Here is a 57,671-nt window from a genome sequence, read left to right on the forward strand (position 1 = left end):
CCCGAACAGGACCGTGAAACGACTCCACGCCGATGATAGTGCGGATTGCCCGTGTGAAAGTAGGTAATCGTCAGGCTTCTTATGCAAACCAAGACCCCGCCCTCAAAAGCGGGGTCTTGGCGTTTGTAGAGCACGTTTTGAGGTCGCGCCAGCGGCCGTGCCAAGCCGCAACGGCCTAAGCAAGTCTATCCCCACCATTCCCAGCGGCCGTCGGCCGCCCAACCGTCACTCGGCTGGACGGCGTCAGCTTCGCCAACTCGTGGCCTCTTAACCGTTCACGTACCGGCGACCCTCAGCGAAACAGCAAATGCGCCCGCTTGCATATCCTGCGTTCTGAACTCTCGGGTCCTAAGCTCTGTTCACGCCTCCGCCAGAAACCGCTGCGCCAACCGCACCCAGTACGTGGCACCAACCGGCAGCAGCTCATCGTTGAAATCGTAGCTCGCGTTGTGCAGCATGCAGGGACCGGCGCCATGTCCGGCCTCGCGATGCCCACCGTTGCCGTTTCCAAGAAACGCATAACACCCAGGTTTCGCCAGCAGCATGAACGAAAAGTCTTCTGCGCCCATCGTTGGTTCGACGGTATCGTCAACCTTCTCCTCACCGACGACTTCCTTCATCACCGCCGCCGCGAACCGTGCTTCCTTCCCACTATTGATCGTTGGCGGATAGTTGCGATGGAAGGTCATCTCGACCGAACACTCGTAGGCTTCAGCCGTGCTCTGCACGATCTTCCGCATCCGCGATTCGATCAGGTCAAGCGTCTCCGTCGTAAAAGTCCGAACGGTCCCCGCAAGCCACGCGGAGTCCGGCACGACGTTGACGGCATCGCCGGCATGAATCTGGGTGATCGACAGAACGGCGGTATCGAGCGGTTTCTTGTTGCGCGTGATCACGCTTTGCAGGCCATTCGCGATTTGCACGGCCGTGAACACGGGATCACGGCCGTTATGCGGCAAAGCCGCATGAGATCCCACGCCTGTGATTTCAATGCGGAATTCGTTACTCGATGCCATGATCGGACCTTCGGTGACGCCGAAATGTCCCGCCGGCATGCCCGGCCAGTTATGGATGCCGAATACGGCATCGACTGGGAACCGCGTGAATAGCCCGTCATCGATCATCGCCTGCGCGCCGGCGCCGCCTTCCTCCGCCGGTTGAAAGATGAAGACAATCGTGCCGTCGAAATCACCGTGCCTGGCGAGATGGCGCGCCGCGCCAAGCAGCATTGCGGTATGTCCATCGTGACCGCACGCGTGCATCTTCCCTTCGTTTTTCGAGCGGTGATCGAAGGTATTCAGTTCCTGGATCGGCAGCGCGTCCATATCAGCGCGCAAGCCGATCGACTTCGTCCCCGTCCCGCGCTTGAGCACGCCAACCACGCCGGTTTTTCCGATGCCTTCATGCACCTCGATACCCCATCCAGCCAATGTCTTGGCGACGAGTGACGCTGTCTGCGTCTCTTCATATCGCAATTCCGGATTGGCGTGGATTGTTCGTCGGAGAGTCTGAATTTCGCCGCGAGCGGCTTGGATTTCAGGAAGCAGTTTCATGATGGATTGAGTGTCTGGCTGTATGCAGTTTGATCCGGACAGTCGATTCCGGAGCAGATCAAAATCGATTCTACGCCCATCCCTATTTTTGACGACCATGTGTCAGATGCGGACGCTGGAACGTAATAAAATCAACACCTTCATCCGCGCAGTCCCTCGATACAACATGAACGCTCCCGCTGAATTCGCCCGCGCCGTCTGTCCGCACGATTGCCCCGATACCTGCGCGATGCGCGTGACCGTCGACAACGGCCGCGCGATCAAGGTTGTCGGCGAACCAGATCACCCGCCGACGCAAGGCGTTCTGTGCACGAAGGTCAGCCGTTATGCGGATCGTGTGCATCATCCCCGCCGGCTGACGACGCCGATGCGGCGGATCGGTCGAAAAGGCGAAGGGCGCTTCGAGCCAATCAGTTGGGACGAAGCGCTGCGCCTCGCGGGCGAGCGTCTGTTGGAAATCGCGGGCCGCGCGCCGGAAGCGATCGTGCCGTACAGCTACGCCGGCACGATGGGTTTCGTGCAGGGCGACAGCATCGCGCAGCGGTTTTTCCATAAGCTCGGCGCATCGCAACTGGACCGAACCATTTGCGCAGCGGCTGGCGCGGCGGGCCTCAAATACACATACGGCGCAAGCCTCGGGATGCTCACGGAGTTTTTCTCCGAGAGCGAGGTGATTCTGATCTGGGGAGCAAACCCGATCGCGTCGAATCTGCACTTCTGGACGCGTGCGCAGGAGGCGAAGCGCAACGGCGCGCGCCTGATCGCAATCGATCCGTACCGCTCGCTCACTGCTGAAAAATGCCATCAACACATCGCACTGAAGCCGGGCACCGACGGCGCGCTCGCGCTCGGCATGATGCATGTGCTGATCGCGGAAGACATGCTCGATCACGCTTACATTGCCGATCACACGCTTGGTTTCGATCAACTGAAAGCACGCGCGCTCGACTATCCGCCTGCGCGCGTCGCTGAAATCTGTGGAATCGACGAGCAGGTGGTCGTGGATCTCGCGCGTCTCTATGGCGGCACGAAAAAGTCGGCGATTCGCCTGAACTACGGCATGCAGCGCGTACGCGGCGGTGGCAACGCCGTTCGTGCGATCGCCTGCCTGCCGTCGCTGACGGGCGCCTGGCGCGAGCGCGCGGGAGGTGCGCTACTGTCGTCGTCGGGCTGGGCACCTGTCGATTCGCATGCGTTGTCGCGGCCCGACCTGATGCCGGGCTGGCCTTCGAAACAGCCGCGCGTCGTGAATATGAACGCGATCGGCGACGCGCTGTGCCATCCGGGTGACGCCGCATTCGGGCCGAAGGTCGAAGCGATCGTCGTGTACAACTCGAACCCCGTCGCGGTGGCGCCGGACTCTGAGCGTGTCGCCTCCGGCTTTGCGCGCGAAGATCTGTTCACGATTGTGCTCGAGCACTTCCAGACCGACACGGCCGACTACGCCGATCTGCTGCTGCCCGCTACGACGCAGCTCGAGCATCTCGATGTCCACAAGTCGTACGGCCACACGCACGTGATGGTCAACTTGCCTGCGATCGCGCCTGTCGGTGACGCGCGTCCGAACACGGAAATCTTCCGCGGCATCGCGCGCGCGATGGGCCTTGACGAGCCGGCGCTGTATGAAGGCGATGAGTCGGTAGCGTCGTCGGCGTTTCGTTGGGATGATCCGCTGCTGGAAGGCTGCAGTTGGGAGACGCTCAAGCGCGATGGCTGGGCAAAGCTGAATGTCCCCGATGCGCCGTTCGCGAACGGGGGCTTTCGCACGCCATCGGGCAAATGCGAGTTCTATAGCGAGCGTCTCACACAAGCGGGCCTCGAACCGGTGCCGGATTATCTGCCGCCTTATGAGTCGGCCGACGGTTCGCCTGAGCTCGCGGCCCGTTATCCGCTCGCGATGATCTCTCCGCCCGCGCGCAATTTCCTCAACAGCACGTTCGTGAACGTCGAAAGCCTGCGTGCGACGGAAGGCGAGCCGCACCTCGATATCCATCCCGACGACGCAAGCGAACGCGGCATCAACGACGGCGATCAGGTCCGCATCTTCAACGATCGCGGCTCGATGCAGGCGCGCGCCCGCGTGACCGACAGGGCACGCGCCGGGCTCGTCGTCGGCTTGTCGATCTGGTGGAAAAAGCTCGCGCCGGACGGCCGCAACGCCAACCAGGTCACGAGCCAGGCGCTGACCGACCTCGGCGGCTCCGCCACTTTCTACGACTGTCTCGTCGAGGTCGAACGAGCCTGAGTCGCTTTTCGCACGCGCAGTGGACGCAACCGCTGCGCCTTCGCGCCCCGGTTCGCGCTTTCGAGTGCGGCGTCTAACTGGGGGCTTATCCCGAATATCGACGCGTGTACGCATGCTACGATGCGGGTTTTAGCACGACCATTCGAAAATCACGGAGGAGACGCCGTATGGAAAAAGTCTGGCTGAAGTCGTATCCGCCCGGCGTGCCAAAAGAGATCGATCCGACGCAATACGAGTCGATCACTGCGATGCTGGAGGAGAGCTTCCGCGAATATCGCGCAAAGCCGGCATTCGCCTGCATGGGCAAGCAGATCACGTACGGCGAACTCGACAGCCTGTCGACGCGGCTTGCCGGTTGGCTCCAGTCGAAGGGCATTGCGCGCGGCGCGCGTATCGCCATCATGATGCCCAACGTCCTGCAGTACCCCGTCGCGCTCGCGGCGATTCTGCGCGCGGGTTACGTCGTCGTGAACGTGAACCCGCTGTACACGCCGCGCGAGCTTGAGCATCAGCTGAAAGACAGCGGCGCGGAAGCGATCATCCTCCTCGAGAATTTCGCGGAGACGTTGCAGGCGATCGTACGCAATACGTCGATCAAACATATCGTCGTCGCGTCGATGGGCGATCTGATGGGTGCGAAGGGATTGATCGTCAATTTCGTCGTGCGTCGCGTGAAGAAGATGGTGCCCGCGTGGAGTCTGCCGGGCCACGTCAGCTTCAACGATGCCATTTCAGCGGGCGCGCGCAGCAAGTTCACGCCCGTGAAGCAGAGTCCCGACGACGTCGCGTTTCTTCAGTACACAGGCGGCACGACGGGCGTAGCGAAGGGCGCAACGCTCCTGCACCGCAATCTGATCGCGAACGTGCTGCAGTCGCATGTGTGGGTCGAGCCGGCGCGCAAGAAGCGCGGCGACATCGACCAGTTCGTGACCGTTGTCGCGTTGCCGCTGTACCACGTGTTCGCGCTGACAGTTTGCGGTCTGCTGACGATCCGCACGGGCGGCCTCGGCGTGCTGATTCCGAATCCGCGCGATATCGCCGGCATGATCAAGTCGCTGCACGGCTACAGGATCACCACGTTCCCCGCCGTAAATACGCTGTACAACGCGATGCTCAATCATCCTGATTTCGCAAAGCTCGATTTCTCGAATCTGCTGGTCGCCAACGCCGGTGGGATGGCCGTGCAGGAAGCCGTCGCGAACCGCTGGTACGAGCGCACGCACGCGCCGATCGTCGAAGGCTACGGCTTGTCGGAGACGTCGCCGTGCGTCACCTGCAATCCGACCACGGTCACTGAATACAGCGGTACGATCGGTCTGCCGCTGCCATCGACGGAAGTATCGATTCGCGACGACGACGGCAACGAACTGCCGCCCGGCCAGGCGGGCGAGTTATGTATTCGAGGTCCGCAGGTGATGGCGGGCTACTGGAACCGGCCGGACGAAACGGCGAAGGTGATGACGTCCGACGGCTTCTTCCGTTCAGGCGACATCGCGACCGTCAACGACGACGGCTTCGTGAAGATCGTCGATCGGAAGAAGGACATGATTCTGGTGTCGGGCTTCAACGTCTATCCGAACGAGATCGAGGACGTGGTTGCCAAGCACCCCGGCGTGTTCGAAGTGGCGGCCGTGGGCGTGCCCGACGAGCATTCGGGCGAAGCGGTGAAGCTTTACATCGTGAAGAAGGACGACGCGATCACGGACGCAGACATTTTTGCGTACTGCAAGACTCAACTGACGGGCTACAAGCGGCCGCGGATCGTCGAGTTTCGCAAGGAACTACCGAAGAGCAATGTTGGCAAGATCTTGCGTCGCGAATTGCGCGATGGCCGGGCGTGAAAATCGCACTCAGGTAAGAGCACAGGCGAGAGAGACCACTAGCGGATAGATCGACGTGACAGTCGGCAAACGAGACCCGAAAAGGCCTGACGGTTCATCCCGTTGGGCCTTTTCTATTTGACAGGCTGACGGGCACACCAATAAAAAAGGGCGCCCTAAGGCGCCCTCGAGGGTAACTACGCTTTCACAACTTATTAGAACTTGTGACGGATACCGACGCGAGCCGTGAACTGGTTGTTCGAGTTCGACGGCGTCAAACCGTTGATCGAAGCAACTGCTTGCTGGCCCGTCGAGTCCGTACCCGCAGCGCGTTGGTACACGCCGATCAGGTAGACGTCCGTGCGCTTCGACAGGAAGTAGTCTGCGCCGAGTGCACCCTGGTTGTAGTGCGCGCCGCCATGACCGTTGAACGAAGCGAGGCGCGTGTAATCATATGCTGCGCCCAGAACGAGAGCCGGCGTCAACTGATACTTGAAGTTGATTTCGCCGTTGTTGAACGTTGCCGAGCCGCGGTAAGCCGGAGCCGTGACGTTCTCGGTCCCCAGGTTGCCGAACTGGATGAACGAATACGTCACGCCGACCGTTGCCGCGCCGAACGTATATGCGCCGCCCGCGCCACCGACCTGATACGAGCTTGCCGAAGCAAAGCCGGAGATGACCGGGTTGCCCTGGACGCCCGTCAGCGTCGTCTTGCCGATGTTGTTGTTCGGGTTAGCCACGCCGCTCGGCGTATTGCCCCAGAACGATTGGTTCGGATCGCGAACGTTCAAATAGCCTGCGCCCAACACGAGCGGGCCGTTGTTATAGCCAGCGCCCAACGACCAGATCTGGTTGCGGCCCGTCGCGCCTGCAACACCGCCGAGGCTATACATGCCGCCGAACGTCAGGCCGGCGTAGTTCGCGCTCGTGAACTTGATCGCGTTGTTGGTACGGTTCGCATTGTTGAAGTTGTCCAGATCGTCCGGGTGAGCCGCGATGTAGCCGCCCCACTGGTCGCCGGCTTCCAGCGGACCGACGTAGTCGACCACGGAGTCGTACTGGCGACCCAGCGTAACCGTACCGAACTGGCTCGACAGACCGACATAAGCCTGACGGCCGAACAGCGCGCCGCCCTGACCAGACTTGCCGGTGTTCACGTCGAAGCCGCTTTCCAGCACGAAGACCGCTTTCAGGCCACCGCCCAGATCCTCGGTACCGCGCAGGCCCCAACGGCTGCCTTGCAGAACGCCGCTCGACAGGTTGTACAGGCTCTGGTTCGTGCGGCCAGCGCCAGATGCCGTCTGCACGTGGTTCGTGTAGTTAAAACCTTCGTCAATAATGCCGTACAACGTCACGCTGCTCTGAGCATGAGCGACGCCAGCAAACGCGCCCAATGCTGCCAGAGCGAGAAGCGACTTTTTCATCGAAAGATCTCCAAGGAATTGCAAATTATTTTGAAGCAAGGCAAGTATTTATCTGTGTTGCGACCTTGCGTAACTTCTTCGAGAAGTTGCCACGTAATGTAGCAAAGACACCAAAACGCACAAAGAAAAAGCGGGGCGGCAGCCAGGCTGCTGTTTCGTTTACGCAACATGATCTAAAATCCAGAATCGGCTGTCGGAAACGCTTCGGAATTTTTCTTGCCATCGGCCGCAAAACCTTGGTGGACAAGGGTTTGCGCGAAGCGATCCGGACGCCGCGTCGTGGAGGCCAGAATGCTGCTTGATGAATTGATTAATGAGTTCGATCGGGGTTTACGCTCAATGACCGGGGTGTCGCGCATGTCGCGTCCGCTACCCGTTCCGCCCGCGTCGACGGAGCCAGTCGAACTGACTGATGAGGAGCGCGCGCACGCAGCGGGGTTGATGCGCGTGAATCACGTCGGCGAGGTATGCGCGCAGGCGCTTTACCAGGCGCAAAAACTGGCGACGCGCTCGCCGGCGCTCAAGCAGGCCTTCGAGCATGCCGCGCGCGAAGAGGAAGATCACCTCGCGTGGACGTATAAGCGCCTCGAGGCGCTCAATTCGCGTCCAAGCCTGCTCAATCCGCTCTGGTATGCTGGCGCCCTCGCGATCGGTCTCGCAGCCGGCCGTCTTGGCGATCGCGTGAGCCTCGGCTTCATGGCGGAAACGGAGCGGCAGGTGGAACTGCATCTGGACGGCCATCTGACCACGCTTCCAGAAGGCGATCATGAGTCGCGTGCGATCGTCGAACAGATGCGTATCGATGAAGCCGCGCACGGCAAGGCCGCAACGGATGCGGGCGGCGTCGAGTTGCCGTTCCCGGCGCGCGCGCTGATGCGGGCCGCGTCGAAGATCATGACCCGCACGGCGTATCACGTGTAATCTGGTTTAAAGCAAATCTGTTCGAAGTGGGCGGCACACCCCGCGTCGCCCCTGGAAATTCGCTCCAAATCTTCCGTCTTCCCGCGCTTTTCATCCGCCAGGAACGCTTTTATTCCACGCTCTTCCCTCGCACATTTCACGTATCACCTTCACAAGTTTCGTTAGTTCATTCATTTATAACGATTTTCCATTTTTAGGCGTCACCTGAACAGGCGTCGCTAAGTCCTTGTTCTAGCAAACAAAATTCGTCAAAAAACCGCGAGTCTCCCTTGACCCGTGTTGGGGGTTACTCTAAAGTGGGAGACAGTGTGAGAAAGTGTATTTTTGTGTGATCCAACGCGCTTTCTTCGGTAAATTTCCAGAATTGGGCGAAATCTTTCAGCGCCCTGAAAAAAGGGGAGTGAAGTGTTCCAAGGGGCGTCAGCGCTGACACTCGATGCGAAGGGGCGGATGTCCGTCCCGTCTCGCTATCGTGATGCGCTGCAAGGACAGGCAGAAGGCCGAGTGACCATTACGCGTCACCCGGACGGCTGCCTGTTGCTGTTTCCGCGCCCTGAGTGGGAAGTCTTCCGCGCCAAGATCGTCGCACTGCCGATGGAAGCCAAATGGTTTCAGCGGATTTTTCTCGGCAGTGCTGCAGATGTCGATCTGGATACGGCTGGCCGCGTGCTGATCGCGCCCGAGTTGCGCCAGGCGGCGAAGCTGGAAAAAGAAGTGATGTTGCTGGGAATGGGAAGCCGGTTCGAGATCTGGGACAAGGAAACCTACGACGCGCAGGAACAGGCGGCGATGTCGCAGGGCATGCCCGAGTCTCTGAAGAACTTCACATTCTGACCGCAGGTAATACATATGGCGCCTGCGATGAGTAACGAATTGCAGCATCGCACGGTGCTGCTCGAAGAAGCGGTGAATGCGCTCGTCACGCGCGCGGACGGTATCTATATAGATGGCACGTTCGGGCGCGGCGGCCATAGCCGCGCGGTGCTGGCAAAGCTGGGCGAATCGGGGCGTCTGATCGGCTTCGACAAGGACCCGCTCGCCATTGCCACCGCGCAGCAGATCGCCGATCCGCGCTTCGAGATCGTGCATGAAAGTTTCGCATCACTGCGCGACGCGATGAGCGAGCGCGGGGTAGGGCGTGTGTCGGGAGTGTTGCTGGATCTGGGCGTGTCGTCGCCGCAGTTCGACGACCCGGAGCGGGGTTTCAGTTTCCGCGCCGACGGCCCGCTCGACATGCGGATGGACCCGACGCGCGGCGAGTCCGCCGCGGATTGGCTGGCGCGGGCCACGGTGCAGGAAATGACGGAGGTAATACGGGATTATGGGGAAGAACGGTTTGCTTTTCAGATTGCAAAGGCGCTTGCTGCTCGCCGGGCAGAGTCCGACCGTCTTGGGCCTCTCGTCAGCACGGGCGAGCTTGCCCAAATCGTGGCTAACGTCGTCAAAACCCGTGAGAAGGGTAAGGACCCGGCAACCCGCACCTTTCAAGCTATACGGATTCACATCAATCAAGAGCTTGCGGAGCTGCAAGTCGTACTAGAAGCAGCATTGTCGTTGCTGGAGCAAGGGGGGCGGCTGGTCGTGATCAGCTTTCATTCGCTCGAAGACCGGATCGTCAAGCGGTTCATGCAGGCGCACTCTAATGCGCCTGCTGTCGATCGCCGTCTGCCGATCCGCGCCGTCGACCTGCCGAGCCCGCCGCTCAAACTGATTGGCCGCATATTCGCGAGCGACGCCGAAGTCGCCGCGAACCCGCGCGCCCGTTCCGCCGTGATGCGCGTCGCGGAGCGGATCGCGCCATGAACCGCCTCAACATCTTCCTGCTGTTCGTCGTGATGGGTTGTGCGCTTTCCGTCGTCAACGCGACCAATCAGCAGCGCCAGTTTTTTATCCAGTTGCAGCGCGCCCAATCGCAGGAGCGCCAGCTGCAGCAGGACTATTCGCAGCTTCAATATCAGCAGAGCGCGCTGTCGAAGACCTCGCGCATCGAGCAGATCGCAACTGATTCTCTAAAGATGCAGGGCGCGACCACGGGGCGCACGCAATATCTGACGCTCGACGCCGGTTCCGCCATGGCCGAAGACGCGCCGATCCCGGTCTCGGCGCCGACCCCGGCGTCGGTCGCGAAAGCTCGTGGAGCCACGCGATGAAGAAATCGTCGAACAAGAACAAGAGTGTCGCGTTCTCGGCGAATCCGATTCTTTCGGTGCGCCTGCCGATGTGGCGCTCGAAGCTCGTCGTGTTCCTGCTCTTCATGGCGTTCGTCGCGCTGGCGGCGCGTGCGTTCTGGATTCAGGTCCCTGGCAACGGCTTCTATCAGAAGCAGGGCGAAAGCCGCTATCAGCGCCGGCTGGAGTTGCCGGCCACGCGCGGCAAGATTCTCGACCGTAACGGCCTCGTGCTCGCGACGAGCCTGCCCGTGCGCGCAATCTGGGCGATCCCCGAGTCGGTGCCCGACGACCTCGGCGCGGACAAGCTCGCCGATCTCGCCAAGCTGCTCGACATGACGCAGCCGGAACTGCGCAAGAAGCTGTCGGAAGACAAGACGTTCGTCTATGTGAAGCGCCAGGTGCCCGTCGAAGTGGCCGCGAAAGTGGAAGCGCTGGGCATCCCCGGCGTCTATCAGCGCAACGAGTACAAGCGCTTTTATCCGGAAGGCGAAATCACGGCTCACCTGATCGGCTTCACGAACGTCGAGGACGAAGGCCAGGAAGGCGTCGAACTCGGCGACCAGAAGCTGCTCGCGGGCATGGCGGGTAGCCGCCGTGTCATCAAGGACCGTCTTGGCCACATCGTCGAAGACGTGGACGAGCAGGTCGTGCCGCACAACGGTCAGGACGTCGATCTGTCGATCGACAGCAAGATCCAGTACATCGCGTACACGAACCTGAAAGCGGCCGTGCAGAAGTTCAAGGCCAAAGCGGGCGCCGCGATGGTGATCGACGTGCAAACGGGCGAAGTGCTCGCGCTCGTCAATTATCCGACCTATAACCCGAACGACCGCACGCATCTGACGGGCGAGCAGCTGCGCAACCGCATCCTGACCGACACGTTCGAGCCGGGCTCGATCATGAAGCCGTTCACGGTATCGCTCGCGCTCGATCTGCACCGCGTCACGCCGACTACACTGGTTGATACGGGTGGCGGCCGTTTCGTACTGGACGGCGCGCCCATCACCGACGACTCTGGCTTCGGCGTGCTGACGGTCGGCGGCGTGATCCAGAAGTCGAGCAACATCGGCGCGACCAAGATCGCGATGCAGCTCAGGCCCGAAGAGATGTGGAACATGTATACGGGCATTGGTCTCGGCCAGGCGCCGAAGGTCGGTTTCCCGGGCGCGGCGGCGGGCCGTCTGCGCCCCTGGAAGAGCTGGCGCCGTATCGAGCAGGCGACGATGTCGTACGGCTACGGTCTGTCCGTGTCGCTGTTTCAGTTGGGCCGCGCCTACACGGCCATCGCGAACGACGGCCGGATCCTGCCTGTGTCGATTTTCCGCACGTCAAATGATCAGCCGACGCCCGGCACGCAGGTGTTCGCGCCAACTACCGCGCGCGAAGTCCGCGCGATGCTCGAGACGGTCGTCTCGCCGGGTGGTACGTCGCCGGATGCAGCGGTGCCCGGCTATCGCGTCGGCGGCAAGTCGGGTACGGCGTACAAGCACGTCGGCCGTGGCTATGACCACAGCAAGTACCGCGCGTCGTTCGTTGGCATGGCGCCGATGCCGAATCCGCGCATCGTGGTGGCCGTGTCCGTCGACGAACCGACGGCAGGCAGCCACTTCGGCGGGCAGGTGTCGGGTCCGGTGTTCTCGTCGATCGTCGGCGACACGCTGCGCTCGCTGAACGTGCCGCCCGATCAGCCCGTCAAGCAGATGGTCGTGTCGGACGAAATGAATCCCGCGAAGCCCGCCGCCGCGTCGCAGCCAGCCGCGAACGGCGCAAACAACGGCGCAAAGAAACTTTCGACGCACGCCGCGCCGAAGAAGCTGCAGATTTCAGACAGTACGAAGAACCGCCCCGGAGTAGTTAGATGAGTGCGCTGCGTTCTTCTCATCCAGCGCAACAGCAGATTGCTGACGCGCTAACCTGGCTGCGCGCACGCGTGCAGCCAGGCGCACATTTGCACGCCGATACCCGCACGATCGCGGCAGGCGACGTGTTTCTCGCGTACGCCGTCGACGGCGCGGACAACCGCCCGTTCATCGCGAACGCTATCGAGCGCGGCGCGGCTGCCGTGCTCGTGCAGTCGGACGGTTTTACGGGCGATATCGATGCCGCGACGATGTTCTCCGTGCCGCGCCTGAACGAACTGGCGGGCACGATCGCGAGCGCGTGGTACGGCGATCCGAGCGACGCGATGCGCGTGATCGGCGTGACGGGCACGAACGGCAAGACGTCCTGCACGAACTGGATTTCGGCCGCGCTGACGGCGCTCGGCCAGTCGTGCGCGATCATCGGCACGCTCGGCAGCGGCATGCCGGGCCACCTCGTGTACACAGGCTTCACGACGCCCGATGCGCCGCAACTGCAACGCAACCTCGCGCAGTTGCGCGCTGCGGGTGCGAAAGCGGTCGCGATGGAAGTGTCGTCGCACGCGCTGCATCAGGGCCGCGTGAACGGCACGGCATTCAGCGTCGCCGTGTTCACGAATCTCACGCAGGATCATCTCGACTATCACGGCACGTTCGAAGCCTATGAAGCGGCGAAGGCGCGTCTGTTCGCGTGGCCGGAACTGAAGGCCGCCGTCATCAACGCCGATGATGAAGCCGGCCGCCGCCTGATCGCAAGCACGAAAGGCCACGCGAAGACCATCGCATACGCGCTTCAATCGCACGCCGACGTGCAGGCCGACGCGTCGAACGTGCGCGCGACGGCGACGGGCACGGCATTCCACATCGCGTCGGACTGGGGCAATACCGACATCGAGGTCCACACACTCGGCACGTTCAACGTGAGCAATCTGCTCGGCGTGCTCGGCGCACTGCTCGCATCCGACGTGCCGTTCGACGCCGCTGTCGCGCAACTCGCGAAGCTCGAATCGGTGAATGGCCGGATGGAGCGCCTCGGCGGCCGTTTGCAGAACGACGAGCCACTCGTCGTGATCGACTTTGCGCACACGCCGGATGCGCTCGAAAAGACACTGACAGCGTTGCGCCCGATCGCGGATGCGCGCGGCGGCAAGCTGATCTGCATGTTCGGCTGCGGCGGCGACCGCGACGCGACCAAGCGCCCGCTGATGGGTGAAATCGCGGAGCGCTGCGCCGACGGCGTCGTCGTGACGAGCGACAACCCACGCAGCGAAGATCCGCAAAAAATCATCGAACAGATCGCGGCCGGCATGAAGGACGCATCGAAGGCGCGCCGCATCGAAGACCGCGCGAGCGCGATCCTGCAAGCCGTGCGTTGCGCGGCGCGCGAGGACGTCATCGTGCTGGCGGGCAAGGGTCACGAATCGACGCAGGAAATCATGGGCAAGAAGCGCGCGTTCTCGGATCAGGATCACGCGCGGCTCGCGCTGGCTGCACGCGCCACGCACGCACGCGGAGGTGGCGAATGAAAATGTTTTCGCTACGTGAAGCCGCCGCGCTGATTCCTGGCGCAACCGCGACGGGCGACGAGTCGGTCGCATTCGAGCGTGTCTCGACGGACAGCCGTTCGTGCGGTCCCGGCGATCTGTTCGTCGCGTTGAAGGGCGACCATTTCGACGCACACGATTTTCTGGCCGACGTCGCCGCGCGCAATGTGAGCGCGGTGCTCGTCACCCGCATGCCGGAGAACTTCAACGTGCCCGCATTGCGCGTGACGGGCGACACGCGCACGGCGTTGGGCGCATTGGCCAACGGCTGGCGTCGCCGCTTTGCGATGCCGCTCGTCGCGGTAACGGGGAGCAACGGCAAGACGACGGTCAAGGAAATGATCTCGTCGATCTTCGCGGCGGCTGTCGGTGAGCAATCGCGTCTTGCGACGGCCGGCAATTTCAACAACGACGTCGGCTTGCCGCTGACGCTGTTCCGTCTGAACGAAACGCACCAGCTCGCCGTCGTTGAACTCGGCATGAACCACCCGGGCGAAACGGCGCTGCTCGGCACGATTGCCGCGCCGACCGTCGCGGTCGTCAACAACGCGCAGCGCGAGCATCAGGAATTTATGGCGACTGTCGAGGCCGTCGCACTCGAACACGCGAGCGTGATTCACGCGCTGAAGCCGGAAGGCGTCGCCGTGTTCCCGGCCAACGATGCTTACGCCAGTATCTGGCGCGTCGCGGCAACGGGAAACCGCATCATCGATTTCGCGCTGAATACGGCAGAACGCACGACGGCAGCCGCGGTCCAAGGCACGCTCGACGGCAATCAGTTGAGCATCGATACGCCCGAAGGCCACGTCGACGTCACGCTGCAAGTGCTCGGCGCGCACAACGCGCACAACGCTCTGGCAGCGACGGCGGCGGCGCTCGCCTCAGGTGTTTCGCACGATGCGATCAAGCGCGGTCTCGAAGCATTTGGCGCAGTGAAGGGCCGCTTGCAGGTGAAGCGCGCGGTGCTCGGCTCGATGGCGGGCGCGACCGTGATCGACGACACCTACAACGCGAATCCCGATTCGATGCTCGCCGCCATCGACGTGCTCGCTGAGCGTCCGTCGCCGCGCGTGCTGGTGATGGGCGACATGGGCGAAGTCGGCGACAACGGCCCTGAGTTTCATCGCGAAGTCGGCGCGTACGCGAAGGCGCGCGGTATCGACGCGCTGTATGCGCTCGGCGATGCATCGCGCGATGCCTGCGCCGCGTACGGCAGCGAAGCACACCATTGCGACGACGCGAACGCGCTCGTCGCGCAATTGCAGCAGGCCGGTTACGGCGCGGCTGCGACGTATCTCGTGAAAGGCTCGCGCTTCATGAAAATGGAGCGCGTGGTGGACGCCGTTACGAGTCCACAACCCGCTGCACCGGGCTCGACGCCCGGCGCACACTGAAAGAGAAGGACAGAAGTATGTTACTGGCGCTGGCGCAATGGCTGCAGAACGACGTAGGCTTTTTGCGCGTGTTCAGTTATCTGACGTTTCGTGCTGTCGCGGCGACGATCACCGCGCTGCTGATCGGGCTCGTCTGCGGCCCGTGGGTGATCCGCAAGCTCGCGCAGATGAAGGTCGGCCAGGCCGTGCGCAAGGACGGCCCGCAGACGCACCTCGTGAAATCGGGCACGCCGACGATGGGCGGCGTGCTGATTCTGATCGGCATCGCCGTGTCCACGCTGTTGTGGGCCGACCTGACCAATCGCTTTATCTGGATCGTGATGCTCGTCACATTCGGCTTCGGCGTGATCGGCTGGGTCGACGACTATCGCAAGGTCGTCTACAAGGATCCGCGCGGCATGTCGTCGCGCGAAAAGTATTTCTGGCAGTCGGTGATTGGTCTCTTCGCAGCCGTGTATCTCGCGTTCAGCGTGTCGGAAGCGAGCAACGTGCGCGTGTTCGACCTCTTTATGGCGTGGGTACGCAGCGGTCTGTCGATGGGCCTGCCCGCGCGCGCCGACCTGTTGCTGCCGTTCCTCAAGTCGATGACCTATCCGCTCGGCGTGTGGGGCTTCATCGCGCTGACGTATTTCGTGATCGTCGGTTCGAGCAACGCAGTGAATCTCACCGACGGTCTCGACGGCCTCGTCATCATGCCCGTCGTGCTGGTCGGCTCGTCGCTCGGCGTGTTCGCGTACGTGATGGGCAGCGCGGTCTATTCGAAATACCTGCTGTTCCCGCACATCGCGGGCGCAGGCGAAATGCTGATCTTCTGCTCGGCGATGGGCGGGGCAGGGCTCGCATTCCTCTGGTTCAACACGCATCCGGCGCAGGTGTTCATGGGCGACGTCGGCGCGCTCGCACTGGGCGGCGCGCTCGGCACGATCGCCGTGATCGTGCGTCAGGAAATCGTGCTGTTCATCATGGGCGGGATTTTCGTCGCCGAGACGGTATCGGTGATGTTGCAGGTCACGTGGTTCAAGTTCACGAAAGCACGGTTCGGTGAAGGCCGCCGCATCTTCAAGATGGCGCCGCTGCATCACCACTTCGAATTGTCGGGCTGGAAGGAAACGCAAGTGGTGGTGCGTTTCTGGATCATCACGCTGATGTTGTGCCTGTTCGGTTTGTCCACGCTCAAGTTGCGTTAAGCCGCATTCGAGTCGTACTTAAAGTCGTACTCAAGGGGAAGCAGTCAATGTTTGGCGAGAAGTTTCGGGATCGGCAAAAGCCGATGGTGCTCGTGCTGGGGCTCGGTGAATCGGGCCTCGCGATGGCGCGCTGGTGCGCGCGGCATGGTTGCCGCCTGCGCATTGCCGACACGCGCGAAGTGCCGCCGAATCTGTCCGCGCTCGAAGCGCATGGCATCGACGGGGATTTCGTCGGCGGGCCGTTTTCCGATGTGCTGCTGGAAGGCGTCGAGCTGGTTGCGATCAGCCCGGGCCTGTCGCCACTCGCCGCCGATCTCGTGCCGCTGATCGCCGCCGCGCGCGAACGCGATATCCCCGTGTGGGGCGAGCTCGAATTCTTCGCGCAGGCATTGCGGACGCTCGGCGAAAGCGGCTACGCGCCGAAGGTCATCGCGATCACGGGTACGAACGGCAAGACCACCACGACGAGTCTGACGGGCATGTTGTGTGAGCGCGCGGGCAAGAAGGTCGCGGTCGCGGGCAACATCAGCCCGGCTGCGCTCGACAAGCTGACGGAAGCGATCGACAACACCGCGCTGCCCGACGTATGGGTGCTCGAACTGTCGAGCTTCCAGCTGGAAACCGCGCACACGTTCGAGCCGGACGCCGCCGTGATCCTGAACATCACCCAGGATCATCTGGACTGGCACGGCGGTCTCGATGCGTACGCAGCGGCGAAGGGCAAGATCTTCGGCAAGAACACGGTGCGCGTGCTCAACCGCGACGACGCGCGCGTGATGGCGCTCGCGCCGTCGCAGCCAGGCGGCGCGCAGGTGGTGACGTTCGGCGTCGGCGAACCGGCGCGCGACGGCGACCTCGGCTTGATGCGCGAGAGCGGCATGATCTGGCTCGTCGATGCGCACGACCGTGACGCGACCGACGAACCCGCGCCCACACGCCGTCGCAAGAGCGAATCCACGACGCCGCCGAACATCGGGCTGAAGCGTCTGATGCCCGCTGACGCGCTGCGTATCCGCGGCTTGCACAACGCGACAAACGCGCTGGCCGCGTTCGCACTCGCGCGCGCCATCGGTCTGCCGGGCGCGCCGCTGTTGCACGGCTTGCGCGAGTATCGCGGCGAGTCGCATCGCGTCGAACTGATCGCGTCGATCGACGGTGTGGATTACGTCGACGACAGCAAGGGCACCAATGTCGGCGCGACGGTTGCGGCGCTCGACGGCCTCGCGCAGCGCGTCGTGCTGATCGCGGGCGGCGATGGCAAGGGCCAGGAATTCGATCCGCTCGCCGAGCCGGTGATGCGCTGGTGCCGCGCGGTGATGCTGATCGGCCGCGACGCGCCGCAGATTCGCGCAGCGCTCGCGCATACGGGCATCGCGATGACCGATCACGCGACGCTCGAAGAAGCGACGCGCGCAGCCAGCGCCGTCGCGCAGCCGGGCGACGCCGTCTTGCTGTCGCCCGCGTGCGCCAGCTTCGACATGTTCAAGGGTTACGCGCATCGCGCCGCAGTGTTCAAGAGCGCGGTCGAAGACATCGCTGCCGAACGGGGGACGATGATATGAGCTGGACGGAACGCTTCGGGTCGCAACTCGGCAAGCAGCGCGGCTCCGCAGGTGGCGCGGCGGCAGCCGAGCGCACGTCGCGCACGGGCGGGCTGTCGAGCGCCGTCAACGGTGTGCGTCCGCTGCGCTCGCGGATGCTCGACTATGACCACTCGTTGCTGTGGGTCGTCGTCGCGCTGCTGGGTCTCGGCATCGTGATGGTGTACTCGGCGTCGATCACGATGCCGGACTCGCCGAAGTACGCGTCGTATCGCGACTATGCATTCCTCGTGCGCCAGATCCTCTTTGTGGTGATGGGCTCGGTGGCGGGCGTGATCGCATTCCGAATCCCCATTTCGACGTGGGACAAATACGCGCCGAAGCTCTTTCTGATCGCGCTCGTCACGCTCGTGATCGTGCTGATTCCGCACGTCGGTAAGGGCGTGAACGGCGCGCGCCGCTGGATTCCCCTCGGCATCACGAACATGCAGCCGTCGGAAATCATGAAGCTCGCCGTGACGATCTACGCGGCGAACTACACGGTGCGCAAGCAGGAATACATGCACAGCTTCGCCAAGGGCTTTCTGCCGATGGGCTTCGCCGTCGGCGTGGTCGGCATGCTGCTGCTGCTCGAGCCGGACATGGGCGCGTTCATGGTGATCGCGGCGATCGCGATGGGTCTGCTGTTCCTCGGCGGCGTGAACGGCAAGATTTTCGGCGGACTGGTTGCGACGGCTGTCGGTACATTCACGTTGCTCGTTTGGGCGTCGCCGTGGCGTCGCGAGCGGATCTTCGCGTACCTCGATCCGTGGGACGACCGTTACGCGCAGGGCAAGGCCTATCAATTGACGCACTCGCTGATCGCGTTCGGCCGTGGCGAATGGTTCGGCGTGGGCCTTGGCGGCAGTGTCGAGAAGCTCAACTATCTGCCCGAAGCGCACACCGACTTCATTCTCGCTGTGATCGGCGAAGAACTCGGTTTCGTCGGCGTGCTCGTCGTGATCCTGATGTTCTACTGGATCGTGCGCCGTTCGTTCGAGATCGGCCGTCAGGCGCTCGCACTCGACCGCACGTTCGCGGGTCTGGTCGCGAAGGGCGTCGGCATCTGGTTCGGCGCGCAGACCTTCATCAACATGGGCGTGAACCTCGGCCTGCTGCCGACCAAGGGTCTCACGCTGCCGCTCGTCAGCTACGGCGGCTCGGGCATTTTGCTGAACTGCGTCGCGGTTGCGGTGCTGATGCGCGTCGATTACGAAAACCGGGTCCTCATGCGCGGGGGCAAGGTATGACGATGCAACAACGCACGCTGATGGTGATGGCGGGAGGCACCGGGGGACACGTGTTCCCGGGCCTCGCCGTCGCGCACCTGATGCAGGCGTGGGGATGGCGCGTCGTGTGGCTCGGCAATCCCGCCGGCATGGAAGCGACGCTCGTCCCGAAACACGGCATTCCGATGGAGTACGTGCAGTTCGGCGGCCTGCGCGGCAAGGGCATGAAGACCAAGCTGATGCTGCCCGTGAATCTGCTGCGCGCGTGCATGCAGAGTCTCTCGGTGCTGCGTCGCGTGAAGCCCGATGTCGTGCTCGGCATGGGCGGCTACATCACGTTCCCTGCGGGCGTGATGACGGCATTGAGCGGCACGCCGCTCGTGCTGCATGAACAGAATTCGATCGCCGGTCTCGCGAACAAGGTACTCGCGAAGCTCGCCAAGCGCGTGCTCGTCGCGTTTCCGGACGCGTTGCCGCATGCGGAATGGACGGGTAATCCAATTCGTGAGGAACTTGCGCGCACGCCAGCACCCAAAGCACGCTACGCGGCGCGTAGTGGTCCGCTAAATGTGCTGGTGGTGGGCGGCAGCCTGGGCGCGGCGGCATTGAATGAAGTGGTGCCTCGCGCGCTGGCGCAACTCGCACCGCAAGAGCGTCCGCGCATCGTGCATCAGGCGGGCGCGAAACATATCGACGCATTGCGCGCGAACTACGAAGCAGCAGGCATCGCGACGGGGGACGATGTGCAACTCGTGCCCTTCATCGACGACATGACGAGCGCCTATGCGAACGCCGATCTCGTGATCTGCCGTTCGGGCGCGATGACGGTCGCCGAGATCGCGGCGGTGGGCGTGGCGGCATTCTTCGTGCCGTTCCCGTACGCCGTCGACGATCACCAGACAACTAACGCAGCGTTTCTCGCCGATCACGGCGCGGCGCTGCTCGTGCAACAACGCGACCTGTCGGTGGATAACCTCGCCGACTGGTTGCGCAGCCAGACGCGGGCGTCGCTCGCGGATATGGCGGAGCGTTCGCGCTCGCTCGCGAAACCCGATGCCACCGAACAGGTCGCGCAGATCTGCGCAACGGTGGCAGGCGTGACACCGAGCCTGAGCCCGGAAGGAAAGCAGCAATGAAACATATCGTCAAACACATTCACTTCGTCGGGATCGGCGGCGCGGGCATGAGCGGCATCGCCGAAGTGCTCGTCAATCTCGGCTATCAGGTGAGCGGTTCGGACCTGTCGCGCAATGCGGTGACGGAGCGCCTCGCCGCGCTCGGCGCGCGCATCGCGATCGGTCACGACGCGGAGAACATCGAAGGCGCGAATGCTGTCGTCGTATCGACGGCCGTGCGCAGCGACAACCCGGAAGTGCTGGCCGCGCGTCATCGCCGTATTCCCATCGTGCCGCGCGCCGTGATGCTCGCGGAACTGATGCGCCTGAAGCAGGGCATCGCGATTGCCGGCACGCACGGCAAGACGACCACGACGTCGCTGGTGGCGAGCGTGCTCGCGGCGGGCGGTCTCGATCCGACCTTCGTGATCGGCGGGCGGCTGATCAGCGCGGGCGCGAATGCGCGCCTCGGCACGGGCGATTTCATCGTCGCCGAAGCGGACGAATCGGATGCGTCGTTCCTGAACCTGTTCCCGGTGATCGAAGTCATCACGAACATCGACGCCGATCACATGGACACTTACGGCCACGACTTTGCGCGGCTCAAGCAGGCGTTCATTGAATTTACGCACCGTCTGCCGTTCTACGGTATTGCGGTGCTGTGCGTCGACGATCCGAACGTGAAGGAGATCCTGCCGTTCGTGTCGAAGCCGATCATCCGCTACGGTTTCGCACCCGACGCGCAGGTGCGCGCGGTCAATGTCGAAGCGCGCGGAGGCAAGATGCATTTCACGGCGATGCGCGAAGACGCGGCGCCTATCGACATCGTTTTGAACCTGCCTGGCCTGCACAACGTGCAGAACGCGTTGGCCGCAATTGCAATTGCGACTGAACTTGAGGTGAAAGATGCCGATATCCAGCGAGCGCTCGCGGATTTCAACGGCGTCGGCCGGCGTTTCCAGCGCTACGGCGAAGTGAGCGTGACGGGCGGCGGCGCCTACACGCTCGTCGACGATTACGGCCATCACCCCGTCGAAATGGCCGCGACGATTGCGGCGGCGCGTGGCGCATTCCCCGACAAGCGCCTCGTGCTCGCATTCCAGCCGCACCGCTTCACGCGCACGCGCGACTGCTTCGAAGATTTCGTGAAGGTGCTGTCGACGGTCGATGCGCTCGTGCTGACGGAAGTCTACGCAGCGGGCGAAGCGCCCATCGTCGCAGCGGACGGCCGTTCGCTCACGCGTTCGATCCGCGTGGCGGGCAAGGTCGAGCCGGTGTTTGTCGAAACAGTGGATGAAGTGCCGGACGCGCTCGCTGCAATCGTGCGCGACGGCGATGTGGTGATCACGATGGGTGCAGGTTCGATCGGCAGCGTGCCGGGTCGGCTTGCAGGAAACGAAGGTGCGAAATGAGCAGTATCGATCCTAAATCTTTTGGCAAGGTTGCGGTCCTTCTCGGCGGTGTGTCCGCCGAGCGCGAAGTGTCGCTGAACTCCGGCCGTCTCGTGCTGCAAGGGCTGCGCGATGCGGGTGTCGACGCGCATCCGTTCGATCCGTCCGAGCGTCCGCTTGCGGCGTTGAAGGACGAAGGCTTCGTGCGCGCGTTCAACGCGCTGCATGGCGGCTACGGCGAGAACGGCCAGATTCAGGGCGCGCTCGATTTCTACGGCATCCGTTATACGGGCAGCGGCGTGCTCGGCTCGGCGCTCGGTCTCGACAAGTTCCGCACGAAGCTCGTGTGGCAGCAACTGGGCGTGCCGACGCCGCCGTTCGAAGCCGTGCTGCGCGGCGACGACTACGCCGCGCGCGCGAAGGACATCGTTGCGAAGCTCGGCTTGCCGCTGTTCGTGAAGCCGGCCAGCGAAGGTTCGAGCGTCGCCGTCATCAAGGTGAAGACGGCCGATGCGCTTGTGCCCGCGCTCGAAGAAGCGGTGAAGTTCGACAAGATCGTCGTGGTCGAAAAGAGCATCGAAGGCGGCGGTGAGTACACGGCGTGCATCGCGGGCGATCTCGATCTGCCCGTCATCCGCATCGTGCCCGCCGGCGAGTTCTACGACTATCACGCGAAGTACATCGCCAACGACACGCAGTACCTGATTCCGTGCGGCATTGCCGCCGACGAAGAAGCGCGCCTGAAGAAGATCGCGCGCCAGGCGTTCGACGTGCTCGGCTGCACCGATTGGGGCCGCGCCGACTTCATGCTGGACGGCGAAGGCAATCCGTATTTTCTGGAAGTGAACACGGCGCCCGGCATGACGGACCACTCGTTGCCGCCGAAGGCCGCGCGTGCTGTCGGCATCAGCTACCAGGAACTGGTGGTGAAGGTGCTTGCATTGACGCTCAAGGATTGATCGAGAAATAAAGGATCGCGCCCGGATCATGTGGAACAACGTACGCCAGCTCAATCTCGCCGCCAACGCATTGCATGCGTTGTTGCTGCTCGTGCTGCTGGCGGCGGGCGCGTACTGGCTGATCCAGCGCCCGAACTTCACGCTGCGCGAGATCCGTATCGACGGCGATACCGAGCACATCAACTCGCCGACGGTGCGTGCGGGCGTGGTCGGCCGGTTGAAGGGCAACTTCTTCACCGTCGATCTCGACACGGCGCGCCAGGCGTTCGAGCAGATGCCGTGGGTGCGTCACGCGAGCGTGCGCCGCGTGTGGCCGAATGCGCTCGCGGTGACGCTCGAAGAGTACAAGCCGCTCGGCACATGGGGAGCCGATCAGCTGGTGAGCACCGACGGAGAGGTGTTCACCGCGAACCAGGGCGAGCTCGAAGAAGAGCTACCCGCGTTCGATGGCCCGGATGGGTCCGCGAAAGAAGTCGTCGCGCGTTATCAGGACTTCAAGAAGTGGTTCGCGCCCGTAGGGGCGACGCCGGATGAAGTGACACTGACACCACGCTTTGCGTGGACGGTGAAGCTGTCGAACGGCATGCAGGTCGAAATTGGACGCGAGCGCAATCAGGACACGCTCTACGACCGCTGCAAGCGGCTCACCGCGGCATGGGGCGCGGTGACGCAACGTTGGGGGAAGGACATCGAATATGCGGACTTGCGTTATCCGAACGGTTTCGCCATTCGTGCAGCAGGCATGCGCTTCATTACGGAACCCGACAAGGGCAAGAAGTAACAGGACATCACACGCAATGAGCACGCTATGAGTAAAGACTATAAAGATCTGCTGGTAGCCCTCGACATCGGCACGGCGAAAGTGGTCGCCATCGTCGCCGAGCTGAAGGGCGAAGGTCATTACGAGGTGATCGGACTCGGCCAGAGCGAATCGAAAGGGCTCAAGAAAGGCGTCGTGGTGAACATCGAGGCCACGGTGCAGTCCATTCAACGAGCGCTCGAAGAAGCCGAGTTGATGGCCGACTGCAAGATCACGAACGTGTTCACCGGGATCGCGGGCAGCCATATCCGCAGCTTCAATTCGAGCGGGATGGTCGCGATCAAGGAAAAGGAAGTGACGCAGACGGACGTCGCGCGTGTGATCGAGACGGCCAAGGCGATCAACATTCCGACCGATCAGCAGGTGCTGCACATCCTGACGCAGGAATTCATCATCGACGGCCAGGAAGATGTGCGCGAGCCGATCGGCATGAGCGGCATCCGCCTCGAAGTGAAGGTGCACATCGTGACGGGCGCGGTGAGCGCGGCGCAGAACATCGTGAAGTGCGTGCGCCGCTGCGGCCTCGAAGTGAACGATCTGATTTTGCAGCCGCTCGCGTCGTCGCTCGCGGTGCTGACGGAAGACGAGAAGGAACTGGGCGTGGTGCTGGTCGATATCGGCGGCGGCACGACGGACATCGCGATCTTCAGCGAAGGCGCGATCCGTCATACGGCTGTGATTCCCATTGCCGGCGACCAGATCACGAGCGACATCGCGATGGCGCTGCGCACGCCGACGCCGGATGCCGAAGACATCAAGGTCAGCTACGGCATCGCGAAGCAGGCACTCGCCGATCCCGACGAGATGATCGAAGTGCCGGGACTCGGCGAGCGCGGTCCGCGCACGCTGTCGCGCCAGGCGCTCGCGGCCGTGATCGAGCCGCGCGTCGAAGAACTGTTTTCGCTCGTGCAGCAGGTGGTGCGCGAGTCGGGTTACGAAGAGCTGCTGAGCTCGGGCGTCGTGCTGACGGGCGGCGCGTCGATGATGCCGGGCATGGTCGAGCTGGGTGAGGACATTTTCCTGAAGCCGGTGCGTATCGGCGTGCCGGAGTATGCAGGCGGTCTCGCGGACGTGGTGCGCAATCCGCGTTATTCGACGGCGATGGGGCTGCTGGTCGAAGGACGCTCGCAGCGCATGCGTGGTCGCAAGGTCGCGGTGCAGTCGGGATCGATGGGTCAGGTGTTCACGAGGATGAAGGACTGGTTCCTCGGCAATTTCTAAAAGAATTCGAAGCAAAAGGGAAATTCGCGCCGGTGCCGGCGGCCGGCGCGCGACAGGAGGTTGCCCGATCTCTTGCCGAATAACGGCCGAGGAAGTGGTTCTTTTTTTCTTGACGGAGGCAACATGGAATTCCAGATGCTGGAAACGGAAACCAACGGCACCATCATCAAGGTGGTGGGCGTCGGTGGTGCGGGCGGCAATGCAGTCACGCACATGATCAATCGCGGCGTGCAAGGCGTCGACTTCATCGTGATGAACACGGACGCACAGGCGCTGTCGCGCTCGCGCGCGCCGAATGTCATCCAGTTGGGCAACACGGGTCTTGGCGCAGGCGCGAAGCCCGAAATGGGCCGCTCGGCAGCAGAAGAAGCACGTGAGCGCATCGCGGACGCACTGCGTGGCGCGCACATGGTGTTCATCACGGCAGGTATGGGCGGCGGCACGGGCACGGGCGCAGCACCCGTGGTCGCGCAGATCGCCAAGGAAATGGGCATTCTGACGGTCGGTGTCGTCAGCAAGCCTTTCGAGTTCGAAGGCGGCAAGCGCATGCGCGTCGCCGAAGCCGGTTCGCAGCAACTGGAGGATCACGTCGACTCGCTGATCGTCGTCCTGAACGACAAGCTGTTCGAGGTGATGGGCGATGACGCCGAGATGGACAAGTGCTTCCAGTGCGCTGACGACGTGCTCAACAACGCAGTTGCCGGTATCGCGGAAATCATCAACGTCGACGGTCTCGTGAACGTCGACTTCGAAGACGTGAAGACGGTGATGGGCGAGCAGGGCAAGGCGATGATGGGCACGGCGACGGTAGCCGGCGTCGATCGCGCGCGTCTCGCGGCGGAACAGGCCGTTGCGAGCCCGCTGCTGGAAGGCGTCGATCTGTCGGGCGCGCGCGGCGTGCTGGTGAACATCACGTCGAGCCGTTCGCTGCGTCTGTCGGAAACGCGCGAAGTGATGAACACCATTAAGAGCTATGCTGCCGATGACGCGACCGTGATTTTCGGCGCGGTGTACGACGACGCAATGGGCGATGCGCTGCGCGTAACGGTGGTGGCAACGGGTCTGGGCCGCGCTGCGAAGAAGCAGCAATCGGCGCCGATGACGCTGCTGCGCACGGGTACGGACAACCAGCCGGTGGGCGCAATGCAACATGCGTACACGCCGCATCACGCAGCGACGGCGGACTACGGTTCGCTGGATACGCCGGCAGTGTGGCGCACCTCGCGTGATACGGCTGCTTCGCACGTGCAGGCGCTGCAGGAAAAGGGCGTCGACACGTACGACATCCCGGCCTTCCTGCGCAAGCAGGCGGACTGAGGTTCACGCAGGAGCGGGCTTTCTGCGGCGTAATCTTGCTTGATGGTTGATTACGCGCAGCAGAACTGCACGAGCGTGGCGGGTGGAACGGCAAAAAGGCCGCGTTGGATTGCACGCGCGGCACGGACAAGTGCCCTCTTCGTGGTTGTGAAGCGGATCGGGTCACTGTCGCCGGATGAATACTCCACTGCGGCACGAGACCGTGCGAGCGTGCTCCGCATCGATGCGAAGGAACGAGCATGATTCAGGTAGGTGAAAAGCTTCCCCAGGCGACCGTTTACGAATTGATCGAAGACGAACGCGAGGGCTGCACGATCGGGCCGAACAGCTTCGACGTGCGCGAGCAGACGGCGGGCAAGCGCGTGGTGATCTTCGGATTGCCGGGCGCGTTCACGCCCACCTGTTCGGCGAAGCACGTGCCGGGCTATGTCGGGCAGGCAGAGAAGTTGCGTGCTGCTGGTATCGACGAGATCTGGTGCGTATCCGTCAACGACGCGTGCGTGATGGGCGCGTGGGCACGCGATCAGCACACCTCGGGCAAGGTGCGCATGATGGCGGACGGAAGCGCGGCTTTCACCCAAGCCCTCGGTCTGGAGCAGGATTTGTCGGCGCGCGGCATGGGAATCCGTTCCCAGCGCTATGCGATGGTGGTCGACGACGGCGTGGTCAAGACGCTGCACGTCGAGGCACCCGGCAAGTTCGAAGTGAGCGATGCGGCCAGTATTCTCGCGACGCTGAGCCAGGCATGACACGGCCTTGAAGCTTCGTCGCAGCCGCGCAGAGTGGGTTGTTGCGCTGCGGCAACGCTTTTCGTGACGCTGTTGTGACAGGCCGTAACGCGGGCCGATGACCGGAAACGCCTCCGTTCCGGGCATCGGCCCGTCACGCTTCCCGATTAGGTAACGTAGAGAAACAGATTGAAACGCCAGCGCAACGACGCTCCGGAAACGATTGGAGTATAATTCGTGCTATGAATTAAAAAATCCTGATTGGGATTTTCAATCGAATAGAAGACCATCATGTTGAAGCAGCGCACTATCAAACAAATCGTCAAGACGGTTGGCATCGGCCTGCATTCGGGCCGGAAGGTCGACCTGACGCTCCGCCCGGCGGCGCCGGACACGGGTATCGTGTTTTGCCGCGTGGATTTGCCCACGCCGGTGGACATTCCCGCGTCCGCAATGGCGATTGGCGATACGCGGCTCGCATCGGTGTTGCAGAAAGACGGCGCGCGCGTGTCGACGGTCGAACACTTGATGTCCGCGTGTGCGGGCCTCGGGATCGACAACCTCTACGTCGACGTCACCGCTGAAGAAATTCCCATCATGGACGGCAGCGCTGCGTCCTTCGTGTTCCTGATCCAGTCGGCGGGCATCGAAGAGCAGAATGCAGCGAAGAAGTTCATCAAGGTCACCAAGCCGGTCGAAATCCGCGACGGCGACAAGTTTGCGCGTCTGGACCCGTACTTCGGCTTCAAGCTGAAGTTCACGATCGACTTCCGCCATCCCGCCGTCGACAAGACCGGCCAGGCGCTCGAAGTGGATTTCGCGAACACCTCGTATGTGCGTGAAATCGCCCGTGCCCGTACGTTCGGCTTCGCGCACGAAGTTGAAATGATGCGCGAACTGGGTCTGGCGCGCGGCGGCAGCATGGACAACGCGATCGTGCTCGACGAGTACCGCATCCTGAACAACGACGGTCTGCGGTACGACGACGAGTTCGTGAAGCACAAGATGCTCGACGCGATCGGCGATCTGTACGTGGTCGGCCACCCGTTGCTGGCGGCATATGACGCGTACAAGTCGGGCCACGGCCTGAACAACGCGTTGCTGCGCGAACTGCTGGCGCACGAAGATTCGTATGAGATCGTCACGTTCGAAGATACTCAGAAGGCGCCGCGCGGTTTCGCGTACGACACGCAGACGGCCTTTGCCTAAGGCCAGTCTGTCGTCTCGGTGAGAACCGGGGCCGAAATGAAAAAAGCGACCTGAACGGTCGCTTTTTTCATTTCAGCGCGTGATGCGCGCACTCATTTCCGATGACGAGCCGCCATGCGCGCCAGCGCTTCTCGCAACGGCGACGGCTCCAGCGTTTCGCTCAGTTCGTGCAGCGCGTCCGCGCCCGCGCGCGACATGCGCGCCTGCTTGACGCGCGGTGGCTCTTTCACAGATTGCGGACGCACGCGAATCTTCAGCGCATTGACGGGCCAGCCACGCTGCTGCAAATCCGACAGCAGACGCGGTTCCAGATGCCGCAGCCGCGCGGCGAGCGCACTGTGGGCGGCAAACAGCGCCAGCACGCCGTCCTTGATGAAGCCGGGCTCGACGCTCGTCGCCAGATAGTCGGGCAGCAACTCGGCGAGATCGCGCTCTAGCGCGGCAACCTGCTCGACGCCTGCGCGCAGCGCGGCGAATGCGTCGGTGCGGTTCAGGACCTCGACCACCGCCTGCGGCCGGCGCACGCCGAACGACTTCGAGCCCAGCTTCGGGCCGGGCTTGAGCGACTGCCTTGAAAACGGTGAGAAACGGCTCATCTGGGATTCTGGTAACAGCCCGCGCCCCGCGCGTGCTCGATGCCGGGATTGTACCGTGCGGCACTGGCACGCAACGCCCGCCTCGCGATATGCCAGATGGTCACATCCGCAGCGCTTTCGCCCTGGCCGGATGGCCAACCATCTTGCCGCTGACACAGGCGTAGGCGGGGGCGCGTGCTAAAATCCGTGATTCGAATTTACTCTTGGACCTAAGCCGCCGAGGCCCCTCCGACAACGAGTTGCAACAAGGTGAAAGGGTGTAAAAACCAGCCTTGCAACCCCCGCCGAAGCCGCGACGCAACCACGATCCGATGACCACCGGTTTTCTACAAAAGATTTTTGGCAGCCGCAACCAGCGGCTCGTCAAGCAATATCAAAAGACCGTCACGGCGATCAATGCGCTCGAACCGCAGATCGAGCAATTGACGGATGATCAACTGCGCGCGAAAACCGTGGAGTTCCGGCAACGCGTGAGCAGCGGCGAGTCGCTCGACAAGCTGCTGCCCGAGGCGTTCGCGGTCTGTCGCGAGGCGGGCAAGCGCGTGCTGAAGATGCGGCACTTCGACGTGCAGCTGATCGGCGGCATGGTCCTGCACTACGGCAAGATCGCGGAAATGCGCACGGGCGAGGGCAAGACGCTCGTCGCAACGCTGCCCGTGTACCTGAACGCGCTCTCGGGCCGCGGCGTGCACGTCGTCACGGTGAACGACTACCTCGCCCAGCGCGACGCTGAGTGGATGGCGCGCCTGTACAACTTCCTCGGTCTGTCGGTGGGTATCAACCTGTCGCAGATGGACCACGGCATGAAGCAGGAAGCGTACGCTGCGGACATCACGTACGGCACGAACAACGAGTTCGGCTTCGACTATCTGCGCGACAACATGGTCTACGAGACCGATGCGCGCGTGCAGCGGGCGCTGAATTTCGCGGTCGTCGACGAAGTGGACTCGATCCTGATCGACGAAGCGCGGACGCCGCTCATCATCTCGGGCCAGGCCGAAGATCACACCGAACTCTACGTGCGCATGAACGCGCTGCCGCCACTGCTCGACCGCCAGATCGGCGAGGAGAAGGCGGACGGCACGGGCGTCGAGAAGCCGGGCGACTACACGCTGGACGAAAAGGCGCGCCAGGTGTTCCTGACGGAATCGGGCCACGAAAAGGCCGAGCGTCTGCTCGCCGAGTGGGGCCTGATCGGCGAGGGCGAAAGTCTCTACGCGCCGCAGAACATCACGCTGATGCACCACGTGTACGCCGCGCTGCGCGCGCACACGCTGTTCTACAAAGACCAGCACTACGTCGTGCAGAACAACGAAGTGGTGATCGTCGACGAATTCACGGGCCGTCTGATGGCGGGCCGGCGCTGGTCAGATGGTCTGCACCAGGCCGTCGAAGCGAAGGAACACGTGAAGATCCAGAGCGAAAACCAGACGCTCGCCTCGATCACGTTCCAGAACTATTTCCGCATGTACGCGAAGCTGTCCGGCATGACGGGTACGGCCGACACCGAAGCGTACGAATTCAACGAGATTTACGGCCTCGAAACGGTCGTGATTCCGACCAATCGCCCGCCGAAGCGGACCGACAAGCAGGACCAGATCTACAAGACGGCGATGGAGCGCTACAACGCCGTGATTCGCGACATCCGCGACTGCTACGAGCGTGGCCAGCCGGTGCTGGTCGGCACGACGTCGATCGAAAATTCCGAAGTGCTGTCGCAACTGCTGAACAAGGCTGGTCTGCCGCACGAAGTGCTCAACGCAAAGCAGCACGCGCGTGAAGCGGCGATCGTCGCGGAAGCGGGCCGTCCGCAGCGCGTCACGATTGCGACGAACATGGCCGGCCGCGGCACCGACATCGTGCTTGGCGGCAACGCCGAAAAGCAGGCCGCGTTCATCGAAGCCGACCTGTCCATTCCTGAAGAGGAAAAAGCGCCGCGCATCCAGAAGCTGCACGACGAGTGGCAAGCGTTGCACGATCAGGTGAAGGCCGCGGGCGGTCTGCACATCATCGGCACCGAGCGCCATGAATCGCGCCGTATCGACAACCAGTTGCGCGGCCGTGCAGGCCGTCAGGGCGATCCGGGCTCGTCGCGTTTCTATCTGTCGCTGGAAGATCCGCTGCTGCGCATTTTCGCGGGCGACCGCGTGCGCGCCATCATGGATCGCCTGAAAATGCCGGAAGGCGAAGCGATCGAAGCGGGCATCGTCACGCGTTCGATCGAATCGGCGCAGCGCAAGGTCGAAGCGCGCAACTTCGATATCCGTAAGCAGCTGCTCGAATACGACGACGTGTCGAACGATCAGCGCAAGGTGATCTACCAGCAGCGCAACGAACTGCTCGAAGCGCATGACATCACCGAAACCATCGGCGCGATGCGTCATGGCGTGATTAGCGACATCGTCCATCAGTTCGTGCCGGCGGGCAGTATCGAAGAACAATGGGACGTGCCTGAACTCGAAGAAGTGCTGCGCAACGACTGGCAGCTCGACCTCGCCATTCAGGAGATGATCAACGAATCGCAGTCGATCAACTCCAACGAGATTCTCGAAGCCGTGACCGCGGCAGCCGACGAGGCTTACGAGTCGAAGGTCGAGCAGGTAGGCCGCGAGTCGTTCAGTGCGTTCGAGCGCTCGGTCATGTTGCAGACGCTGGACCGTAGCTGGCGCGAACACCTCGCCGCGCTCGATCACCTGCGCCAGGGCATTCATCTGCGCGGCTATGCGCAGAAGAACCCGAAGCAGGAGTACAAGCGCGAAGCGTTCGAACTGTTCGCGGCGATGCTCGATTCGGTGAAGCTGGAAGTCACGCGCATCGTGATGAATGTGCAGATCCAGTCGCCGGAACAGCTGGAGCTGGCCGCTGAGCAGATGGAAGAGCAAGGCAGCCATCTGGTGGACAACGTCGAGTTCCGTCACGCCGATTACGCGGAAGGCGGCGCGGCTGTTGCGGCGGCGCCCGTCGCGGCGAATGCGGCGGCCGCGATGATCGGCGATGCGATGGCACACGGCCAGGGCGCGGCGGCGCCGCTCTCGGGCGACAACGTGCCGAAGGTCGGCCGGAACGATCCCTGCCCGTGCGGCAGCGGCAAGAAGTACAAGCAGTGCCACGGCAAGATCGCGTGACACACGAAAGCGGCGCGCGTTAAGCGCGCCGCGTCGTTTGAAGCGTGCATTGCTGGTGATTTCGCGGTGGCGCAGGTCCATCTGGCGCCATCACTTTTGATCCCTAATGCCGGCGTCCGCCGGCATTTCAGTCTCGACAGGTCGCAAACATGGCTGTCAATTTCCCCTCGATCGATCCCGCTCAACTCCATCCCGTCGCCGGCGTCACGCTAGGCTGGGCCGAGGCGAATATCCGCAAGCCGAACCGCAAGGACGTGCTCGTCATTTCCGTCGACGAAGGCGCGACGGTCGCGGGCGTGTTCACGTTGAACCGCTTTTGCGCCGCGCCCGTGACGGTATGCCGCGAGCATCTGGAGCGCGTGCGCACGGGCGGCAAGGGCATTCGCGCACTGGTCGTGAACACGGGCAATGCGAACGCTGGCACGGGCGAGCCGGGCATGGCGCACGCGCGTGAAACGTGCGACGAACTCGCGCGCCTTGCCGGTATCGCGCCCGAGCAGGTGCTGCCGTTCTCGACGGGCGTGATTCTGGAGCCGCTGCCCATCGACCGCCTGAAAGCCGGTCTGCCGGCCGCGCTGGCGAACCGTCAGGCTGCCCACTGGTACGACGCCGCGCAGGCCATCATGACCACCGACACGCTGCCGAAAGCCGTGTCGCGCCAGGTCAAGGTCGACGGCCACACGGTCACGATGACGGGCATCAGCAAGGGCGCGGGCATGATCAAGCCGAACATGGCGACGATGCTCGGCTTTCTCGCATTCGACGCCAACGTCGCGCAGCCGGTGCTCGACGAACTGGTCAAGCATGTCGCCGACCGCTCGTTCAACTGCGTCACGATCGACGGCGATACGTCGACCAACGACTCGTTCATCCTGATCGCATCGGGCAAGTCGAGCCTGCCCGCCATCACGTCGACGGATTCGCCCGCCTATGTCGCGCTGCGCGATGCCGTGACGGAAACGGCGCAGACGCTCTCGCAACTGATCGTGCGTGACGGCGAAGGCGCGACGAAATTCATGACGGTGCAGGTCGAAGGCGGATCGAGTGTCGCCGAGTGCCGCCAGATTGCTTACGCGATCGGTCATTCGCCGCTCGTGAAGACCGCGTTCTACGCATCGGACCCGAACCTGGGCCGTATTCTGGCCGCGATCGGCTATGCAGGCGTGACGGACCTCGACGTCGGCAAGATCGACCTGTATCTGGATGATGTGCTCGTTGCGAAAGCGGGCGGACGCAATCCGGAATACAAGGAAGAAGACGGACAGCGCGTGATGAAGAAGGCCGAAATCCTGATTCGCGTCGTGCTCGGCCGTGGCGACGCGCAAGCGACGATCTGGACGTGCGATCTGTCGCATGATTACGTGAGCATCAACGCCGACTACCGTTCCTGATTCGCGCCGATCACGACATGGATAAACTCGAACAATTCCTGAGCCGCGCCGAAGCCGTGCTGGTGCGGCTCGAAGCGATGCTTCCGCCGGCTGCGCCCCAAATCGACTGGTCCGCCGCTGTTGCATTCCGCTGGCGCAAGCGCCAGGGGCGCGGCTACTTGCAGCCGGTTCCCGCGATCTCGCTGATTTCACTCGACGATCTGCAGAATATCGATCGACAGAAAAACCTGATCGAGCAGAACACCAGGCAGTTCGTCAGCAAGCAGCCCGCCAACAACGTGCTGCTCACGGGCGCGCGCGGCACGGGCAAGTCGTCGCTGATCAAGGCGTGCCTGAACGCGTACTCGAAGGACGGTCTGCGTCTGATCGAAGTCGACAAGGACGATCTGCACGATCTGGGCGATATCGTCGATCTGATCTCGGCGCGGCCCGAGCGTTTCATCGTGTTTTGCGATGACCTGTCGTTCGAAGAAGGCGAGTCGGGCTACAAGGCGCTGAAGGTGGCGCTCGATGGATCGGTGGCCGCGCAGTCGGACAATGTGCTGATCTACGCGACTTCGAATCGCCGCCATCTGCTGCCCGAGTACATGAGCGACAACGAGACGTACAAGCACACGTCCGACGGCGAAATTCATCCGGGCGAAGTGGTCGAAGAAAAGATCTCGCTGTCCGAACGCTTTGGCCTGTGGGTCAGTTTCTACCCGTTCAAACAGGACGACTATCTGTCGATCGTCGCGCACTGGCTGCATCACTTCGGCTGCAACGATGCCGATGTCGAAACGGCGCGCGGTGACGCGCTGATCTGGGCGCTGGAACGCGGCTCGCGTTCCGGGCGCGTCGCGTGGCAGTTCGCGCGCGACTGGTCCGGCAAGCGGGCACAGGCATGAGCGACGCAGCGCAAAGCCACGCGGGCGAGTTGAACGAAGCTGGCCGTCCCGTCACGGAAGTGGCCGTCGGCGTGCTCGTTCAGCCCGATGGCCGCTATCTGCTCGCGCAACGGCCCGCCGGAAAACCATACGAAGGCTATTGGGAATTTCCGGGCGGCAAGCTGGAGCCGGGCGAAACGGTGGAAGCGGCGCTCGCGCGCGAACTGCACGAAGAACTCGGCATCGACGTGCAGGCGAGCCATCGCTGGCACGTGCTTGAGCACGACTATCCGCACGCCTACGTGCGTCTCTATTTCTGCAAGGTGACGGCGTGGCACGGCGAGCCGCACGGGCGCGAAGGTCAGGCGTTCGCGTGGCAGACGCTGCCGGCTCAGGTGTCGCCGCTGTTGCCCGCGACGATTCCCGTGCTGGAGTGGCTCGCGGCGGAGTGACCTGAAGACGGAGTTGCCTGGTGCGGCTTCCGCCATCGATATTGATGGCGACGCGCGGTGTGCCCGTTCAGTGCGAGCGGTGCTCGCCGGGCGTGTCGTCGGTTGGCGGTTCTTCGTCGGTGCCGCCGATCTTGTATTTCTCGGCAGCCCACGCGCCGAGATCGATCTGCTTGCAGCGCTCGGAACAGAAGGGACGGAAGCGGTTCTCGGAAGTCCAGCGGACATCTCTACCGCAGCTTGGGCATTTGACTACAGTGACCATTCGATCAAACGTTTATTCGCAAACAATGAAGCCAACTAAGTGAGGCTGTTCGCGTTAGTTTAAAGACTGCACAGCGTCAACTGGAACGGCACGTCGACATCGACCGCGCGCGGACGCAGATCGCCGTCCTGCACGGTGAAGCGCACCCACAACATGTACTTGTTGGCACTGGCCTCCGGGATCACCCGTAATTCCGGTGCCACGCGCACCTGCATCAGCTGATACGTGCGACCCGACAGCATTTGCTGGTAGCTACCCTGCATGGCCATCACTTTCGAAGCCTGCCCCGATTCGCGCGCAAGCCGCAGCACGATGGCAGCTGCGTCGCGTAGCGGCAGAAGCGGCATGACCCACTTGGCGATGTCCTGGCGACGCTGGTCGGGATGTGTCTGCTGCCACGCGTAGTACGACGGAAGATCGAACTTGCAGGTGCCGCCCGGGATGATGGCGCGGCTGCGAATGCTCGCGAGCCATTCGTTATCAGCAAGATGCTGGCCAGTCTTGCCTTGCATTTGCGTCAGCCCGGCGAGCGTCTGTTCGATTTCGCCGAGGACGGCTTCGAGCGCGTTCTGCTCGATGCCGGGATTACCGCGAAACGGAGCGAGCGTTTGACGCTGCCGCTCCAGTTCCTTCATCAAATCGGACTTCAGATCCGCGCGGCCCGCGACTTCCGAGATTTCGAACAGCGTAGTCAGCGCGACGTGATGTTCCCTGGCATCTTCCTGAGTCAGAAAGAACGTGAAGCGCTCGAACAGATCTTCGAGGCGCAGCAGCGTCCGGATTCGCTCATTGAAGGGATACTCGTAAAGGATCAAGCGGGCTCGCCTCGGGCGTGGTCGGTGACGGAATTGCAGGACATTCTAATGCCGTGAGACTACCCTAGCAATCACACACTTTTTTGGCGAGCTTCTGTCAATTTTTGAGCGGTATTACGCGCATTCGTTGCGCGTAGATGCTGTTCCCGACAACATGCGCGCACGCTACCGACAATGCACAGAATCGCTCACGGCTTAGGCACCCGCGAGCGAAACATACGTGCGATGAAGCTGATCGACGTCAACGTCGAGTTCTTCGAGCGATCGGTTGTCGTTGACGATTACATCGTCAGCGGCGGCGAGGCGCGCTTCGCGCGTGGCCTGGCGCGCGATGATCGCGAGTACCTGTTCGCGCGTGAACGCATTGCGGCGAATGACGCGCGCGATCTGCGTCTCGACGCTGCAATCGACGGCCAGCACGCGATTCACACGCGTTTTCCAGCTACCTGATTCGACGAGCAGCGGCACGACGACGATCACATAAGGTCCCGGCGCCCGTTGACGCTGACGCTCTGTCTCCGCGCGGATCAAAGGATGCGTGATCGCTTCGAGCCGCTTGCGCGCGTTCTCGTCGCTGAAAACCAGCGCGCGCATACGGGCGCGATCGAGCGAGCCGTCTGAGGTAACGAACGACGGACCGAACTCCGTCGCGATGGACGGCATGGCGAGACCCCGCGGCGCGGTAATGCGATGCGCGATCACGTCGGTATCGACGAGCGTCACGCCGCGTTTTGCGAACAGATCGGCAACCGTGGACTTGCCGCTGCCGATGCCGCCCGTCAATCCAACAGCAAACATGCGTCAGCCTCCCAAAGCCATGTAAAGCGGCGTGCCGACGAACAGCGTCACGGCGCCGCCTGCTGCGAGGAATGGACCGAAGGGCAGCGGCTCTTCGAAACGCATGCGCCCGATCCATGTCGCGACCAGCCCGACGACGGCGCCCGTCACGGCGGCAATCAGAATGATCTGCGGCAGCGCAGCCCAACCGAGCCACGCGCCGAGCGCGGCGAGCAGCTTGAAGTCGCCGTAACCCATGCCTTCGACGCCTCGCACGATCTTGAACACCCAATGCACGCACCACAGCGCGAGGTAGCCTGCAATCGCGCCTATCACAGCATCGTGCAGGCTCGCGAACACGGTATTGAAATTGACGATGAGGCCGGCCCAGAGCAACGGCAAGGTCATCGAGTCCGGTAACAGGTGTGTGTCGATATCGATCGCGCTCATTGCCAGCAATGTCGCGCACAGGGCGAACGCAGCGAGCGCCGTGCCCGTTGCGCCAAAGGAGATGAGCGCGCCCAAGGCCAAGGCCGCGCTCGACAGTTCGAGTAGCGGATATCGAAAGCTCACGTGCGTCTTGCAGTGCGAGCAGCGGCCGCGCAACAGAAGATAGCTGAGCACCGGGACGTTCTCCCACGCGCGCAGCACGTGGCCGCAATGTGGACATGCGCTGCGCGGCAACCAGAGGTTGTAGCGCCCGGGCAGGCCGTCTTCATCGAATGCGTGGTCCGTCGCTTCGCTCACTTCGGCGCGCCATGCGCGCTCGAGCATGATCGGCAAGCGGTGCACGACGACGTTCAGGAAGCTGCCGATCACCAGACCGAACGCAATCACGAATGCGATCTGCGCGCCCGCCGGCAGCATGCCGAAGGCCGCGCCGAGGCTGTCCGCGAAACGGACGAGCGGGCCGCTGAAGGAAGGTTCTGACACGGACGTGAGCGTGGTCGGCATGATCGATTGTCTGGATTCGGCTGCGATGCTACTACACCACGTTGCCAAGTTGGATGATGGGAAGATACATCGCGACGGCCAGACCGCCGACCAGCCCACCCAGCACGACGATCACGAGCGGCTCGCACAGGCTCGCGAGGCCCGCGATCTTTTCGTCTACCTGACGATCGCTCAGCGACGCCACATCGAGCAGCATCGTATCCAGCGTGCCCGACTCCTCGGCGATGGCGACGGGTTGCACGATTTCTTCGGGGAAACATTGCGCTTCGCGCATCGCGGGCGCGAGCCGCACGCCGCGTCTAAGCTGCGCTGAGATCGCGACGGTCGCGCGATCGAACCAAGCGTTGCCCGTTGCATGCGTGAGCGAATCGAATGCGTCGGCGAGCGGCGTGCCGGCCGACAGCAACGTGCCGAGCGCACGGCTCCAGCGCGCCGCGCACAGCGTCGTGAGCAGCGAACCGGCGACGGGCAGACGCAGCGTCGCGCGGGCGAACTGCAGACGAGCCGCTTCCGAGCGCCGCAGCACGCGGCGCATCGCGAATACGAGCACGCATGCGAGCGAGGCGAGCGGCACGCTCCAGCGTCCAGCCGCGGCGGACATCGCGAGTACGAGTTGCGTTGGCGCGGGCAGCTTTGCGCCGAAGCCGTCGAAGATCTGCTTGAACGTCGGGACGACCCACACGAGCAGCGCGGCTGTGATGGCGAGCGCGAGCAGCAGGATCGCGACGGGGTAGGTGAGCGCGGCCCGCACTTTCGCGCGCTGGGCGGCGGCGCGCTCGCGGTCGTCGGCGAGCCGTGCAAGGACGGTCGACAGCGCGCCCGACGCCTCGCCGACCTCGACCAGCTGGCAGTACAGCGCGCCGAACTGCGCCGGGTGACGGGCAAGCGCCGACGAAAAGCCCAAGCCCGCGGTGATGTCACGTGCCAATGCGTGCACGATGCGCGGCATGCCTTTGGTTCGCGCGTGGTCATTCGATGATGCATGCGCCAACAGTTCGAGCGATGGCGCAAGCGGCAAGCCCGCGCGCAGCAGACTCGATAACTGGCGAGTGAACAACGTAACGTCGGCGGCGCGTACTTTGGGCTGAGGCGCTGCGCCGTGCGCAGTCCATTCGACGGCATAGAGCGCGTCCTGTTTCAGCAACGCGCGCGCCGTCGGGAGATCCGGCGCGATTACCGTTCCGCGCCGACGCACTCCTTGCGCGTCGAACGCTCGCCACTCGAAACGCTGTTCCTGCATGGTCGTAGCCGTCATGCGACCTCCGTTGCGCTCAATGCTTCGGCGAGGCTTGTCGTGCCGTCGAATGCGCGGGCTAGCGCGGCTTCGCGCAAGGTCCGCACGCGCTCGACGTGTGCCTGCCGCGCGATCTCATGCGTACCGGCGCGCGCGACGATGAGTTCGCGCATCGCGTCCGAAACCGGCATGGTTTGATGAACGCCGACGCGTCCGCGAAAGCCGATCCCATGACACGCTTCGCATCCCTGTGGAATGTAGGGGCGCCAGTGCGCGATCTGATCGTCGGACACGCCGGCCGCGCGTAGCGAAGTGGGCGTTTCCAACGCAGCTTGTCTGCATCCAGGGCACAGACGCCGTACGAGCCGCTGCGCCGTGACGAGTCGCAATGCGGCCGCGAGGTTGTAGGGCTCGACGCCGATGTCGATCAGACGCGCGATGGCCGCAGGTGCATCGTTCGTATGCAGCGTCGACAGGACGAGGTGTCCTGTTTGCGCTGCCTTGACGGCGACGTCGGCTGTCTCTTCGTCGCGGATTTCTCCGACCATGATGACGTCCGGGTCCTGACGCAAGAACGCGCGCAGCGCGACGGCAAACGTCAACCCGGCCTTTTCGCGCACGCTGACCTGGTTGATGCCCGCAAGCTGGATTTCGGCTGGATCTTCGACCGAACAGAGATTGCGCGACTCGGCATTCAGCAGTTGCAGGAAGCAGTACAGCGACATCGTCTTGCCGCTGCCCGTCGGACCCGTGACGAGCACGAGCCCATGGGGCGAGTGGATCGACCGGTCCACGATGTCGCGCTGTCCGGGTGCGAGTCCGAGCGAATCGAGCGAGAGATCGGCGGGCAGCGCTTCGAGCCGCCGCAGCACGAGTTTTTCGCCGAACAGCGTAGGCAGTGAGTTCACGCGATAGTCTTCGACGCGACCCGCCGCGATAGGCAGGCGCAAGCGGCCGTCCTGCGGCACGCGCCGCTCGGCGATATCCACGCGCGCCAGCACTTTCACGCGCGTGATGAACGCATCGCGCAGATGCGCGGGTGGCCGCGCGAGTTCATGCAACACGCCGTCGACGCGCAGACGCATCCTCCAGCCGTGCTCCATCGGTTCGATGTGCAGATCGGATGCGTTGACGCGCGCGGCTTCCTGCAGCGTATCGGCGAGCAGGCGTACTGCAGGCGGGCTGTCCGCGTCAGGCGTGGCGGGTTGAAGCGCAGGCCTGTTCGCGGCGACGTTGGGCGAGGGTGCTGCGGTGTTGGAAGAAGTGCGCATGGAAACCCGGCTGCGAGCCGCCTGTAAAACATGACGGCTTGATCATCCGGTATCGCGCTAGGGGCCGCTATTCAGCCGAATGGCCAGGTGTGGGCCAGGTGCGCGGTCAGCGGCCGACAAGCCGCTTGATCTTCGACCCCGGCGCGGGACCGGGGCGAAAAATCTTAACTGTTCTGATTGCCTGATCGTCGCTGCGCATTACTTCGATTTTGATGTCGTTAATCTTTACGCAGACATCGCCTTCCGGAATTTCTTCGAGAACTTCCAGGATCAATCCGTTCAGCGTTTTCGGACCGTCCGTCGGCAACTTCAGTTGCAGCCAGCGGTTCAACTCGCGCAGCGGCATGCTGCCCGCGACGATGCATTCACCTTCCTCGTTCCAGCCGCCGCGCGAACTGGCGCTACGCGGCACGGACGTCGTGAATTCGCCGATCAGTTCCTCGATGATGTCCTCGGGTGTCACGAGCCCCTGCAGTTCGCCGTACTCATCGACGACGAGCGCAGTGCGATGACGGCTTTCCTGAAAGAACTGGAGCTGCTGGAAAACGGGCGTGCCCGTCGGCACGAAGTACGGCTCCGCGAGCAGTTCGCGCAGCGTGTCGCGTTCCAGTTCCTGGTTGTGCAGGGCGGACAGCGTCTTGCGCACGTGGAGCACGCCGAGCACGCGGTCGAAATCGCCTTGATAGACGATCAGCTTGTTGTGATAGCAGGTTTCGAGCTGATGCAGGATCTGCTCGAATGGCGCGTCGAAATCGAGTGCTTCGATACGGCGGCGCGGGATCATCACGTCGTCGACGGTGATGTTTTCGAGGTCGAACAGGTTCAGCAGAATGCTGCGGTGCTTGGTCGGCATGAAGCTGCCGGACTCGAGCACGATGGTGCGCAGTTCTTCCGTCGACAGCCGCTGGTCGTGCGCGCCCTTGGTATTGATATGAAGCACGCGCAAGATGCCGTTCGCGAACAGGTTCACGAACCAGATCAGCGGCTTCGACACGCGCATGAGCGGCGCGATCAGCAGGCTGGCGGGAAGCGCGATCTTTTCCGGGAACGTCGCGCCAACGATCTTCGGCGTGATTTCGGCGAACACGATGATGAGAAACGCGACGATACCCGTCGCGATCGACAGCACGAGGTTATTGCTGCCGAATGTGTGCAGCGCGATCGACGTGGTCAGCACTGGGATGATCGTGTTGAATAGGTTGTTGCCGATCAGGACGGTGCTCAGCAGTTCATCCGTGCGCGCGAGCAGGCCTTGAGTGGTCTTCGCGCCGAGCGCACCCTTGGTCGCGAGATGTTTCAGGCGATGGCGGTTGATCGCCATCATCGCTGTCTCGGAAATGGCAAAGAAGCTGGAGCAGATGAGAAGCAGGACGACGGCGCCTATTTGCGCCCATAAGGGAAGTTGTTCCACGCGACGTGAATAAGAGTAGGGGAGGGGATGGGGAGAATATAGCAGAGGGTCTGGGAGCCCTCAGTGGGCGGACGGACAGCTTGAAATCTCGCGCAGCCTTTCAATGCGCGGCAGCACGCGATTGACCTTGTCCGTACGACAGACGAAAAAAAACCGCGCAATGCGCGGTTTTTTCAGAATCTGGTCGGGGTGAGAGGATTCGAACCTCCGGCCTCTACGTCCCGAACGTAGCGCTCTACCAGGCTAAGCTACACCCCGATTTGGTACTGCAATCACTCGAATCAGACTACTTTGACGTTTTAGTCTTGATTAAGACTGCCTCGTCGTCGAGTAAGAACATAATTCTAGCAGGCTTTCTTTGTAAATGGAATCGGGAAACGAAGAAATTGCTGCAACTGCGGCCTGCGCTTCCTGCTTCGCGCAATCGAGCGTGTGATCCAGCGCGCCGGAGCGCGTGATCGCTTCGAAAATCTCGTCGAATCGGTCGGTGCCGCCTTGTTCAATCGCCTCGCGCGCAAGCGCCGCTTGCTCGGGCGTGCCGCGTTCGATCAGATAGATGAGCGGCAGTGTAGGCTTGCCTTCACGCAGATCGTCGCCAGCGTTCTTGCCCATCGATTCCGGCGTGCCGGTGTAGTCGAGCCAGTCGTCCATGATCTGGAATGCCGTGCCGATACGCCGGCCGAATTCTGCTGCGGCCGCTTCCGTGGTCGCGTCCGCGCCCGCCAGCACAGCGCCCAACTGGGCCGCCGCCTCGAACAGCTTCGCCGTCTTGTAGCGGATCACCTGCATGTAGCGCGCTTCGTCGACGTCGGCGTCGTGCATGTTCAACAGCTGCAGGACTTCGCCTTCGGAAATGATGTTGGTCGCTTCCGAAAGAATCTCCATCACGCGCATCTTGCCCACGCCGACCATCATCTGGAACGAGCGGGAATACAGAAAGTCGCCGACCAGCACGCTTGCCGCGTTGCCGAACAGCGCATTCGCCGTCTGACGGCCACGGCGTAGATCGGATTCGTCGACGACGTCGTCGTGCAGCAGCGTGGCTGTATGGATGAACTCGACGACGGCCGCCAGTTCGTGCCGATACCCCGTCCTGTCGCCGAGCGCACCCGCCACGAGCAACAGCAGCGCAGGCCGCAGGCGCTTGCCTCCGGCACTGATGATGTACTCGGAGATCTGGTTGATCAGCATCACCTCGGACGCCAGACGGTGCCGGATGACGCGATTCACCTGCTGCATGTCTTCGGCGATCGGAGCGAGCAGATTTGCTGCGTTGGGGGTGGGGGTGGCGGTTGACGACATGGTGGCGAATTCGGGTAGTGCCGCGAATTATAAGGCGAACTGCGGCATTTCCGCGCCGGACACCATTTGTTCATGGCCGTTTTGACCCGTTTGCGGATGGATCGCCTGCATTTGTCGCGCACGGGACGGGCGATCGCGGTCGTTGTCAACTGATTTTGACCGCGCAGCTAACTCTATGTATAATCGAGGGTTTCCGCGCGTGGTGCGTGGGGAAAATGAATCCAGAGTGAGGTTTTCAATGTACGCGGTCATAAAAACCGGCGGCAAGCAGTATAAAGTTGCTGTCGGCGAAAAACTTAAAGTAGAACAGATACCGGCAGACATTGACGCTGAAATCACGCTCGACCAGGTTCTCGCAGTGGGCGAAGGCGAATCGATTAAGTTCGGTACGCCGCTGGTCAGTGGGGCTTCCGTCAAAGCTACCGTCGTGTCTCAAGGTCGTCACAAGAAAGTGACCATCTTCAAGATGCGCCGCCGGAAGCACTACCAGAAGCATGGCGGCCACCGCCAGAACTACACCGAACTGCGCATCGACGCGATCAACGCGTAAGCGCATCGGGCAAGGAGCTAACAAATGGCACACAAAAAGGCAGGCGGATCGTCCCGGAACGGCCGCGACTCCGAGTCGAAACGACTTGGCGTGAAAGTGTACGGCGGTCAGGCGATCCTGGCTGGCGGCATCATCGTGCGTCAACGCGGCACGCGTATGCACCCGGGCGAAAACGTCGGCATCGGCAAGGACCACACCTTGTTCGCGCTGACGGACGGCCACGTCAAGTTCACGACGAAGGGCGCCGGCAAGAAGCATCTGGTCAACGTCGTCCCGGCTGCTGTCTGAGCTTAGTCAGGCACGGGCTTCAGGACCGGAAAAAAGGCCCCGCGAAGTTTGCGGGGCCTTTTTGTTTGCAGGCTTTTCGGACTTCTGTTCGCGGACCTGCATCGTCGCGGCATGTCGTTGTCGCGATGGGACAAGAATCAGACTCAAACTGGCCGTTTGGCCAATGGTGCGCGCGCGTCACGCGCGGCAAAATAGCAATACCTACGGGACGGAGTAACGCATGAAGTTCATTGACGAAGCGAGAATTGAAGTCATCGCCGGCGACGGAGGAGATGGCAGCGCGTCGATGCGCCGCGAGAAATTCGTCCCGTTCGGCGGTCCGGACGGCGGCGATGGCGGCCGTGGCGGCAGCGTTTTTGCAGTCGCAGACCGCAACATCAACACGCTGATCGACTACCGGTACGCGAAAAAGCATCAGGCGCGCAACGGCGAAAACGGCCGTGGCTCGGATTGCTATGGCAAGGGCGGCGACGACATCACGTTGCGCATGCCCGTCGGCACGATCATCACGGACATGGATACGGGCGAGTTGATCGCCGACCTCACCGAGCACAACCAGACGGTGCAGATCGCGCAGGGCGGCTCGGGTGGCCTCGGCAACCTGCACTTCAAGTCCAGTACGAATCGCGCGCCGCGTCAGAAGACGGAAGGCAAGCCGGGCGAGCGCCGCATGGTGCGCCTCGAATTGAAGGTGCTCGCCGACGTCGGTTTGCTCGGCATGCCGAACGCAGGCAAGTCGACGTTTATCTCGTCGGTGTCGAACGCGAAGCCGAAAATCGCCGATTATCCGTTCACCACGCTCGCGCCGAATCTCGGCGTGGTTCGCGTCGGGCCGAGCCGCAGCTTCGTGATTGCCGACATTCCAGGCCTGATCGAAGGCGCGGCGGAAGGCGCTGGTCTTGGTCATCAATTCCTGCGGCACTTGCAGCGCACGGGCTTGCTGCTGCACATCGTCGATCTCGCGCCGTTTGACGACGCGGTCGATCCCGTCGCGGAAGCGAAGGCGATCGTCAACGAGCTGCGCAAGTACGACGAAGAGCTGTTCGGCAAGCCTCGCTGGCTCGTGCTGAACAAGCTCGACATGGTTCCTGAAGACGAGCGCGAAGCGCGCGTGGCCAAGTTCCTGAAGGACTTCGAATGGGATGGCCCGGTCTTCGAAATCTCGGCGCTCACGGGCCAAGGCTGCGAAAACCTCTGCTACGCGGTGTACGACTACATCTCCGAGCATTCGGATGCACATCGCGCGGCGGAGGCCGAAGATCTGGCCGCTGACGTGCGCTTCCGGGAAGGGCAGGCGGGCGGCACCGCAGGCGCACCCGTCGAGCCGCAGGAGTAAGCCTTACACTGGATGCCGGCGCACTCCCAGCATGCGCCGGCCTTACGAATCATCTTGGAGGCCGCGCACAATGCGTTCCGTTATCGCAGATTCCAGGCGATTGGTAGTGAAAGTCGGTTCGAGCCTCGTCACGAATGACGGGCGCGGACTCGATCACACGGCAATTGGCCGCTGGGCCGCGCAGATTGCCGCGCTGCGCGAGCAGGGCAAGGAAGTTGTGCTCGTCAGCTCGGGCGCAATCGCCGAGGGCATGCAGCGCCTCGGTTGGACGAAGCGTCCGCGTGAAATCGACGAACTGCAGGCAGCCGCCGCCGTAGGCCAGATGGGGCTGGCGCAGGTCTATGAAAGTCGATTCGCCGAGCATTCCATTCGCACCGCGCAAATCCTGCTGACGCACGCCGACCTGGCCGATCGCGAACGCTATCTGAACGCGCGCTCCACGCTGCTGACGTTGCTGCGTCTCGGCGTGGTGCCGATCATCAACGAAAACGACACCGTCGTCACCGACGAAATCAAGTTCGGCGACAACGACACGCTCGGTGCGCTGGTCGCGAATCTGATCGAAGGCGACGCGCTGATCATCCTGACCGACCAGCAAGGTCTCTTCACCGCGGACCCGCGCAAGGATCCGAGCGCGACGCTCGTCCAGCAGGCCGATGCGGGCTTGCCGGAACTCGAGGCAATGGCGGGCGGCGCGGGCTCGAGCCTTGGCCGCGGCGGCATGTTGACGAAAATTCTCGCAGCGAAGCGCGCGGCTCATAGCGGCGCGAACACGGTGATCGCAAGCGGTCGAGAGGCGGACGTGCTCGCCCGGCTCGCATCGGGCGAGGCGATCGGCACACAGTTGATCGCGCGCACGGCTCGCATTGCCGCGCGCAAACAATGGATGGCAGACCATCTTCAGGTACGCGGGCATGTGGTGATCGACGACGGCGCCGTCGAAAAGCTCACGGAAGGCGGCAAGAGTCTGCTGCCGATCGGCGTGGTCGGCGTGCAGGGCGCGTTCGCGCGCGGCGAGGTGATCGCGTGTCTGAGCCCGTCGGGGCGCGAGGTCGCGCGCGGGCTGACGAACTACAGCAGCGCGGAGACGAAGCTGATCCAGCGTCGTCCGAGCGGTGAGATCGAATCGGTGTTGGGTTACATGCTGGAGCCCGAACTCATCCATCGGGACAATCTGGTGCTCATCTAGAAGCGCTCCCGTCCGCGAGGCCTACAAAAAAAGCCGTCCCATCGCAAGATGGAACGGCTTTTTGTTGTGCCTGCATCAAGCCGCGAGGCCTTCCGCGCGCAGATGATAGACCCGTCGTGTCAGCTTCCGCGAATCAACGTGCTGTTCACGCGCTTGTACCTGATGTTGTTCACGATCACATCCGCCTTGCCGACGGGCAGCTTGCTCGTGCAGAAATAGTCCTGATAGAGCGCCGCGTGATAAGCGTTCAGATCGCCGTTTTCGATGCGCGCCCAGTCGTTTTCGACCGTACGGTCCCAGCCGTCGTGATCGGCGTTGAGTCCCGCGTACAGCTTCCACGAGTAGTCTTCGCAGCGAATCCCTTCGTAGTTCACGTTGCGCGCGCCGCTCGGGCTCGTAATGACCACCGTGTAGCGAATTACGCCGTCGCTGTCGACCGTCAGCGATTTTGCATCGAGCGCGAACTGCAGCGGTGTGTTCTGCGAAACGTTGAACGGCAGCAGATCGCTGGGCTGCGGCATGACCGGGAGCGTATCGACTTTCTTTTCGGTCCACGTCGACGGCCGGTCGAACAGATACTGAAAGTCGCTCTTGGGTCCCTCGGACGTGGAAGCGTCAGACGGCGTGGAACTCTTGGTGCTCGAACAGCCAGCCAGCAGAACGCCCGCGGCGACACACGCCGCGGCGAAAGCAAATACTTTCAATGTGATTTCCTCGAAACGCCGGCGCAGCGTGTCACACGCCGCGCCGGCAGATGCGGCGTGGACAGCCGCTTAGCGTCAATCGCGCAGACCCGGTGCCTGAACGGCCGCCGGGTCTTCGGTCGACGAACAGTCAGACCCGATTGTCGCACGCAGCGTCGTCTCGACTACAAATGTCGTCGTGACGGTCGTCATGGACGCTGCGGACTCCATCGACGCCCCAGGCGGTGCATTCACCGACGACGCCATCCGTGGATAGCGCTGCCCGTGATGATGTCCACCGGGCCGTTCCGTGCGCGGCGCAGGACGCCGCAGGAAACGGGACAATTCCGTTAACGCCAGCTGATACACATCCCGCTTGAACTCGATCACACAGTCGAGCGGCACCCAGTACTCGTTCCAGCGCCAGGCATCGAACTCGGGGTGATCGGACGCGCGCAAACAAATGTCGCAATCGCGTCCAACCATCCGGAGCAAGAACCAGATCTGCTTCTGGCCGCGGTAGTGCCCGCGGACCTCACGCTTGATGAACTTGTCAGGCACCTCATAACGCAACCAGTCACGCGTGCGACCGATAACCTTGACGTGCTCCGGAAGCAGGCCGGTTTCTTCGTGCAATTCCCTGAACATCGCCTGCACGGGGGTCTCACCATACTTGATGCCCCCTTGCGGAAACTGCCAGGAATGTTCACGCAGACGCTTGCCCCAAAACACCTCGTTGTGCGCGTTCAAGAGGATGATGCCGACGTTCGGGCGAAAGCCTTCACGATCCAGCATACAACCACCTTCGAATCCTTTAAAATTGCTTTGATTATAAACAGATAACGGGTCTGACGCACCGCCTCGCACCAGATTGGCGCGATTGCCCGCAACAAGCCTCGTCCAACGCCTCGAAAGCCGCTTTCCGGCGCTTTGGGCGCGTCGTCGGACAAGTGCTCGTGCATGCGACAATCGCTTTTCGGCCTGTCCCTGTGTGCGCCGGCATGACCAGGCGCTCAGGCGCGCGAACCCATCGTCTTACCCTTTCGGGCGGCCACTTTGGTCCGCCGCTTTTGGAAAATTCTGAATGAAAGCCTCCCGATTCTTTATTGGCACCCTGAAGGAAGCGCCCGCCGACGCGGAAATCGTCAGTCACAAGCTCATGGTGCGTGCCGGCATGATCCGGCGCGTCGCTGGCGGCATCTACAACTATCTGCCAATTGGCCTGCGTTCGATCCGCAAGGTGGAAGCGATCGTGCGCGAGGAAATGAACCGGGCAGGCGCGATCGAACTGCTGATGCCGGCTGTGCAGCCGGCGGAACTGTGGCAGGAATCGGGCCGCTGGGAAAAATATGGTCCCGAACTGTTGCGCTTCAAGGACCGCAAGCAGACTGACTTCGTGATCGGACCGACGCACGAAGAAGTCGTGACGGACATCGCGCGCAACCAGATCAAGAGCTACCGTCAGTTGCCCGTGAACTTCTATCAGATCCAGACGAAGTTCCGCGACGAAATCCGTCCGCGTTTCGGCGTGATGCGCGGCCGCGAATTCATCATGAAGGACGCGTATTCGTTCGATAAGGACATGGACGGCCTGCAAGAGTCGTATCGCAAGATGTACGACGCGTATGTGCGCATTTTCACGCGCCTCGGCCTCGATTTCCGCGCGGTTGCAGCGGACAACGGCTCGATCGGCGGCAGCGGCTCGCATGAGTTCCATGTGATGGCCGATACGGGCGAAGACGACATCGCTTACTGCCCGACGTCGGACTTCGCGTCCAACGTCGAAGCGGCTGAAGCGCTGCCGCTGATCGCGGAACGCGCCGCGCCGAAGGAAGCGCTAAAGAAGACGCCGACGCCGGGCAAGGCCAAGTGCGAAGCCGTCGCCGAGTACCTGGACATTCCGCTCGAACGCACCATCAAGTCGATCATCCTCGCCACCGAAAACGAAGGCGCCGAGCCGACCATCTGGCTGCTGATGCTGCGCGGCGACCACGATCTGAACGAGATCAAGGTCAACAAGCTGCCGGGTCTCGCCGAGTTCCGCTTCGCGACGGAAGAAGAAATTGTCGAGTGGTTCGGCACGCCGCCGGGCTACCTCGGGCCGCTGAATACGAAGAAGCCGATCAAGGTGATCGCGGACCGCACGGTCGCGAACATGAGCGACTTCGTGGTCGGCACGAACGAAGTCGATTTCCACACGACGGGCGTCAACTGGGGCCGCGATCTGCCCGAGCCTGTCGTCGCGGACATCCGCAACGTGAAGAAGGGCGATCCGTCGCCGGACGGCAAGGGTGTGATCGACATCTGCCGCGGCATCGAAGTCGGCCATGTGTTCCAGCTCGGCACCAAGTATTCGGAAGCGATGAACGCGACGTGCCTCGACGAATCCGGCAAACCGCAGCCGATGCAAATGGGCTGCTACGGCATCGGTGTCACGCGTATTCTCGGCGCGGCGATCGAGCAGAACTTCGACGACAAGGGCATCATCTGGCCGGAATCGATCGCGCCGTTCGAAGTCGTGCTGTGCCCGATGGGTTACGACCGCAGCGACGCCGTGCGTGAGCAGGCGGACAAGCTGCACGACGAACTGACGGCAGCGGGCATCGACGTGATTCTCGACGATCGCGGCGAGCGTCCGGGCGTGATGTTCGCGGACTGGGAACTGATTGGCGTGCCGCATCGTCTCGTGATCGGCGATCGTGGTCTCAAGGACGGCAAGATCGAGTATCAGGGCCGCCGCGACGCGGAAGCCACGCTGTTGCCCGTCGAAGACGTGGCGCAGGCCGTGATCGACAAGATCAACGCAGCGCTCGCGCGCTGATCGGAGCGGACGGTGGAGTACAACTTCCTGTCCGCGACCATCCTGCTGATTCTCATCACCGATCCACTCGGCAACATCCCGCTCTTCATCAACTGCCTGCGGGGTGTTGCGCCTCACCGGCGCATCCGCGTGATTCTGCGTGAAGTCGCCATCGCGTTCGTGATCCTGCTGGTCTTCATGCTCGTCGGCGACCGCTTTCTGCGGATGATGAGCCTGACGGATCTGTCATTGCGCATCGGCGGCGGGATCGTGCTGTTCCTGATCGCGCTGCGGATGATCTTTCCGCATCCCGACGGCCCGTTTGGCGCGGACACGCGCACCGCCGAGCCGATGATCGTGCCGCTCGCGATTCCCGCGCTCGCCGGTCCGTCGGCGCTGGCGACGGTGATGCTGCTGACATCGCAGGCGCCGAACAAGATGTTCGAATGGGTGGCGGCGCTGACGGTGACGATGATCGTCTGCGCGATCGTGCTGGTGCTCGCGGAGCGCATCCAGCAATGGCTCGGCGAGCGCACGGTGATGGCGTTCGAGCGGCTGATGGGTCTCGTGCTCGTCGCGATTTCAGTGGAGATGATGCTCGGCGGCATCCGCACTTTCGTGCATCAGCTCGACAAATAGCAGTTGATCGAAGCAACAAAAAAGCGACCTCGGGAGGTCGCTTTTTTTATGTGCGGCGCAAGGGAAAGGGTCAGGCGCCTTCCGTCAGCGCGCGGATAGTCGGCAGATTGCGCCAGTAGCCCTTCGCATCCATCCCGCAGCCGAACACGTAGCGGTCCGGCACTTCGAAACCACAGAAATCCGGGTGCAGCGGCTTCGCCTTCTGAAGGATCTTCTCGCACAGCACCGCGCTCATGAAGCGCTTCGCGCCCATATCCATGATGCGGTCGCGGATCGCGGCCATCGTCTCGCCTTCATCGAGGATGTCGTCGAGCACGAGGACGACGCGGTCCTTCACCGAACCCGAAGGCGCGACACGCCATTGCATCTCGGCGCTGCCCTTGATCGCGTTGCGATAGCGGGTGAGGTGGATGTAGTCGAATTCGAGCGGGAAATCGAGGTGCGGCAGCAGCATGCCCGTGAACACCGCCGCGCCACCCATCACCGACAACACGAGCGGAAACTCTTCGGCCATTTCGGCGCGGATCGCGTCGGCCATGTGGCTGATGGAGGCGTTGACGTTGCTGGCCGAAACGATTTCTTCGGAGTGACTGAAAATGTGGAGAGCTTCTTCGCGATTCATGACGTCTGACGGACGGTAACTGTATACATAGTGTGAAAGACAACGACCCTGCGCGCTACAGCATATACCCGCGCCTTGGTTCGGCATACGTGCCGGGCCGTGGTGGCCGCCGCGCGCTCGCATTTGGCGGCGAGCGAACAACGGCCGGCAAGGATTAGCGCATGCCCGGCAACATGCCCTTCATGCCGCGCATCATCTTTTGCAGATTGCCGCCCTTGAGCTTTTTCATCATCGTGCGCATCTGGTCGTACTGATTCAGCAAGCGGTTGACTTCCTGCACCTGCACGCCCGCACCCGCGGCGATGCGGCGCTTGCGCGTCGCCTTGATCAGATCGGGCTTCGCGCGTTCCTTCGCGGTCATCGAGTTGATGATGCCTTCCATGCGGCGCATCTGCTTTTCAGCCTGGCCCATGTCGGCATTCGACGCGGCCTGCTGGAACTGCGCGGGCAGCTTGTCCATCAGCGACGACAGACCGCCCATCTTCTTCATCTGCGAAAGCTGCGCGCGGAAATCGTTCAGATCGAAATCGCCGCCTTTCTTGACCTTGTCGGCGAGCTTCTGCGCGGCTTGCACGTCGACGCCGCGCTGCGCTTCCTCGACGAGCGCGAGAATGTCGCCCATGCCGAGAATCCGGTTCGCCATGCGGTCCGGGTAGAAGACTTCGAGGCCGTCGAGCTTTTCCGCGACGCCGACGAACTTGATCGGCTTGCCCGTCACGTGACGCACGGACAGTGCCGCGCCGCCGCGCGAATCGCCGTCGAGCTTGGTCAGCACGACGCCCGTGAGCGGCAGCGCGTCATTGAACGCCTTGGCGGTGTTCACGGCATCCTGGCCGAGCATTGCGTCGACGACGAACAGCGTTTCGGCCGGATTCAGTTCCTTATGCAGCGCGGTGATCTCGTTCATCATCGCTTCGTCGATACCGAGACGGCCGGCCGTGTCGACGAGCAGAACGTCGTGATAGTGGCGCTTGGCCCAGTCGACGGCGGCGCGCGCGATATCGACGGGCTTCTGGTCCGGCTGCGACGGGAAGAAGTCGGCGCCGACCTGTTCGGTCACCGTCTTCAACTGCGCGATAGCGGCGGGGCGGTACACGTCGCACGACACTGTCAGCACTTTCTTCTTGTACTTCTCGCGCAGCAGCTTCGCGAGCTTGCCGACCGTGGTCGTCTTACCCGCGCCCTGCAGGCCGGCCATCAGGATAATGGCGGGCGGCGTGACGGCGAGATCCAGTTCGGCGGCCTTGCCTTCGTAGTCGCCGCCGATCACGGCCGTCAGCTCGCGCTGCACGACGCCGACCAGCGCCTGACCCGGGGACAGGCTGGCGATCACTTCCTCGCCGAGCGCCTTTTCCTTCACCTTCGCGATGAAGTCGCGCACGACGGGCAGCGCCACGTCCGCTTCGAGGAGTGCGAGGCGCACTTCGCGCAGCATCTCCTGGGTATTCGCCTCGGTGAGCCGGGCTTCGCCGCGCAGCGTCTTGACGACGCGCGCCATCCGTTGAGTGAGGTTGTCGAGCATGGGGGGCGATCAGCAGTGCGGCCGGCTCCGTCACCGCGCGACAGCGGCGGACTTTGGAGGGCCTGGTGTAAACTTCGAATATGGATATTGTACTGTATGCCCTCACTGCGCTCCTGTACGGCGGTCTCGCCGTCGCGGGCTGGCGCGCGCACCGGCAGGCGGCGGCTGCACCGCTGCTCGAGAGCGTGTCGCCGCTGTCTCCCGCTGCGCCGCTGCCCGCGGGCGGGCGAGGGCTGGCGGCCGCCTCCGCCGGCATGTCGATGACGACGCGCATCGTGCTGCTCGTCGCGCTGCTCGCGCATGGCGTGCTGCTGCACACCACGATTTTCCCGCACGACGCGATGGTGTTCGGCTTCGCGTTCGCGCTGTCCGCGATGTTCTGGCTGGGCGCGGGCATCTACTGGATCGAGAGTTTCTTTTTCCCGCTCGACGGCCTGCGTCTGCTCGTACTGCCGCTCGCGTGCATCGCGTCGGTGCTGCCGCTCGTGTTCAACGGCGTGCACGTGCTGTCGTACGCAGCCGATCCGCTGTTCAAGCTGCACTTCCTGATCGCGAACGTCGCCTATGGTCTGTTCGTGATCGCCGCGCTGCATGCGGTGTTGATGCTGCTCGTCGAGCGGCGTCTGCACGCGATGCGCGGCGGTGGGCTTGCGCGTCAGAGTGCCGCGAGCAACAACGGCTGGCTGTCGAGCTGGCTCGACACGTTGCCGCCGCTGCTCACGCTGGAGACGCTGCTGTTCCGTCTGATCGGCGCGGGCTTCGTGCTGCTCACGCTGACGCTGGTCTCGGGCATGCTGTTCAACGAACAACTGCTCGACCGCGCGCTGCAGCTCGATCACAAGACTGTGTTCGCGCTGCTGTCGTGGGTCATGTTCGGCGCGCTGCTGACAGCGCGCAAGGTGTCGGGCTGGCGCGGCCGCGCGGCATTGCGCTGGGTGCTCGCGTCGTTCGTCGCGCTGCTGCTCGCGTATGTCGGCAGCCGTTTTGTCTTCGAGGTGCTGTTGCACCGTCCTGTGGTCTGAGTGTCATGCGACAAATTTTTCTGCTGATTCTGTTGTTCATCGTTGGCCAGTGGCTGGTGAAAGCGCTGCGTCGCGCCGACGCATCGCGCACGTCGGCGCGCACGGGTGCGGGCGGCGACGCCAGCGCCAACGCGCGCACGGGCGCGCGTGCGAATGGTCAAGCGAGCGGTAGTGCGAACGGCAAGCCCGCTCCCCAGCTCGCCGAACCGATGATCCGTTGCGCCCAATGCGGCGTGCATGCGCCGAAGAGCGATTCCGTGCTCGTCGCGGGCCAGACGTTCTGCTCGCACGATCACGCGCAGCGTTACGCCACCCGCCCGACGGGCCGCGACGCGCGATGACGGCACACGCCACCGCGCGTTTCACCGTCGATGCAAATGGCTGGGTCAACGAAGCGCGCAAGCTGCCGTCGCCGAATTTCGAGGTGCGACCGAACGGCGCACGTCCTACGCTGATCGTCGTTCACAACATCAGCCTGCCGCCGAACGAATTCGGCGGCACGGGCATTACGGATCTCTTCCTCAACCGTCTCGATTGCGACGCGCATCCGTACTACGACGCGCATCTGCGCGACGTGCGGGTGTCCGCGCATTTCGTGATCCATCGCGACGGCGTGCTCGAGCAGTACGTATCGTGCGACGAGCGTGCGTGGCATGCGGGCGCATCCAGCTTCTTCGGGCGCGAGCGCTGCAACGACTTTTCGATCGGCATCGAGCTCGAAGGCAGCGACGCATCGGCGTTCGAAGCGGCGCAATACGAGACGCTCGCGCCGCTCGTGCAGGCACTCGCCGCGCACTACGCGATCGAGGCGCTCGCGGGTCACTCCGACATCGCGCCGGGCCGCAAGACCGATCCCGGTCCGCACTTCGACTGGCCGCGTCTGCAGCGCGACACCGCGCTCGCCGATCAGTACTTCCCCTATCTGCATCCGTCGACGCGCGCGCCGATAACCCCGTAAGCGCGTGACTTTTTCTGCGCGGTATCCAACAGACAGCGCAAGCGCGCTGTGAGCGCACATCATTTCCCCGACAGCTTTTTCCGACGCGGGCATCGCAAAAGTCAAGATCGTCAGACCAAATAAAAGAATTTGCGATCACGGTTCAGTACACTATACTTCGTGCCGTTAATCAGTTTTTGCACAAGATGTAGTGTTTGTCAGGCGGCGCCCCGCTCCATGAGCATGGCGCCGTCAGCATTACCGGCACTGAAAAATCTGATGCGGCGCAACCAGTTACGACAACCGGTGCGCTGGCAAATTCGAAGAAAAGGCACAGCCAAGTGATCGCGACACACACAACGTTGAAGTACGTCCCGACGGATCTGTCGCATCCGGCCTCTCTGTTTCAAGGTTCCCGCTGTTCCTCTTCTTCACCCTCATCGCATGCGTCCGGGGTGGCGCAGCGTTTGTACTAATCCGCGGTAACTCCGCACTATTCCAAGACCAGGAGCTTTGCACATGCAAACCACCGACAACGTGACGACCCGGTTCGAAGGCGCACCCGCTGGCCGCCCCGAAGCGCTCGCACAGGGCGCCGCAGCGCTCGCGCCGCAGACGAACTACGCCGACTACAAGGTGATCCGTCGCAATGGCAGCGTGGTGTCGTTCGAGCCGTCGAAAATCGCCATCGCTGTGACGAAGGCATTTCTGGCCGTCAACGGTGGTCAGGGCGCAGCGTCGGCACGCGTTCGCGAACTGGTCGAGCAACTCACGCAGAACGTCGTGCGCGCACTGGTGCGCAGCCGTCCGAACGGCGGCACGTTCCATATCGAAGACATTCAGGATCAGGTCGAACTCGCGCTGATGCGCACGGGCGAGCACAACGTCGCGCGTGCTTACGTGCTGTACCGCGAGAAGCGCAGCCAGGAGCGCGGCCATGAGGCGGAAGTGCCCGCAGGCGCGTCTGGTCTGAACGTGACCGACAACGGCATCACGCGTCCGCTCGATATGGCAGCGCTGCGCGGCATCATCGAATCCGCCTGTGCGAATCTGGGCGACGCAGTGAGCGCCGAGCCGATCGTCACGGAAACGATCAAGAACCTGTACGACGGCGTACCGATGACCCAGGTCTACGACTCGGCCATCCTCGCTGCGCGCACGATGATCGAAAAGGACCCGGCGTACAGCCAGGTCACGGCTCGCATCCTGCTGCACACGATCCGCCGCGAGATCCTCGAAGACGAAGTCACGCAAGCCGAAATGGGCGAGCGTTACGCTGAATACTTCCCGCTCTTCATCAAGCGCGGTGTGAACGCCGAACTGCTCGACGAAAAGCTGCTGCAGTTCGACCTGACGCGCCTGGGCGCTGCCCTCGACGCAAACCGCGACCTGCAGTTCGGCTACCTCGGTCTGCAAACGCTGTATGACCGCTACTTCCTGCATAGCGACGGCGTGCGTATCGAAATGCCGCAGGCATTCTTTATGCGTGTCGCGATGGGTCTGTCGCTGAACGAGATCGACCGCGAAGCGCGCGCGATCGAGTTCTACAACGTGCTGTCGTCGTTCGACTTCATGTCGTCGACGCCCACGCTGTTCAACTCGGGCACGCGCCGTTCGCAACTGTCGTCGTGCTACCTGACGACGGTCGACGACGACCTCGACGGCATCTACGAAGCGCTGAAGGAAAACGCGCTGCTGTCGAAGTTCGCCGGCGGTCTGGGCAACGACTGGACGCGTGTGCGTGCGCTCGGCTCGCACATCAAGGGCACCAACGGCAAGTCCCAAGGCGTCGTGCCGTTCCTGAAGGTCGTCAACGACACGGCTGTCGCCGTGAACCAGGGCGGCAAGCGCAAGGGCGCGGTATGCGCGTACCTGGAATCGTGGCACCTCGACATCGAAGAATTCCTCGAGCTGCGCAAGAACACGGGTGACGACCGTCGCCGCACGCACGACATGAACACGGCGAACTGGATTCCCGATCTGTTCATGAAGCGCGTTCACGAAGGCGGCGACTGGACGCTGTTCTCGCCGTCCACCTGCCCGGACCTGCACGACCTGTTCGGCGCGGACTTCGAGAAGGCCTACACGGCTTACGAAGAGAAAGCGGCGCGCGGCGAGATCAAGCTGTTCAAGAAGATCCCGGCGGCGCAACTGTGGCGCAAGATGCTCGGCATGCTGTTCGAAACGGGCCATCCGTGGATCACGTTCAAGGATCCGTGCAATGTGCGCTCGCCGCAGCAGCACGTCGGCGTCGTCCACTCGTCGAACCTGTGCACGGAAATCACGCTGAACACGAGCGACACCGAAATCGCCGTCTGCAACCTCGGCTCGGTGAACCTCGTCGCGCACCTGAAGGAGCAGGCGGACGGCACGGTTGTGCTCGACCACGACAAGCTGAAGCGCACGATCAGCGTCGCGATGCGCATGCTCGACAACGTGATCGACATCAACTACTACGCGGTCGCGAAGGCGCGTAACTCGAACCTGAAGCACCGCCCGGTGGGCATGGGCATCATGGGCTTCCAGGATTGCCTGCACGTGCTGCGCACGCCGTACGCATCGCAGGAAGCCGTCGAGTTCGCCGACCGTTCGATGGAAGCCGTCTGCTACTACGCATACTGGGCGTCGACGGAACTGGCGGAAGAGCGCGGCCGTTACGCGACCTACCGCGGTTCGCTGTGGGATCGCGGCATCCTCCCGCAGGACACGCTGAAGCTGCTCGAGGAAGCGCGCGGCGGCTACATCGAAGTGGATTCGAGCGAATCGATGGACTGGGCGTCGCTGCGCTCGCGCATCTCGACGCACGGCATGCGCAACTCGAACTGCGTCGCGATCGCGCCGACGGCGACGATCTCGAACATCATCGGCGTGTCTGCATGTATCGAGCCGACGTTCCAGAACCTGTATGTGAAGTCGAACCTGTCGGGCGAATTCACGGTGGTGAACGACTACCTCGTGCGTGACCTGAAGGCGCGCGGCCTGTGGGACGAAGTGATGGTCGCCGACCTGAAGTACTTCGACGGCTCGCTGTCGCGCATCGACCGCGTGCCGGGCGACCTGCGCGCGATCTACGCGACCGCGTTTGAAGTCGATGCAACGTGGCTGGTCGAAGCGGCGTCGCGCCGTCAGAAGTGGATCGACCAGGCGCAGTCGCTGAACATCTACATGGCAGGCGCGTCAGGTAAGAAGCTCGACGAGGTCTACAAGCTCGCATGGCTGCGTGGTCTGAAGACGACGTACTACCTCCGCACGATGGCGGCGACGCACGTCGAGAAGTCGACGGTCGCTCACGGCGCGCTGAACGCAGTGCCTTCGAGCGATGGCGGCGCGGGTGGTGCGGGTGGCGCAGCGGGTGGCTTCGGTGTCGGCGGCGGTGTGGGTTCGTCGGGTGTGACGGGTGGCTTCCAGGCATCGGCTGCGGCAGCAGTCGATGCCGCGCCGGAAGCGGATGGTCCCGTGTGCATGATGCGTCCTGGCGATCCTGGCTTCGAAGAGTGCGAAGCCTGCCAGTAAGCGCGACGCTTCATGTAGTAGTGAGTCAGCCGCCGGCGCTCGCCGGCGGTAGGTAGCAGACAGGTAACAAGCAAGCAGCAGATCAGCAGCAGGCGATGAGCGGAGTCAGCCGAACGCGCCGCTCATCGCGACACGAAGCCAGCGTGGCGCTCGTTGCAGTCGGAAGAGAAGCACGCGACGCAGCGAGGAACATCACGTGCTACACCTCATCGACACGTGCGAGAAAACCCTGAACGGCGCTCGCATGACGAAGTCGTAGAACGAGCGGCGAGATGCCGTTGCATCACGCGCCCAACACGCTTCGCACGACACGCGCAACGCAAGCGAAGCAGCAACGTTTCGAGTTCGGAACAACGCAGAAGCAACGCATACGCATCACTGAAGCAACGCGCTTTCGATCGTGCATCGTGCTTCATCGACACACGTT

At 62.8% G+C, this 57,671-nt stretch carries 50 protein-coding genes and 1 tRNA gene; 35 read left to right on the plus strand and 16 right to left on the minus strand.

Features of this window, described 5'->3' with window-relative positions:
- Window positions 1–359: 359 nt before the first annotated feature.
- Complete coding sequence (locus SB822_RS35375; protein WP_007747035.1) at window positions 360–1,553, minus strand: M20 aminoacylase family protein; 1,194 nt, start codon at window positions 1,551–1,553, stop codon at window positions 360–362.
- A 166-nt stretch (window positions 1,554–1,719) separates the two neighbouring features.
- On the opposite strand from SB822_RS35375, the gene SB822_RS35380 reads away from it, so the two are divergent.
- Together SB822_RS35380 and SB822_RS35385 are read left to right on the plus strand one after the other, a co-directional pair.
- Entirely contained in the window at window positions 1,720–3,798 is a 2,079-nt protein-coding gene (locus tag SB822_RS35380; protein WP_007747037.1) for a molybdopterin-dependent oxidoreductase, read from the plus strand.
- 167 nt (window positions 3,799–3,965) lie between these two features.
- Window positions 3,966–5,639 carry a long-chain fatty acid--CoA ligase gene (locus SB822_RS35385; protein WP_410856731.1) on the plus strand — a complete coding sequence of 558 codons (1,674 nt, stop codon included), beginning with the start codon at window positions 3,966–3,968 and terminating at the stop codon, window positions 5,637–5,639.
- Window positions 5,640–5,833: 194 nt separating this feature from the next.
- On the opposite strand, the gene SB822_RS35390 is transcribed toward SB822_RS35385, so the two are convergent.
- Entirely contained in the window at window positions 5,834–7,042 is a 1,209-nt protein-coding gene (locus SB822_RS35390; protein ID WP_114221373.1) for a porin, read from the minus strand.
- On the opposite strand from SB822_RS35390, the gene SB822_RS35395 reads away from it, so the two are divergent.
- The 19 genes from SB822_RS35395 (at window position 7,012) to lpxC (ending at window position 27,687) form a co-directional block, all read left to right on the plus strand.
- Entirely contained in the window at window positions 7,012–7,344 is a 333-nt protein-coding gene (locus tag SB822_RS35395; RefSeq protein ID WP_133061222.1) for a hypothetical protein, read from the plus strand. The genes SB822_RS35390 and SB822_RS35395 overlap by 31 nt on opposite strands.
- Entirely contained in the window at window positions 7,334–7,963 is a 630-nt protein-coding gene (gene coq7 / locus SB822_RS35400; protein ID WP_007747047.1) for a 2-polyprenyl-3-methyl-6-methoxy-1,4-benzoquinone monooxygenase, read from the plus strand. The genes SB822_RS35395 and coq7 overlap by 11 nt, the downstream gene beginning before the upstream one ends.
- 405 nt (window positions 7,964–8,368) lie before the next feature.
- Window positions 8,369–8,797, plus strand: a complete 429-nt coding sequence (gene mraZ, locus SB822_RS35405) for a division/cell wall cluster transcriptional repressor MraZ (RefSeq protein WP_009771045.1) — start codon at window positions 8,369–8,371, stop codon at window positions 8,795–8,797.
- Window positions 8,798–8,812: 15 nt separating this feature from the next.
- Window positions 8,813–9,766 carry a 16S rRNA (cytosine(1402)-N(4))-methyltransferase RsmH gene (gene rsmH, locus SB822_RS35410; protein WP_079486976.1) on the plus strand — a complete coding sequence of 318 codons (954 nt, stop codon included), beginning with the start codon at window positions 8,813–8,815 and terminating at the stop codon, window positions 9,764–9,766.
- Window positions 9,763–10,113 carry a cell division protein FtsL gene (ftsL, locus tag SB822_RS35415; protein WP_410856732.1) on the plus strand — a complete coding sequence of 117 codons (351 nt, stop codon included), beginning with the start codon at window positions 9,763–9,765 and terminating at the stop codon, window positions 10,111–10,113. The genes rsmH and ftsL overlap by 4 nt, the downstream gene beginning before the upstream one ends.
- Entirely contained in the window at window positions 10,110–11,996 is a 1,887-nt protein-coding gene (locus SB822_RS35420; protein ID WP_007747055.1) for a peptidoglycan D,D-transpeptidase FtsI family protein, read from the plus strand. The genes ftsL and SB822_RS35420 overlap by 4 nt, the downstream gene beginning before the upstream one ends.
- Window positions 11,993–13,519 carry a UDP-N-acetylmuramoyl-L-alanyl-D-glutamate--2,6-diaminopimelate ligase gene (locus SB822_RS35425; RefSeq protein ID WP_410856733.1) on the plus strand — a complete coding sequence of 509 codons (1,527 nt, stop codon included), beginning with the start codon at window positions 11,993–11,995 and terminating at the stop codon, window positions 13,517–13,519. The genes SB822_RS35420 and SB822_RS35425 overlap by 4 nt, the downstream gene beginning before the upstream one ends.
- Window positions 13,516–14,931 (plus strand): UDP-N-acetylmuramoyl-tripeptide--D-alanyl-D-alanine ligase, encoded by a 1,416-nt coding sequence (locus SB822_RS35430; RefSeq protein WP_410856734.1) that lies wholly within the window; start codon window positions 13,516–13,518, stop codon window positions 14,929–14,931. The genes SB822_RS35425 and SB822_RS35430 overlap by 4 nt, the downstream gene beginning before the upstream one ends.
- A 17-nt stretch (window positions 14,932–14,948) precedes the next feature.
- A complete protein-coding gene (mraY, locus tag SB822_RS35435) occupies window positions 14,949–16,118 on the plus strand; it encodes a phospho-N-acetylmuramoyl-pentapeptide-transferase (RefSeq protein ID WP_007747064.1) in 1,170 nt (389 codons plus the stop codon).
- A gap of 47 nt (window positions 16,119–16,165) precedes the next feature.
- On the plus strand, window positions 16,166–17,680 hold the full coding sequence (gene murD, locus SB822_RS35440; protein ID WP_410856735.1) for a UDP-N-acetylmuramoyl-L-alanine--D-glutamate ligase: 1,515 nt from the start codon (window positions 16,166–16,168) through the stop codon (window positions 17,678–17,680).
- Window positions 17,677–18,948 (plus strand): putative lipid II flippase FtsW, encoded by a 1,272-nt coding sequence (gene ftsW, locus SB822_RS35445; RefSeq protein WP_079486973.1) that lies wholly within the window; start codon window positions 17,677–17,679, stop codon window positions 18,946–18,948. The genes murD and ftsW overlap by 4 nt, the downstream gene beginning before the upstream one ends.
- Window positions 18,945–20,063, plus strand: a complete 1,119-nt coding sequence (gene murG, locus SB822_RS35450) for an undecaprenyldiphospho-muramoylpentapeptide beta-N-acetylglucosaminyltransferase (RefSeq protein ID WP_007747069.1) — start codon at window positions 18,945–18,947, stop codon at window positions 20,061–20,063. Before ftsW ends, murG begins: the two co-directional genes overlap by 4 nt.
- Window positions 20,060–21,454, plus strand: coding sequence for a UDP-N-acetylmuramate--L-alanine ligase (gene murC / locus SB822_RS35455; RefSeq protein ID WP_007747070.1), 1,395 nt, complete (start codon window positions 20,060–20,062; stop codon window positions 21,452–21,454). Before murG ends, murC begins: the two co-directional genes overlap by 4 nt.
- Window positions 21,451–22,392, plus strand: a complete 942-nt coding sequence (locus tag SB822_RS35460; RefSeq protein ID WP_042307870.1) for a D-alanine--D-alanine ligase — start codon at window positions 21,451–21,453, stop codon at window positions 22,390–22,392. Before murC ends, SB822_RS35460 begins: the two co-directional genes overlap by 4 nt.
- Window positions 22,393–22,420: 28 nt before the next feature.
- Window positions 22,421–23,173 (plus strand): cell division protein FtsQ/DivIB, encoded by a 753-nt coding sequence (locus SB822_RS35465; RefSeq protein ID WP_007747075.1) that lies wholly within the window; start codon window positions 22,421–22,423, stop codon window positions 23,171–23,173.
- Window positions 23,174–23,200: 27 nt separating this feature from the next.
- The gene (gene ftsA / locus SB822_RS35470) at window positions 23,201–24,433 is read left to right on the plus strand and encodes a cell division protein FtsA (protein ID WP_007747080.1); all 1,233 of its coding nucleotides are present in this window, start codon (window positions 23,201–23,203) and stop codon (window positions 24,431–24,433) included.
- A 123-nt stretch (window positions 24,434–24,556) separates the two neighbouring features.
- Window positions 24,557–25,750 (plus strand): cell division protein FtsZ, encoded by a 1,194-nt coding sequence (gene ftsZ / locus SB822_RS35475; protein ID WP_007747082.1) that lies wholly within the window; start codon window positions 24,557–24,559, stop codon window positions 25,748–25,750.
- A gap of 239 nt (window positions 25,751–25,989) precedes the next feature.
- Window positions 25,990–26,499 carry a peroxiredoxin gene (locus SB822_RS35480; RefSeq protein WP_410856736.1) on the plus strand — a complete coding sequence of 170 codons (510 nt, stop codon included), beginning with the start codon at window positions 25,990–25,992 and terminating at the stop codon, window positions 26,497–26,499.
- A 270-nt stretch (window positions 26,500–26,769) separates the two neighbouring features.
- The gene (gene lpxC / locus SB822_RS35485; RefSeq protein ID WP_007747085.1) at window positions 26,770–27,687 is read left to right on the plus strand and encodes a UDP-3-O-acyl-N-acetylglucosamine deacetylase; all 918 of its coding nucleotides are present in this window, start codon (window positions 26,770–26,772) and stop codon (window positions 27,685–27,687) included.
- A gap of 92 nt (window positions 27,688–27,779) precedes the next feature.
- Here the strand turns inward: lpxC and SB822_RS35490 are convergent, their stop codons facing one another.
- Window positions 27,780–28,283, minus strand: coding sequence for a DciA family protein (locus tag SB822_RS35490; protein ID WP_079498852.1), 504 nt, complete (start codon window positions 28,281–28,283; stop codon window positions 27,780–27,782).
- Window positions 28,284–28,594: 311 nt separating this feature from the next.
- Between SB822_RS35490 and secA the strand changes: the two genes are divergently transcribed.
- The 4 genes from secA to SB822_RS35510 all read left to right on the plus strand — a co-directional run bounded on the left by secA (window position 28,595) and on the right by SB822_RS35510 (window position 34,117).
- Complete coding sequence (gene secA, locus SB822_RS35495) at window positions 28,595–31,408, plus strand: preprotein translocase subunit SecA (RefSeq protein WP_007747093.1); 2,814 nt, start codon at window positions 28,595–28,597, stop codon at window positions 31,406–31,408.
- A gap of 149 nt (window positions 31,409–31,557) precedes the next feature.
- Window positions 31,558–32,799: a bifunctional glutamate N-acetyltransferase/amino-acid acetyltransferase ArgJ gene (gene argJ / locus SB822_RS35500; protein WP_007747095.1), complete on the plus strand. Its 1,242-nt coding sequence runs from the start codon at window positions 31,558–31,560 to the stop codon at window positions 32,797–32,799.
- 17 nt (window positions 32,800–32,816) lie between these two features.
- A complete protein-coding gene (locus SB822_RS35505) occupies window positions 32,817–33,686 on the plus strand; it encodes an ATP-binding protein (protein WP_079498856.1) in 870 nt (289 codons plus the stop codon).
- Window positions 33,683–34,117, plus strand: a complete 435-nt coding sequence (locus SB822_RS35510; protein ID WP_007747100.1) for an NUDIX domain-containing protein — start codon at window positions 33,683–33,685, stop codon at window positions 34,115–34,117. The genes SB822_RS35505 and SB822_RS35510 overlap by 4 nt, the downstream gene beginning before the upstream one ends.
- Window positions 34,118–34,184: 67 nt before the next feature.
- On the opposite strand, the gene SB822_RS35515 is transcribed toward SB822_RS35510, so the two are convergent.
- The 9 genes from SB822_RS35515 to SB822_RS35555 all read right to left on the minus strand — a co-directional run bounded on the left by SB822_RS35515 (window position 34,185) and on the right by SB822_RS35555 (window position 42,143).
- Complete coding sequence (locus tag SB822_RS35515; RefSeq protein WP_007747117.1) at window positions 34,185–34,379, minus strand: DNA gyrase inhibitor YacG; 195 nt, start codon at window positions 34,377–34,379, stop codon at window positions 34,185–34,187.
- A 59-nt stretch (window positions 34,380–34,438) separates the two neighbouring features.
- Window positions 34,439–35,194 carry a cell division protein ZapD gene (zapD, locus tag SB822_RS35520; protein WP_007747120.1) on the minus strand — a complete coding sequence of 252 codons (756 nt, stop codon included), beginning with the start codon at window positions 35,192–35,194 and terminating at the stop codon, window positions 34,439–34,441.
- Window positions 35,195–35,389: 195 nt separating this feature from the next.
- A complete protein-coding gene (coaE, locus tag SB822_RS35525; RefSeq protein ID WP_410856737.1) occupies window positions 35,390–35,992 on the minus strand; it encodes a dephospho-CoA kinase in 603 nt (200 codons plus the stop codon).
- A 3-nt stretch (window positions 35,993–35,995) separates the two neighbouring features.
- A complete protein-coding gene (locus SB822_RS35530; RefSeq protein WP_410856738.1) occupies window positions 35,996–36,925 on the minus strand; it encodes a prepilin peptidase in 930 nt (309 codons plus the stop codon).
- Between the two features lie 31 nt (window positions 36,926–36,956).
- Window positions 36,957–38,180, minus strand: a complete 1,224-nt coding sequence (locus SB822_RS35535) for a type II secretion system F family protein (protein WP_079498860.1) — start codon at window positions 38,178–38,180, stop codon at window positions 36,957–36,959.
- Window positions 38,177–39,430 carry a GspE/PulE family protein gene (locus tag SB822_RS35540; protein ID WP_410856739.1) on the minus strand — a complete coding sequence of 418 codons (1,254 nt, stop codon included), beginning with the start codon at window positions 39,428–39,430 and terminating at the stop codon, window positions 38,177–38,179. The genes SB822_RS35535 and SB822_RS35540 overlap by 4 nt, the downstream gene beginning before the upstream one ends.
- 106 nt (window positions 39,431–39,536) lie before the next feature.
- Window positions 39,537–40,841, minus strand: a complete 1,305-nt coding sequence (locus SB822_RS35545) for an HlyC/CorC family transporter (protein ID WP_009771048.1) — start codon at window positions 40,839–40,841, stop codon at window positions 39,537–39,539.
- Between the two features lie 181 nt (window positions 40,842–41,022).
- Window positions 41,023–41,099 (minus strand) — tRNA-Pro (locus SB822_RS35550).
- A gap of 51 nt (window positions 41,100–41,150) precedes the next feature.
- Window positions 41,151–42,143 (minus strand): polyprenyl synthetase family protein, encoded by a 993-nt coding sequence (locus SB822_RS35555; protein WP_007747159.1) that lies wholly within the window; start codon window positions 42,141–42,143, stop codon window positions 41,151–41,153.
- 238 nt (window positions 42,144–42,381) lie between these two features.
- Here SB822_RS35555 and rplU point away from each other — a divergent pair, with 238 nt between their 5' ends.
- The 4 genes from rplU to proB all read left to right on the plus strand — a co-directional run bounded on the left by rplU (window position 42,382) and on the right by proB (window position 45,506).
- Window positions 42,382–42,693 (plus strand): 50S ribosomal protein L21, encoded by a 312-nt coding sequence (rplU, locus tag SB822_RS35560; RefSeq protein ID WP_007747161.1) that lies wholly within the window; start codon window positions 42,382–42,384, stop codon window positions 42,691–42,693.
- A 24-nt stretch (window positions 42,694–42,717) separates the two neighbouring features.
- Window positions 42,718–42,981, plus strand: coding sequence for a 50S ribosomal protein L27 (rpmA, locus tag SB822_RS35565; protein ID WP_007747163.1), 264 nt, complete (start codon window positions 42,718–42,720; stop codon window positions 42,979–42,981).
- A gap of 220 nt (window positions 42,982–43,201) precedes the next feature.
- Window positions 43,202–44,317, plus strand: coding sequence for an Obg family GTPase CgtA (cgtA, locus tag SB822_RS35570; RefSeq protein WP_007747165.1), 1,116 nt, complete (start codon window positions 43,202–43,204; stop codon window positions 44,315–44,317).
- A 70-nt stretch (window positions 44,318–44,387) separates the two neighbouring features.
- Window positions 44,388–45,506 carry a glutamate 5-kinase gene (gene proB / locus SB822_RS35575; RefSeq protein WP_079498868.1) on the plus strand — a complete coding sequence of 373 codons (1,119 nt, stop codon included), beginning with the start codon at window positions 44,388–44,390 and terminating at the stop codon, window positions 45,504–45,506.
- Between the two features lie 119 nt (window positions 45,507–45,625).
- On the opposite strand, the gene SB822_RS35580 is transcribed toward proB, so the two are convergent.
- Entirely contained in the window at window positions 45,626–46,210 is a 585-nt protein-coding gene (locus SB822_RS35580; protein WP_079498870.1) for a CNP1-like family protein, read from the minus strand.
- Between the two features lie 75 nt (window positions 46,211–46,285).
- Window positions 46,286–46,984 carry an RNA pyrophosphohydrolase gene (locus SB822_RS35585; protein WP_007747175.1) on the minus strand — a complete coding sequence of 233 codons (699 nt, stop codon included), beginning with the start codon at window positions 46,982–46,984 and terminating at the stop codon, window positions 46,286–46,288.
- Window positions 46,985–47,273: 289 nt separating this feature from the next.
- On the opposite strand from SB822_RS35585, the gene SB822_RS35590 reads away from it, so the two are divergent.
- A complete protein-coding gene (locus tag SB822_RS35590; protein WP_007747178.1) occupies window positions 47,274–49,010 on the plus strand; it encodes a proline--tRNA ligase in 1,737 nt (578 codons plus the stop codon).
- 12 nt (window positions 49,011–49,022) lie between these two features.
- Entirely contained in the window at window positions 49,023–49,628 is a 606-nt protein-coding gene (locus SB822_RS35595; RefSeq protein WP_007747181.1) for a MarC family protein, read from the plus strand.
- Between the two features lie 70 nt (window positions 49,629–49,698).
- Here the strand turns inward: SB822_RS35595 and SB822_RS35600 are convergent, their stop codons facing one another.
- Together SB822_RS35600 and ffh are read right to left on the minus strand one after the other, a co-directional pair.
- On the minus strand, window positions 49,699–50,250 hold the full coding sequence (locus SB822_RS35600) for a hypoxanthine-guanine phosphoribosyltransferase (protein ID WP_410856740.1): 552 nt from the start codon (window positions 50,248–50,250) through the stop codon (window positions 49,699–49,701).
- A 154-nt stretch (window positions 50,251–50,404) separates the two neighbouring features.
- Entirely contained in the window at window positions 50,405–51,772 is a 1,368-nt protein-coding gene (ffh, locus tag SB822_RS35605; protein ID WP_007747190.1) for a signal recognition particle protein, read from the minus strand.
- Window positions 51,773–51,852: 80 nt separating this feature from the next.
- Between ffh and SB822_RS35610 the strand changes: the two genes are divergently transcribed.
- The 4 genes from SB822_RS35610 to SB822_RS35625 all read left to right on the plus strand — a co-directional run bounded on the left by SB822_RS35610 (window position 51,853) and on the right by SB822_RS35625 (window position 57,244).
- Window positions 51,853–52,794: an inner membrane protein YpjD gene (locus SB822_RS35610; protein WP_079498874.1), complete on the plus strand. Its 942-nt coding sequence runs from the start codon at window positions 51,853–51,855 to the stop codon at window positions 52,792–52,794.
- Window positions 52,795–52,799: 5 nt separating this feature from the next.
- Window positions 52,800–53,135, plus strand: a complete 336-nt coding sequence (locus SB822_RS35615; protein ID WP_079498876.1) for a PP0621 family protein — start codon at window positions 52,800–52,802, stop codon at window positions 53,133–53,135.
- On the plus strand, window positions 53,132–53,752 hold the full coding sequence (ampD, locus tag SB822_RS35620) for a 1,6-anhydro-N-acetylmuramyl-L-alanine amidase AmpD (RefSeq protein WP_079498878.1): 621 nt from the start codon (window positions 53,132–53,134) through the stop codon (window positions 53,750–53,752). Before SB822_RS35615 ends, ampD begins: the two co-directional genes overlap by 4 nt.
- A 498-nt stretch (window positions 53,753–54,250) precedes the next feature.
- On the plus strand, window positions 54,251–57,244 hold the full coding sequence (locus SB822_RS35625) for a ribonucleoside-diphosphate reductase subunit alpha (RefSeq protein WP_410856741.1): 2,994 nt from the start codon (window positions 54,251–54,253) through the stop codon (window positions 57,242–57,244).
- Window positions 57,245–57,671: the final 427 nt, after the last annotated feature.

The organism is Paraburkholderia sp. SIMBA_054 (genome assembly GCF_046534875.1).
Classification (GTDB): domain Bacteria; phylum Pseudomonadota; class Gammaproteobacteria; order Burkholderiales; family Burkholderiaceae; genus Paraburkholderia; species Paraburkholderia hospita.

Bases quoted from the DNA above. Each gene is read 5' to 3' on its own strand.
- rsmH (WP_079486976.1), top strand. From the start codon at position 8,813: ATGGCGCCTGCGATGAGTAACGAATTGCAGCATCGCACGGTGCTGCTC.
- SB822_RS35555 (WP_007747159.1), bottom strand. From the start codon at position 42,143: ATGTCGTCAACCGCCACCCCCACCCCCAACGCAGCAAATCTGCTCGCT.
- ffh (WP_007747190.1), bottom strand. From the start codon at position 51,772: ATGCTCGACAACCTCACTCAACGGATGGCGCGCGTCGTCAAGACGCTG.
- SB822_RS35420 (WP_007747055.1), top strand. From the start codon at position 10,110: ATGAAGAAATCGTCGAACAAGAACAAGAGTGTCGCGTTCTCGGCGAAT.
- SB822_RS35460 (WP_042307870.1), top strand. From the start codon at position 21,451: ATGAGCAGTATCGATCCTAAATCTTTTGGCAAGGTTGCGGTCCTTCTC.
- SB822_RS35380 (WP_007747037.1), top strand. From the start codon at position 1,720: ATGAACGCTCCCGCTGAATTCGCCCGCGCCGTCTGTCCGCACGATTGC.
- lpxC (WP_007747085.1), top strand. From the start codon at position 26,770: ATGTTGAAGCAGCGCACTATCAAACAAATCGTCAAGACGGTTGGCATC.
- SB822_RS35515 (WP_007747117.1), bottom strand. From the start codon at position 34,379: ATGGTCACTGTAGTCAAATGCCCAAGCTGCGGTAGAGATGTCCGCTGG.
- ftsZ (WP_007747082.1), top strand. From the start codon at position 24,557: ATGGAATTCCAGATGCTGGAAACGGAAACCAACGGCACCATCATCAAG.
- SB822_RS35535 (WP_079498860.1), bottom strand. From the start codon at position 38,180: ATGACGGCTACGACCATGCAGGAACAGCGTTTCGAGTGGCGAGCGTTC.
- SB822_RS35510 (WP_007747100.1), top strand. From the start codon at position 33,683: ATGAGCGACGCAGCGCAAAGCCACGCGGGCGAGTTGAACGAAGCTGGC.
- SB822_RS35505 (WP_079498856.1), top strand. From the start codon at position 32,817: ATGGATAAACTCGAACAATTCCTGAGCCGCGCCGAAGCCGTGCTGGTG.
- SB822_RS35480 (WP_410856736.1), top strand. From the start codon at position 25,990: ATGATTCAGGTAGGTGAAAAGCTTCCCCAGGCGACCGTTTACGAATTG.
- SB822_RS35600 (WP_410856740.1), bottom strand. From the start codon at position 50,250: ATGAATCGCGAAGAAGCTCTCCACATTTTCAGTCACTCCGAAGAAATC.
- SB822_RS35430 (WP_410856734.1), top strand. From the start codon at position 13,516: ATGAAAATGTTTTCGCTACGTGAAGCCGCCGCGCTGATTCCTGGCGCA.
- SB822_RS35425 (WP_410856733.1), top strand. From the start codon at position 11,993: ATGAGTGCGCTGCGTTCTTCTCATCCAGCGCAACAGCAGATTGCTGAC.
- cgtA (WP_007747165.1), top strand. From the start codon at position 43,202: ATGAAGTTCATTGACGAAGCGAGAATTGAAGTCATCGCCGGCGACGGA.
- rplU (WP_007747161.1), top strand. From the start codon at position 42,382: ATGTACGCGGTCATAAAAACCGGCGGCAAGCAGTATAAAGTTGCTGTC.
- SB822_RS35465 (WP_007747075.1), top strand. From the start codon at position 22,421: ATGTGGAACAACGTACGCCAGCTCAATCTCGCCGCCAACGCATTGCAT.
- SB822_RS35615 (WP_079498876.1), top strand. From the start codon at position 52,800: ATGCGACAAATTTTTCTGCTGATTCTGTTGTTCATCGTTGGCCAGTGG.
- SB822_RS35625 (WP_410856741.1), top strand. From the start codon at position 54,251: ATGCAAACCACCGACAACGTGACGACCCGGTTCGAAGGCGCACCCGCT.
- murG (WP_007747069.1), top strand. From the start codon at position 18,945: ATGACGATGCAACAACGCACGCTGATGGTGATGGCGGGAGGCACCGGG.
- SB822_RS35385 (WP_410856731.1), top strand. From the start codon at position 3,966: ATGGAAAAAGTCTGGCTGAAGTCGTATCCGCCCGGCGTGCCAAAAGAG.
- ampD (WP_079498878.1), top strand. From the start codon at position 53,132: ATGACGGCACACGCCACCGCGCGTTTCACCGTCGATGCAAATGGCTGG.
- ftsL (WP_410856732.1), top strand. From the start codon at position 9,763: ATGAACCGCCTCAACATCTTCCTGCTGTTCGTCGTGATGGGTTGTGCG.
- SB822_RS35375 (WP_007747035.1), bottom strand. From the start codon at position 1,553: ATGAAACTGCTTCCTGAAATCCAAGCCGCTCGCGGCGAAATTCAGACT.
- argJ (WP_007747095.1), top strand. From the start codon at position 31,558: ATGGCTGTCAATTTCCCCTCGATCGATCCCGCTCAACTCCATCCCGTC.
- murC (WP_007747070.1), top strand. From the start codon at position 20,060: ATGAAACATATCGTCAAACACATTCACTTCGTCGGGATCGGCGGCGCG.
- SB822_RS35490 (WP_079498852.1), bottom strand. From the start codon at position 28,283: ATGAGCCGTTTCTCACCGTTTTCAAGGCAGTCGCTCAAGCCCGGCCCG.
- ftsW (WP_079486973.1), top strand. From the start codon at position 17,677: ATGAGCTGGACGGAACGCTTCGGGTCGCAACTCGGCAAGCAGCGCGGC.
- SB822_RS35585 (WP_007747175.1), bottom strand. From the start codon at position 46,984: ATGCTGGATCGTGAAGGCTTTCGCCCGAACGTCGGCATCATCCTCTTG.
- SB822_RS35610 (WP_079498874.1), top strand. From the start codon at position 51,853: ATGGATATTGTACTGTATGCCCTCACTGCGCTCCTGTACGGCGGTCTC.
- SB822_RS35590 (WP_007747178.1), top strand. From the start codon at position 47,274: ATGAAAGCCTCCCGATTCTTTATTGGCACCCTGAAGGAAGCGCCCGCC.
- proB (WP_079498868.1), top strand. From the start codon at position 44,388: ATGCGTTCCGTTATCGCAGATTCCAGGCGATTGGTAGTGAAAGTCGGT.
- ftsA (WP_007747080.1), top strand. From the start codon at position 23,201: ATGAGTAAAGACTATAAAGATCTGCTGGTAGCCCTCGACATCGGCACG.
- mraY (WP_007747064.1), top strand. From the start codon at position 14,949: ATGTTACTGGCGCTGGCGCAATGGCTGCAGAACGACGTAGGCTTTTTG.
- coaE (WP_410856737.1), bottom strand. From the start codon at position 35,992: ATGTTTGCTGTTGGATTGACGGGCGGCATCGGCAGCGGCAAGTCCACG.
- SB822_RS35530 (WP_410856738.1), bottom strand. From the start codon at position 36,925: ATGCCGACCACGCTCACGTCCGTGTCAGAACCTTCCTTCAGCGGCCCG.
- SB822_RS35540 (WP_410856739.1), bottom strand. From the start codon at position 39,430: ATGCGCACTTCTTCCAACACCGCAGCACCCTCGCCCAACGTCGCCGCG.
- SB822_RS35390 (WP_114221373.1), bottom strand. From the start codon at position 7,042: ATGAAAAAGTCGCTTCTCGCTCTGGCAGCATTGGGCGCGTTTGCTGGC.
- secA (WP_007747093.1), top strand. From the start codon at position 28,595: ATGACCACCGGTTTTCTACAAAAGATTTTTGGCAGCCGCAACCAGCGG.
- murD (WP_410856735.1), top strand. From the start codon at position 16,166: ATGTTTGGCGAGAAGTTTCGGGATCGGCAAAAGCCGATGGTGCTCGTG.
- rpmA (WP_007747163.1), top strand. From the start codon at position 42,718: ATGGCACACAAAAAGGCAGGCGGATCGTCCCGGAACGGCCGCGACTCC.
- SB822_RS35395 (WP_133061222.1), top strand. From the start codon at position 7,012: ATGCTGCCAGAGCGAGAAGCGACTTTTTCATCGAAAGATCTCCAAGGA.
- coq7 (WP_007747047.1), top strand. From the start codon at position 7,334: ATGCTGCTTGATGAATTGATTAATGAGTTCGATCGGGGTTTACGCTCA.